Origin of the sequence: Bacillus sp. ISL-39 (assembly GCF_018613295.1) — a bacterium.
Classification (GTDB): domain Bacteria; phylum Bacillota; class Bacilli; order Bacillales; family Cytobacillaceae; genus Mesobacillus.
Genome location: NZ_JAGGQM010000005.1, coordinates 115,344 through 173,014 on the forward strand (window position 1 = coordinate 115,344; position 57,671 = coordinate 173,014).

Consider the following 57,671-nt stretch of genomic DNA (forward strand, 5'->3'; position numbering starts at 1 on the left):
TGATAAAGTGCTGCACAGGGAACACCTTGACGATTCCGAGCGGGATGAACAACATATGGCTGGTCAATGTACCAATCGCCATCATCAGGGCTGTTAGGGTAAGCTTTTGTGTGTATCTCATTTTTCACCTCCGTAAACTAATCTCTTAAGTGTGGCTGCTGCTTCCTGGACGTCTTCAGCTTGGCTGATCGCTGTGATTACCGAAACACCATCCGCTCCGGCATTCATTACTGCTCCTGCATTGTCCGCATTGATACCGCCGATTCCGACAATCGGGATGCCAGAGTCTTTTAACTGATCTAGCAATGCTGTTCCCTGGACTGCTCTTGTATCCTTCTTTGTTGCCGTCGGAAAAATTGGCCCAACTCCAAAATAATCTGCACCTGCAAGCTTTGCTTTTTCAGCCTCTTCCAGATTGTGTACAGAAACTCCAAGTATCTTATCGCCAATTTTTTCGCGAACCTGGGCAGCGTCCTCATCCTCTTGGCCAATATGAATACCATCCGCATCAAGCTCCAGGGCCAGTTCGATGTCATCGTTCACAATGAAGGGAATGCCGTTTTCCCTGCAAACTTTTTGGAGCCTCTTGCCTAGCCTTAGCTTTTCAAGATCACCGAGACACCCTTCCCCTTTTTCCCGATACTGAAAAATCGTGATCCCGCCGCGAATCGCGTCTTCAAGCACTCTGATGGGTTCTGCAAAACAATTCGTGCTGCCAGCGATAAAATAAAGCTTCAGCAAGCTTCTCAATTGTTCAGGACTGATTCTCGCCATGAGCTGACCCTGCTTTCCTTTTTCATATTGTAGGCCCAATGGTTAGTAGGTCCATGTCCATTCCCGATATGCAGCGGGTTGGCAATAGCAGCTTGGATGAACTCCTTCGCCACAGAAACCGCTTCATGCACCGAAGCTCCTGTCGCGAGCTGTGCCGTAATCGCTGCAGAAAAAGTACAGCCTGTACCATGGGTGTTCTTTGTCCCAATTCTTGGAGCGGAGAAGTGCGTAAATTCCATCCCGTCAAAAAGGACATCAACAGATTCATCCGTTGCCTCATCATGTCCCCCTTTTATAACAATATTTTTCGCTCCAAGCTTATAGATGCGTTTTGCTGCTTCCTTTTTGTCACCAATCGTCCTGATGGACATGCCTGTCAGCACCTCGGCCTCGGGAATGTTCGGAGTAATGATAAGACAGTGCGGAAGCAAATGTTTTTTGAGGGCGGAAACAGCTTGCTGTTGAAGCAATGAAGCTCCTCCCTTCGCGATCATGACCGGATCAATCACGAGCCTTTCCCAGCACAACTCCTTTATTTTTTCCGCGACCGCTTCGATGATTTCCGCGTTAAAAAGCATCCCGGTTTTCACGGCATCGGTCCCAATGTCCTCACCAACCGACTCGATTTGCCTTGCCACAGCCTCTGCCGTCAACGGATAAACTCCCTGCACGCCAAGAGTGTTTTGCGCTGTTACTGCTGTCAGCGCGGACATTCCGTATACACCCAGCTCCTGGAACGTTTTCAGGTCTGCCTGTATTCCGGCTCCGCCGCCGCTGTCCGAGCCTGCGATTGTCAGTGCTTTTTTCATAATCATTACCTCCTTTTATTAGGCTCTTTTCTCAAACTTTGTTGCTATTGATCGCAAAATAGGATTGAATGAACCATGTTTCTTTGCAAAATTGACTCTAATAATGAGAAAAGAGCATGCAAACTTAATATCGACCTACTAATCAGCTTTATATTACATACAACAATTTTTATGAAAACAGCCTTTTATTAAAAGAACTTTTATGGTAGATTTCTTCAGCATCCAAATGGTACAGCTGATTCAGGAATTCCACTTGAAAACTTCCCGGTCCATGCATGGCGCTTTTGTCAGCGGCAACTTCGGCTGCTACTCCATAAATGATCACTGCAACAGTTGCTGCTTTCAGAAAATCCTTTTCAACTGCTGTGAATGCCCCAATCACTGAAGTCAGCAGGCATCCGGTACCCGTTACCTTCGTAAGGATTGGGTGCCCATTACTGACTGCAAACGTAGATTTCCCGTCAGTAATAACGTCTTCTTTCCCTGTCAGCGCTACAATCGTGTTCAATTTTTGTGCTGCGGATTCAGCCAGCTCGATTACATCCCCATCTGAATCTCCTGCATCAACGCCATGAATGCTCCAGGTTTCACCGGCTACATTCGCTATTTCCGCAGCATTTCCCCTGATAATCGAAATCTCTAATTCTTCCATCAGCCTTCTTGCGGTTTCTGTACGATAAGCAGTCGCCCCGGCGCCAACCGGATCAAGAATGACCGGAACTCCCTGTTCATTTGCCGCTTTGCCGGCAATCAGCATCGACTGTACAACTTCCGGCCGCAACGTTCCGATATTCAGCACAAGGCTTCCCGCAATGCCTGCCATTTCAGCGACTTCCTCATGCGCATAAGCCATCACAGGGGATGCCCCAAGAGCCAGCAGTCCATTTGCGGTAAAATTGGTGACCACAACATTGGTAATATTATGGACAAGCGGATTCTCCCTCCTGACTTTTTCAAGCAAGCCAGCAATCTCTCTTTTTTCCATGTCTATTCCTCCTCCTTAATCCATCACAAGGCCGCCATCAACGACCAGATTCTGCCCGGTAACCGCGCGCCCCCATGGAGATGCAAAGAACATGATCGCATCTGCCACTTCTGCCGGTTCGGTTACTTTTCGAAGCGGTGTGGATGATTGGATGAGCTGGAACACTTCCTCCGAAGTAGCAGAGCTTGCGTCGGTCATTTTTAGCAGTCCTCCAGAAACCATATTGACCGTAATGCCATACTTTCCAAGGTCATTCGCCATATTCCTCGTAAATCCCAATAAAGCAGCCTTGCTTGTTGTGTAGTCATGATAGGCGACAACCGGGTTCTGGAACAGATTCGTGCCTATATTGACGATTCTGCCAAAATTCATTTCTTTCATGTCCGGAAGCCCAGCCTGGGTGGTATTCAATGCACCTCGAACAGCTCCTTCAAGCTGTTGGTGAAAATCCTCCCATCCAACAGAGAACGCATCCTTGTTCGCCACAGGGTCGAATTTGAAATTGACAAGCGCATTATTCACGATGGTCGTTATCGGTGCTCCGAAATGCTCTTTTGCCTGCCTGAACATGCTTTGGACCTGCGCTGGATCCCTTATATCCGCACTGACAGCAAGTGCCTTCTCACCAATCAGTTCTTCCAAATTCTTAGCCTTTTCTTCATTCTGAAAATAGTTGATGATGACCTTCGCGCCTTCTCTTGCAAAAGCCTTGACCGTTTCAGTCCCCAATCCACGGCTCCCGCCAGTCACTAAAACCACTTGATCTTTCAGTTCCATTGAAAACACCTCCTTGGAAAAATAAAAAAGCCAGATCCATAAAATGGACCTGGCTTAAAAGCAAAGCAAGAAAAATTCTCTCACACCACTTTCCTACGCTGGTATTACCCAGATCAGGTCCGAAGGGTTAAAAGACTCAGCGTCTTTCTCTCAGCCCGCAAGCAGGGCACCCCTAGTAGTACATCGAATATTCAATTATCTTTATCCTAGCCTTAACTCTTATATATGTAAAGTGAAAAGTTCATCCTCTGTTTTTTTGAAGTTCTTCCTTGATCTCTTCCAGAAGCTTGAGTTGCTGGTCCTGCCCATCTATTATTCTTGCCGCCAATTTTTGCAATGTGATCGTGATAGACCAGAGAGACACAATCAGGACAATGATGACGCCGATATCAATCATCTTTCTTTTTTCCCTCGGCAAGATCATCAAAAGGAGTATAATTATTGCTTGGCAGTTTCCCGGAAGTGATGATTCTGTAAATCGAAAAAAACACAACAAACAATACAATAGCCGTGAACACATAACCCATATTCCCCAGCCTCCTTTTCTATATATTATACATGCAAAAAATGGAATTTTCACTCTTTTTCAAATGGTGTTACAGACAATCTGTGCTAATATGAAAATATACATACGAATGGGAGTTGAAAGCAAATGAAAAACGAGATTATCGAAAGATTTACCTCTTATGTAAAAGTAGATACTCAATCAAATGAAAACAGTGAAACCACCCCTTCGACGGAAGGCCAGTTCACTCTTGCCAATATGCTCGTCGAGGAGTTGAAATCCATCGGCATGGAAGAAGTGACGATTGACGGCAATGGTTATGTGATGGCCACCCTTCCTGCCAATACAGATAAAGAAGTGCCAACGATCGGCTTCCTTGCCCATGTCGATACGGCAACTGATTTTACCGGCAAAAATGTCAATCCGCAGATTGTTGAAAACTTCGATGGCAACCAGATCATCCTGAACGAGGAACAGAATATCATCCTGTCACCTGCGGATTTTCCGGAGCTCCCTAAATATAAAGGACATACTCTCATTACTACTGACGGAACCACGCTGCTTGGAGCCGACAATAAAGCCGGTATCGCCGAAATCATGACAGCAATGGCTTATTTGATCAAGCACCCGGAAATCAAGCATGGCAGGCTTCGTATCGCCTTCACGCCAGATGAAGAAATCGGCCGAGGACCTCATAAGTTCGATGTCGAGGCCTTCAATGCAAAATTCGCCTATACCGTCGATGGCGGTCCGCTTGGCGAACTGGAGTATGAAAGCTTTAATGCAGCCAGCGCCAAGGTGACATTCAAAGGCAAGAACGTCCACCCAGGAACGGCAAAAGGAAAAATGGTGAACTCCGCAAAAATTGCGATGGAATTCAACAGCCAGCTTCCGGCAGAAGAAGCGCCAGAGCATACGGAAGGATATGAAGGCTTCTTCCATCTAAGCTCGATCAACGGTGATGTGGAAGAAACAACGCTTCACTATATCATCCGTGATTTTGACCGTGACAGCTTTCAGGCACGCAAGGACTTGGTGCAGAAAATCACCAATCATTTAAGGCTGACTTATGGTGAAACCCGGGTTGAACTTGAAATGAACGATCAGTATTATAATATGAAGGATAAAATCGAGCCGGTGAAGGAAATCGTTGATATCGCCTATGAAGCAATGGAAAATCTCGGCATCAAGCCGATCGTCAAACCGATCCGCGGCGGCACAGACGGTTCCCAGCTTAGCTATATGGGATTGCCGACACCGAATATTTTTACAGGCGGAGAGAATTTCCACGGAAGGTTCGAATATATCTCGGTTGATAACATGATTAAATCAGTTGAAACAATTGTAGAAATAGCTAAACTTTTCGAAGCAAAGGCCTAACTAACACCCAACCAGAAGCCAGATTCCCAAGCCGTACGGAATCTGGCTTCTTTTTTTGGGCTCTTTTCGCAAACTTTGTTGCTTCCTCAACCTAATAAAGTCTTTTCGAAAGGAGCCACATTTGAGCGACCTAACCCAAAATCCGCCTCAGGTCTTATCGAGATTTAAATCGGAGGTGCATTGGGATTAAGCTCGATTCCCCTTATTCTGGATATAGAATGAAACGTGAAAGGAGATTGTAAAAAATGAAACGGATTTTAGTTATTTTCCTGCTGATTACCGGGGCATATATTGGTTGGAATTATTTGTTCGATGGCAGCGGAGTAAACTTTGCACAGGCGGAAGACGCGGTGAAGGTGACCAATCAAACGAAAAACATCAGTATTGATATTTCAAGCGTCGAGACAATGATTGTGCCAGAAGACCGGGATGATGTCCGCGCCGAGCTTAAGGGCAAAGGAACAGTAAAAGTTGCTGGACATGGTGATGATATCGAGGTTACTGTTAAACGCAAAGGATTCTTCTGGTTCAACTGGTTTGAAATGGATCAGACTACTTTGACAGTTTATATTCCCGAAGACTATGAAAAGAATATGGCAATCGAGCTTGGCTCAGGCGAAGCAATATTCAAAGGACATTCCGCTGATTCTCCAATGATACTGAAGGAACTTACGGTTGATATCGGATCAGGAAGAATGGTACTGGAAAACCTGGATGTTGAAACATTCAAACACCAAAGCTCATCAGGCGAAGTGGAAATCAACTCATTAGCTGCTGGCTCTGGTTCATTTGAAGTCAGTTCCGGCAGTGTCAATGTCAAAAACTACTCTGGCAAGCTTGATGCTGATATTTCCTCTGGTGAGTTCGAAATCCAGATGGATGCTTTGAGAGATGACGTTAACTTAAATGTAAGTTCAGGCAATATCGAGCTGGATCTGCCAGATGATGCTGACTTTACATTGAACGGGAAAGCCAGCAGCGGCGACATATCAAGTGATTTCCCGCTTGAAAACAAAGAAGAATCCGATAACCGCCTTCGCGGCAAATACGGAAGCGGCAAATACGAAATTAACGCCGATGTATCAAGCGGCGATATTAATATAAATTAGGATTTCCAAGTGGCGGCGAACTGGAAAAGACCAAGCGCAATCTCCAGTTCGCCAATAAGTCAGCAGCCCGCGTATTTGAATCCAGCAATTGAACTGGAAAAAATCCATTGAAATTTCCATTTCGCTATAAAAATTAAAAAATCGCTATAAAAACGAGAAAGTCGCTATAAAAATCAAATTTCCGCTATATAAATTAGAAAGTCGCTATAAAAAGGATATTCTCTCTATAAAAAAGGAAATTCCCCTATAATCCACCATAATTGCACAAGCAAAATTTCATTTCCCCCCTGGACAAAGCCTGGCAGCTGCACGCCAGGCTTATTTTTATTTAAAATTCGGACAGTGTATCTTTGTTTTTCCTAAGCATTCATTTAAAATAAGTGCAAATACTTCCTGAGGAGTACGGTTATGTTCGAATTACTCATTACGATGCTGGAACGGCTTGGCATCATTGTGACGATTGCCTTCATTTTAACGAGATTCCGCTTCTTCCGGGGGTTGATTTACCATGATTCCCTGAACAGGCGACAGCAATATCTCGCCATACTATTTTTTGGTTTTTTCGGGATTATCGGCACATATTCCGGCATGAGTTTCTCAACGGATAATCTGCAGTTCAACCCCTGGGCTGCTGACCTGGCATCGGATGAAGCCATTGCCAATTCCCGGGTCATCGGAATCGTGATTGCCGGTTTGCTGGGCGGCTACAAGGTCGGTATTGGGGCAGGCCTAATCGCGGGTCTCCATCGTTTCACGCTCGGAGGCTTCACCGCTCTTGCCTGCGGACTCGCAGCAATCGTCGCCGGAATTATCGCCGGCCGTTTTCAAAAGAAGAAAAATAATGTCAATCTGAGGACCGCCTTCCTGGTCGGGGCGATTGCCGAAACGGTGCAAATGCTGATTATCCTTTTGATTGCCAAGCCTTATGACCAAGCGCAAACACTCGTTGAAATTATCGGGGTTCCAATGATTATTGCAAATGGACTTGGATCTGCTTTATTTTTGATGGTTATCAAGAATGTTGTTTCTGAAGAAGAAAAAACTGGGGCGATGCTTGCGCAAAAAACACTGCGGATTGCCGACCAGACGGTTGCTTACCTGCGCAAGGGCATCAATTCAGAATCAGCACGGGCTGTCTGCCAGATTTTACACACCGAAGTACAGACTAGCGCAGTCGCAATCACAAACCAATCTGAAATCCTGGCACATGTCGGGCTTGCTGATGACCATCATCGCTCAACAAGTCCTATCCAGACTCAGATTACGAGGGATGTACTGAAAAGTGGCAAACTTGTCGTCGCCAATGATGAAACGATTCACTGCCGCGAGCTAAGCTGCCCGCTTGGCGCAGCCGTGATCGCTCCGTTGAAACTGCGTGATGAGACGATTGGCACACTCAAGTTTTATTTTAAATCGGAAAAGGAAATCACCAATGTCGTCATTGAGTTGATATCCGGACTCAGCAATCTGCTTAGCAACCAGCTTGAAATCGCCGAAGCTGAAAAAGCCTATCAGCTTGCCAAGGAAGCTGAAGTAAAGGCCCTGCAGGCACAAATCAGCCCTCATTTCCTTTTCAATACATTGAATGTCATTACCTCGCTGATCAGGATTGACCCATCAAAAGCAAGGAAGCTGTTAGTGTCTCTTTCCCATTTCCTGCGTCAGAACCTGACAGCGACGACGGTGCCATTGACAACTCTTGAGCAGGAATTAGCCCATGTGAAAGCCTATTTAGCAATTGAAGAGGCCAGATTTGTAGAAAAACTAATGGTTACCTATGATATTGATGATGACGCTTTGCTTGTAAAAATCCCGCCGCTCACTCTTCAGCCAATTGTAGAGAACGCCGTAAAACACGGGATCAAGAATATGGATCATGACTGCCAAATTCTTATAGAGATCCATAAAGTCGATAAAAGCACTTTAGTAACGGTGAAAGATAATGGACAGGGAATGAGCAAGGAACGGATCGACCTGTTGGGTAAACAAATAATTGATTCAGAAACAGGGAGCGGGATTGCACTTTTCAATGTAAATAGAAGACTAACGATGAATTTTGGGGAATCAGCGTCACTGCGGATTGATAGTGAGCCAGGAAAAGGGACAAAGATTTCTTTTATGATTTCCCAAGCGGAGGAATGACAGATGGACAAGATGATACGTACATTAATCGTTGATGATGAATTATACAGCAGGGATGAGCTGAAGCATTTATTGCAGTCCTTCCCTTCCATCCAGGTTGTCGGGGAAGCTGAATCCGGTGAAGCTGCAGTCATGAAGGCCTTACAGCTGCATCCTGATGTTGTCTTCCTTGATGTTGAAATGCCGAAAATGAATGGGATGGAAGCAGCAAAAGCGCTGATGGAACTTAAAAAAACACCGCTGATTGTGTTCGCAACTGCCTATCCGCAATTTGCTGCCGAGGCTTTCAGATACGAAGCAGTTGATTACCTGCTAAAACCCTATGACGAGAATCAGCTGAAGGAAACGATCCTAAGAATTGAAAAGCATTTCCTGATGCCTGCCGAGCAAGAGTCGGGCAAGCAGACTGGAAAGCTCGCCGTCGAAGGTGATGGCGAAATCTTTTATCTCGATCCAAATGACATCCTGTACATATCGAGAGAAGAAAAGTATTCAAAAATTGTTACAAAAACAAGGGAATATGAAACCAAAATTCCTTTAAAGGACCTTGAAGCCAGATTGACAGCGTATTCTTTTTTCCGCATTCATAAAAGCTATATTGTGAATCTGGATTATGTTATCCGCCTTACCCCCTGGTTCAATGGAGCCTATCAACTGGAAATCGCTGGCCGGGATGAAATGCTGTCAGTCAGCCGGAATTATGTAAAATCGCTCAGAATCCAACTAGAATTATAAATTATTTAAAGCATCTTAAGGATGCTTTTTTGCATTTCAATCGACAAATTTTGCACTTCAAGCTCACTTTTCTGCATCTTGTTCACAAAACAGCCATAATTCCACCTTCTCTATTATACTTAATGAAAACGCATACAATTCAAATTCGAGGAGGTTTCATATGTATACCTTTCTAGCTGGTATCGCACTTTTAATAATTGGTTATTTTACGTATGGCAAATTTGTAGAGAAGGTATTCGGAGTGAACGAAGGCCGTTATACTCCGGCTTATACCCATAAAGATGACGTTGACTATGTGCCAATGTCTACAGCGAAGAACTCTTTGATCCAACTCCTTAATATCGCTGGTGTAGGTCCTATTTTCGGGCCGATCATGGGAGCGCTCTACGGACCGGTTGCTTTCCTTTGGATCGTTCTTGGCGCAATTTTCGCTGGTGCTGTCCATGATTACTTAACAGGTATGATTTCTATCCGTAACCGAGGCGCACACCTTCCTGAACTTGCAGGAAAATTCCTCGGAAAAGTCATGAAGCACGTGGTTAATGCATTCGCGATTCTTCTTTTACTTCTAGTTGGAACCGTTTTCGTCACAGCTCCAGCTGGCCTGCTGCATAATCTGATGGATGGAAAAGTAACGATGGGCCTGATTATCGGGGCAATCTTTATTTACTACATTTTGGCGACGCTTCTTCCTGTTGATAAAATCATCGGCCGTTTCTACCCGATCTTCGGCGCATTGCTGTTGATCAGTGCAGTCGGAGTTGGCGCAATGCTTGTCATCACTGGAGCACCGATTCCTGAATTATCTTTAACGAATTTCCATCCTGGTAATGCAGCGATCTTCCCGCTATTGTTCTTAACGATTTCTTGCGGAGCGCTATCAGGTTTCCATGCAACACAAACACCGATCATTTCTCGTACAACGCAAAATGAAAAGAATGGCCGCAAGATTTTCTACGGCATGATGATCGCTGAAGGTGTCATCGCGATGATCTGGGCAGCAGCTGCGATGAGCCTGTTCGATGGCTATAACGGCTTGAACGACATGCTGGCTAACGGCGGACCTGCAGCTATCGTAAGTGAAGCTTCAACATTGATGCTTGGAGCAATCGGCGGAACGCTTGCTGTACTTGGTGTAATTGTACTGCCAATCACTTCTGGTGATACGGCTTTCCGCAGCGCGCGTATGATTATTGCTGACTACTTCAATTTTTCACAGAAGAAAATTGCCAGCCGTCTTTGGATTGCTGTTCCGTTGTTCGTTATCTCTTTCGCACTGACAAAGGTGGATTTCACACTTCTTTGGAGATACTTCTCCTGGGCTAACCAGTCAACAGCTGTCATCGCGCTTTGGGTTGGTGCCATGTACCTGTTCATTGCCAAGAAGAATTACTGGATCGCCGTGATTCCTGGAATGTTCATGACAGCAGCTACGACTTCCTATATCCTTAATGCCCAAATTGGATTCGGCCAGTCTCTGACAGTATCCAATATCGGCGCATTAATTATAACAGCTGTCATCACGGTTATTTTCTTCAACGCTGCTAAGAAGGCGCGGGCTAAAAACATTCCGCTTGAAGAGGATATTTCCAAGTATAACAAGGTGGCGTAACGATGAGCGGATGCTGCAGCCCCGAATATCGCAAATCAGTCAACGAGAAAGAAAATCAGGTTAATGACAAAGGGAAAGAGCAGCTTCCCCTTTTTGCAAAAATCATTTTTGTCCTTATTACAGCAGGCGGGCTGCTAGCAGCCTTCCTTGCATATTAATAGAAAAGCTCCAGCGCCTTGTCCAGACCTGGCTAGGCGCTGGAGCTGGACAATTCTCGAAGTTGAACCAAATAAAGCTTTTTGATAATTTTAGGCTGTTTTCGTAAAGTTTGTTGTTAAAATCTTAAAGCCGATTTTAACGTGATGTAAAGTCATTTTTGTATGTCGGTACTAAGTTTGCAAGCTCTTTTCTCATAATAAGCGTTAATTTTGTAAAGAAACTTAGGTAATACAATCCTATTTTGTAGTCAATAGCAACAAAGTTTGAGAAAAGAGCCTAATTTTAAAACAACCATGGTGCACGCTTGATTCCAGGCGTGCCCTTTTACATCGTCAAGGAGGTTGAGGGAAATGAAGATATTGATCGTAGGAGCAGGTGCAATTGGCGGCTACTTTGGCGGACGCCTTTTGGAAAAAGGAGAAAATGTAACGTTTTTGGTGCGCCAAAAACGCCAGCAGCAGCTTCAATCAAATGGTTTGCTGGTGGAAAGCATTCACGGGAATATACATATTCCGGAACCAGCGACGGTTTTGGCAGGAGAAAATGTGGAACCATATGATGTTATTCTTGTCTCTACGAAGTCCTACCACTTGGAGGGCGCGATCGAGGACATCCGGCCGTATGTAGGAGATGAGACGATGGTTCTGCCATTATTGAACGGAATTGCCCATGTAGATGTGCTGAAAGAGGCATTCGGGGCTGAAAGAATAATTGGCGGCCTATGCTTTATTGAGACAACACTGGATCATGATGGTAAAATCGTTCAAACCAGCCCAATCCATGATTTCGTATTCGGTGAATGGAATGGCGAAAAAACGGAACGGATTTTACTGCTGGAAAAAGCATTCAGCGGAACGAAGGCAAGCTTCCGCCTTTCTGAAAAGATCCAGCAGGAAATGTGGCACAAGTACTTATTCATTACCTCCCTAAGCGGCATCACCTCCCTGTTCAGGTCACCAATCGGCCCTATTCGCGATCAAGAGCATGGCTGGAATACAATCGATAGACTGGTGCATGAAGCTGCGGCAATCATGGAGAGGATCGGCGCGAATCTTGCACAAGGCTCAATGGAAGCCACCCTAGGGAAAATGAATGAAATTGGCCATGGAATGAAATCCTCCCTGCAGCGTGATATGGAAAAATCACTCCCGACAGAAGCTGATCACCTCTTTGGCTATTTGCTGGAGAAGGCTCAGGAATTGGGTTTGGATGCCCCAATTTTATCTGCTGTTTATGCAAATATAAAAGTCTATGAAAGCCTGCTTGCTTCCGAAAAAAGTCTTCGATAATTTACAGTTTAAGAGTTTTTTCTTCTAGCGAAAAAAAGGTCTGAGCCTCTCGTAATACACGGGGGCTCAGGCCTTTTATTTCATAGCTCTGTTAAACACGGCTGTTGATTTTCGTTCCAGGCGCTTTGCTTTCCTTGGGAAGAATTATGAAAAAGCCCTACTGCCGGCTTTTTCAAAGAACAAATTCTTCCTTGGGAATAATTATGAAAAAGCCCTACTGCCGGCTTTTTCAAAGATCAAATTCTTCCTTGGGAATAATTATGAAAAAGCCCTACTGCCGGCTTTTTCAAAGATCAAATTCTTCCTTGGGAATAATTATGAAAAAGCCCTACTGCCGGCTTTTTCAAAGATCAAATTCTTCCTTGCAGTGGGGGAGCCTCCTCGTCGCTTTAAGCGCATGCGGGGTCTCCCCATGACTTCCTCATCCCGCAGGACATTGAATTGCTTCCTCGAAACTGCCCACGCACGATGGAAATGCGTTAGCATTTTCGGAGGAGTCTTCGCGCCTTCCAGTACAATCAACAGGTTGTAAAAGTAACAATTAACATGAACAGATCCATTTTCAATATATTTTCACATCCTCCAGCCCGTTCATCACTCGTAAAGCACCGGCAGCCAATGCTTCCATTTCCGCTTCACCAGGCAGTACGAAAACTTTTCCCAGAAAACTGATTTTCTTCTTGATTAAACCTGTTATCATATCTGAATGGGCGATTCCCCCGGTCAGGATGATTCCGTCAAGCTTCCCTTCCATTACGGTGGCCATAGCCCCAATTTCTTTTCCAATCTGATGTACCATCGCTTTTAAAATAAGGGCAGCCTCCGTGTCACCCTCAGCGGCCCGTCTCTCAACACCTATGAGATTCTTGGTGCCGAGATAGGAATACACCCCACCCTGCTTGGTCATCCGCTGAAGTAATTCCTTTTCGGTATATCTCCCTGAAAAACAAAGCTGGACTAGCTGTTTTGCCGGGAGCCCGCCTGCCCGTTCGGGAGAGAATGGCCCCTCATTTTCGGCGTTGTTGACATCTATGATTCTGCCATTTTGAAGTGCAGCGACTGAAATGCCGCCTCCAAGATGGACCACGACAAAGTTCGTTTCAACTAGATCCTTTCCGAGTTCAGCTGCAATTTTACGTGAAACGGCCTTAATATTGAGTGCATGAACATGGCTTTTCCTTTCTATATCAGCCAGGCCGGAAATCCTTGCTTCTTCTGCCAGCTCATCCACACATACAGGATCCACTATATAGGCTGGGATGTGGTGGGCACCAGCTATTTCGGCAGCAATCATCGACCCCAGGTTCGAAGCATGATTGCCATATTTCCCTGATCGTGCATCATTCAGCAAATTTTCATCAACCATGTAGGTCCCGCTGTCCATTGGCTTCAGCATTCCACCCCGGCCAACGACAGCATCCAGCTGTGAAGGATTGAACACCTGCAGCCGTAAAGCTTCCATGATGGAATTATGCCTGTACGGAAGCTGGTTTTCCAATTCCGGAAGCTTCATGATTTCAGCATCAGGATGGCGGATGGTCTGTTCAAAACGCAAATTTTCATTTTCATAAACTGCTAGCTTTGTAGAAGTAGACCCTGGGTTTACCGCAAGGATTTTCATAATACCTCTCCTATCTAAACGCTGACCGTTGTATTGGATGCCGCAACGACGGCCAGTGCAATCGAGGCCAATTTTGCCTCCGCTGTATCTGACCGGGAGTTCAATACGAGCGGCACTTTTGCACCAAGCACGATTCCCGCCATAGTTCCCTGTGCAAAATAGGTAATCGCCTTGCCAAGGAAGTTTCCTGCCTCAATCGTTGGAACAATGAGCAGGTCCGCTTCGCCTTCAAGCTCGCTTTCCAGCCCTTTATGGAGGAGCGATTCCCTGCTGATTGCGAGGTCGAGCGGAAGCGGTCCTTCTATCAGCAGCTCCTGACTCGCTTCATTTTTTATCAGCATGGCCAGATGATCGGCTTCCACAGTCACAGGCATCTTTTCGCTGACTCGTTCATTGGCTGCCAGAATCGCTACCCGCGGCCGGTCGACTCCAATTCTGTCGAGGAACTCGACCGCATTCAGGATGATCTGCTTCTTCTGCTGAAAATCCGGAGCTATATTGATCCCGCCATCACTCATACTGATCAGCCGTGCAGCCCCCGGTATATCGAAAACGGAGATATGGCTGATGACACTGCCAGTTTTTAAATTAAGCTCCTTATGAAGAACCCCTTTTAAAAATGGGGTGCTATTCACGAACCCTTTCATGATAATCTGAACATGTCCCTCGCTTGCCAGTTTAGCGGCAATAAAAGCATTCTCCTTTTCAGTATAGGCAGGATATACAGGATACTCCTCCACAGAAAAGTCGATTTCCTTCGCCAGTTCAAAAATTTTTTTCGGGTCGCCGACTAGATAAGGTTCGATGATTCCGAGCTCCACAGCCGCTTTGACAGCATCGAGCACATCCCGGTCGTGTGCGGCAGCGACGCTCATTTTTACAGGCGGTCTTGTCCGTGCAGCATCAATGACATCTGTAAAGCTTCGATAGCGCATGCTTGTCATCTCCTGTTGTTCAGCCTGTATACTTGCTCTGAATCCGGCTGATTTTTTCAATCTTCTCTTCCACTAATATATTTGCAGCTTTATACGTTGGTATATCGTGAGATTTGGAGATTTTATAGATTTTTTCCAGAATGTCATAAATCATGCTTACATTCCTGAACGCCCTGTCTTTGCTGTACTCGTGAAGTTCGTCTGCAACCTGAATCAAACCGCCTGCATTTGTCACGTAGTCCGGAGCATAGAGGATGCCTTTCTGATGCAGCATGTCGCCGTGACGTTCTTCTGCCAGTACATTATTCGCTGCTCCGGCAATTGCCAGGCACTTAAGTTTTGGGATCGTGATGTCATTGATAACGGCGCCCAATGCATTGGGTGAAAATATATCGCACTCTACGCTGTATATATCAAGAGGGTCGACTGTTTCGATATCCGGATATTGCTCCCGGACTTCTTTTACATTCTCTTCAAAAATATCAGTGACAATCAGCTTCGCTCCCTCTTCATGAAGGTGGCCAACGAGAAAGCGGCCGACCTTACCAAGGCCTTGGACAGCTATTCTCCGACCGAGAAGTGAATCTGTGCCAAAGATTTCTTTTGCAGTTGCCTTGATTGCCTTCCACACACCAAAGGCCGTAATAACAGCAGAGTTCCCGCTGCCGCCATATTCTTCAGGCAACCCAACCAGATACTTTGTTTGCTTTGATGCAGAAACGAAATCCATCCCGACAGTACCGACATCCGTTCCTGTGTAAAAGCGTCCCTTTAATGTTTCGATGAATGAGCCGAAAGCCTGGAAAAGCTCATCCGATTTTTCCGACTTAGGATCACCTATGATGACCGCTTTCCCGCCTCCATACGCCACCCCCGAAACACCGCATTTATAGGTCATTCCTTTGGAAAGGCGCAGAACATCCCGCAACGCATCTTCTGTAGATTCGTAATTCCACATCCGGCATCCCCCAAGCGCAGGGCCGAGCGTCGTATCGTGGATTGCGAAGATCGACTTCAATCCAGTTGCCTTGTCATAATTGAAAATCACCTGTTCATGCCCATGGTTTTTCATTTCCTCAAAAATATCCAGCACCATTTTCTGTTCTTCCGTCAGCAACACAAACATCCCCTCCCGTTGTCGTTCCTGGCTAAGCTGCGTCAGTCTAGGTGGATTCAGGTCTCACATAAATGTAAGCCCTTACATAATTTCATTATAAAGACTTCACCTGCTGCTTACGGTGATATATCTTACACTTTTATGGCAAAACAACTGGAAAAAAACGAGGGTAATTTCCAGTTCGCCAATAAACCTGTGAACTTCGCCAATAAGTCCGTATTTTCGCCAATAATTTGAAATTTTCGCCAATAAAGTTGTGAACTTCGCCAATAAAAATCTCAGCTAAGGAAAATCCGATTAAAATGAACGAAAAAAAGAACCAAAACAGCAGCTTTGGTTCTTATAAATGCAATTTTTTTATTGAATGCCTGGAAACCAGCCTGGTGTATTGACGATTGCCTGCCATAATGGATCCGGAACGAATAGCCGAGCCTGCGCACCAGTATCGATCTTTGTTTCAATTTCATTTTCACGGCCTGTTTGGACCTTTTCGACCCAATCTGGGTCAATGATTAGTTCGCGGCCTAACGCAAGCAATGGTACTCCAGTTCCAAATGCTTTGATTACATCATCTGCGCTATATAGCGAACCGACACCGATGACAGGAACTTTGCTGCCGACTCGTTCTTGGATGATTTCCATTCTTGATCGGTCATCGTTGACACCTCTTCTTGGCTTCGACCAGAAATCGTTCAATGAGACATGCAAGTAGTCGAGCTCTTTATCTGCCAGGACATCTATCAACTCCAGAGTATCAGCCATCGTAATTCCCGGCTCCTCAGGCTCTTCCGGTGAAAACCTATATCCGACAATAAATGGTTCCTTTGCATGCTTTGCGGTCACTCTTTTTACCTCATCAACAACAGCCAATGGGAATGCCATCCTTCTTTCCAGGGAGCCGCCCCATTGATCATCGCGTCTGTTTGAATGAGGGGAAAAGAATTGCTGAATTAAATACCCGTTGGCCCCATGGATCTCGACTCCATCAAAGCCTGCTTCAATCGCTCGGCGGGTTGTCTCCCCAAATGCGGCAATGATTTGTTCCACTTCCTCTCCCGACAATGCTCGTGGTGCTTTCGCGCTATTGCGCTCTGATTGAATATCGCTCGCACTGACGATATCACCGTTTGGCACAAGCTCGGGAGGACACTCGCGGCCGCCATGGAAGATTTGCAGCACCGCTTTTGCACCTTCAGCTTTTATCGCTGCTGCCAGCCTCTTAAGGCTTGGGATCATTTCATCGGTATCGGCACCGAATTCTCCATGAAACCCTTTCCCGTTCCGTGTCACATATGTACACGCAGTTACCACCATGCTGACGCCTTGCGAACGGCGGGCATAATATTCTGCCTCTGCGTCCGTTACAGTTCCATCCTCATTCGACGAAAAGTTGGTCATCGGTGCCATGACAAGTCTGTTTTTCAGGTTAATTCCATTAGGGAACGTAAAGGTTTCAAATAATGGTTTGTATTTTTCATTCATTGATCTGTTCCTCCTCCTTTAGTATACGAAAGTGTAATAGCCTAATCTCACTTCTGTTAAACATCATTAGTAAACCGCAAGCGACTTGGTCAGCTGGAGCTGGACAATTCTCTCTTAGTAAAATTTATTTTATCTTATCTCTTAGAAAAACAGCGAAATTAAAATCCGCTGCTTTTTCGTATTGATTGGCTGCTGCTGTGTACGTTTCCTTGTACCCGCCCTATTTACTCGTCTTATCAATCGCTGCTTTAATCGTTTTTGCCTGCTGTTCCATATCGCCGATCCCCTGGAAATGGACATACATGATTCTCGGTTCCTCATGCATCATATGGTTGTGAACTGCTGTTACTTCAAGCTTCCCTTTTCGCAATTCATCAAGAACAGGATTTACCTCTTCCTGCATAAGCGCCAGCTCTCCCATGACAGCAACCTGTCCATCTACCTTTTCAAATCCGAAATGGAAGACCAGCTCCATCGTTTCCGGAGACAGCTTTTTCCCCATATGCGTCGGGTTGATATTTTCACGGACAATTTCCACCTTGCAGACACCATTTTCGGTTTCTACATTTGTATTGAATGTTTTTTCTAGTTTTTTACAATTGGCATTTCCCTGAGCCTGCACTGCTCCGGCTAAAAAGAGAGCAAAAACCAATGTTGACACCATTAATAATCTTTTCATCCCAGGCACTCCTTTTTTTAACCTTAGCATCCCAAATGCAAGCTTCAATATACAGTGTTAAAAAATTAAACAAAGGCATTCCGCTACTGCAGATTGCCTTCATGTTTCGTATTTTTAAAAAGCAACTCTTCCATTTCTTCTACTGGCAAAGGCCTGCTGAAATGATAGCCTTGTCCGATCACGCAGCCGTTTTCGAGCAAAAATGCAACCTGCTCCTGTTCCTCGACGCCTTCAGCAATGACGTCGAATTGCAGATTGTGTCCCATGTCAATGATCGTTTTGACCATAGCTCCCTGGTTGGAATGATGGATGATATCATCAACAAATGACTTATCGATTTTGATTTTATCAATTGGAAAATGCTTCAGCAAACTTAACGATGAATATCCGGTACCAAAATCGTCGATCGCAAGCGTTATGCCAAGCTCCTTCAGCTGGTCCAGGATCCTCGCTGTCTTCTCGCTGTTCTGCATGACGCTCTCAGTGATCTCAAAATCCAAATAATTCGGTGCCAGCTGGGTATCGGACAGTACCTGTTTTACCATATAAATGAAACGCTCTTCCTGGAGCTGCCGCACAGAAATGTTCACTGACATCGGTATCGGCCTGCAGCCTTTCTCCTGCCATTCTTTGTTTTGCGCCGCCGCCTTTTCCAGCACCCATTTGCCAAGCGGGACGATCAACCCTGTTTCCTCGGCAAGGGGAATGAATTCTGCTGGTGATATGAGACCATTTTCTGGATGCATCCAGCGTACAAGTGCCTCTACTCCGATGATTTCCCCTGTTTCCATATTAAACTGTGGTTGATAGTGAAGCATGAGCTGATTATGCTCCAATGCTTTCCTTAGACCATTCTCCAGCTCCATTTTTCGTGATGAAAGCCCGTGCAGCTGAGTCGTGTAAAACTGGTAATTGTTTTTTCCACTGTCTTTCGCCAGGTACATCGCCGTATCGGCATGCTTGATCAGCGTTTCCTCATCCTGGCCATCCTCTGGTGCCATGCTGATTCCGATACTTGGGGTCACAAAAAACTCCTGGCCATCGATGGTGATCCCCTCATTAAACTCATTTAGGACTCTGTCCGCAACTTCAATGACTTGTTCCCTGTTGACAGCTTTGAGCACAATGATGAATTCATCACCGCCCTGGCGTGATACCAGCCCCTGATCCTTGACTGCATTCTTCAGCCTGCTGGCAACAACCTTTAACAACAAGTCGCCAAAACGATGGCCTTTCGTATCATTGATAATCTTGAAACGGTCCAGGTCAAGGAAGAGTACTGCGAGCATCTCGTTGCCGTTTGATAGTGCTGCATTCAGGTGCTTCCTTACCATGTTCCGATTCGGCAGCCCGGTAAGCACGTCATAATAGGCCATATATTTAATGGTTTTTTCTGCCTTCTTACGCTGCGTCAAATCACGGCCGACAATTTGTTCAGCCATTCTTCCCTCATATAAAATCGGCATCGCGGACATTTCAACCTCAATCTCTTGCCCGTCCAACTGTGTCGCCTTAAATTCGAACCACAGTTTTTCCTCAAAATCTTCATCTATTGTCAATTCACGGTTTTTTATCCGGGAGAGTATCTCAGAGGGAATCAGCTTGGAAATCGGCTTTCCGACCAATTCTGCCGGACTTTCCGCCTTGAACAGCCTGCAGCCAGCTTCATTGATATAATCCAGTTTTCCTCTGCTGTAAACAGCAATCAAATCAGGCGACATTTCCACAAGACTGCGATAGCGTCCTTCACTTTCCTGACGGTCGGTAATGTCGAATAGAACACTGGTAAAATCAACAAAATTTCTATTTTCATCAATGACTGGAATGCCTCTGTCCTGAATCCAGCGCACCTCTCCATCAGGACGAATGATCCGATATATACTGGTGACAGCTTCCCCTCTTGAAAATCCAGCTTCCCTCTCGGCTAAGATGGGCAAATCCTCAGGATGGATGACCTTTTTCCAGAGCGTGTTGTCTTGATAAAATTCTTCGGATGAATGTCCGTATAATTTTTCGATACCAGTTGTGATCAGCAGTGTGCCCGACTTCAGATCATGGGACCAAATCGCGACATCCAGGGTATCAAATATGTTTTTCAGTCTTTTTTTGTGCCCTTCCAGATCCTCTGCTGCATTTTTTAATCCTTTAAATACAAGGAAGACCAATGTGATGTAGAAAAAGGACACAGCCAAATCAATCAAAAAGCCTTCCGTTTTACTTATGGAAAAATAAAATGAAGTCAGCCAATCAATCAGCTCCGCGAACAGAAGAAAAATAATTATAGATAAACCGGTGTATCGTTGTATCTTCCCTTCATTGCCCATTAAAATAAATCCTCCTGTGCCTCGCCGCATGAATGTCTGTTGGAAATTCTAAATATTCTGGAGTAGTTCCATTATTAAAATAACAAACAAACTAGGTTTCGCACAATGGAATTATTACATTTGACCCATAAAATTGATGAATTTTGTCATTTTTTGTCTAGAAAAGTCAGGAATTCATTAAAGAGCGATTCCCAGTACTGTTGATAGTTCTCTTTTTTTCTCATTCAAATAGATCTGATCGAGCTCCTTCAACTCGTTTGAATCAAATTTTTCCATGCTGTAGATATACAGCTCCCATATGCTTTTCTTCAAGGAATCGTCAGCCGTTTTTCCAATCAGCAAATAAGCGTCGATCAAAGCAGTAAGAATGGAAAAGTCCTGGCTTCCATAATGGACAATTTGATAAAAGGATAAATACAGGATATCCATCGTGCGTTTTTGCTTCCCGATAATTCTCGGCTGCAAATCTTCATCATAATAAGCTATATACCTTCCATTTGAACGGACTCGGCATAGATGGGACAGGGCCATGCCTAGATAGGAAATACAGACTCTGGCGGTATTCGGGTCATTAATCCCCGGGGAGATGGCCCTCAAGGCTACCTCCACAATCTTCTGCAGCGCAAATTCAGGATCCTGTATCGAAGACCGCTCTTTTCCGAGCCTTAAGTATTGATTCAAGACAGCATCAATATCCTCATTGATTTCACCACTATGGTGGACTCTGAAGGCAATGCTGTCTTCTGTCAGAAAATCACCGTTCAGGAAATTAGCTTCGACCCCGAGCCCGTTTTCAGATGCATATTTCAAAAGCCCTTGATAGTCTGTAAGCTGAACATAACCGTACCCCCTGGATTTTACATCCCGGACAAATTCGTAGGTGAATCCCGCATCTTTCCTGTCATCAATTACATTTGTGTATTCACTCTCCAGTGTATCCTCCTGTCTTCTGATAACCTTTAAAGCCCCCTCAGTGATCTCCCTGATCAGCGTGCTGACCTGGACGGAAGTGGCGACATTATGGATAAAATAGGCAAAGAATGCGAGACAGATGAACGCAATGAAGACCCCGACCGTAGCTGAGATCACCTGGCCCTCGTACCATGTTTCACTCATGAACAATAGCGACAGGATCGAGTAGACGAAGCCTCCCATGAAGATTCCCAGCACGCGCAACGTCACCGGATCTTCGACAAAATTACTTAGTGTCCTCGGAGAAAATTGAGATGAATATGTAGTCAGCACGACCATGATCGTCGAAAAGGTAATCGTCGTCATTGTCAGCAGCGCTCCAGAAATCGAACCTAAAATCGTCTGCGCCAACTCAACATTTGTCAGCAAAAACGAAGGGACTATTCCCTGAGCCAATTCGTTATGATCGATATAAATCACGGCCAATGCCAGCAGGAATGCCAGTACGCTGTAAATAACCGGCTTCAGCCATATACTTTCCCGTATTCGCAAAACAATCTTCTTCAACAAACTTCCCAGCCCCTTAGTTACCAACTCTTTCCTTACTTATTTAGACCATTTGGGTCAGGTTTAATCCTATATAGTCCTTTCTGAGCGATTTATGGCCATATTTTCGATGAAATTACACTTTTCCTAACGAACTTTCCTTGATTTTGTAAAACAAAAACCTTGCTACTCGCAGCAAGGTTCCCATTTTTCAGTTTGCATACCCAACAAGTTCCATAAACCTTTTCCAGAGAGTGATCTGCTCTTTCCATCAGCCAGCCTTTCCTGCCGGTTACTTTACATACCCTTTTCCAACGCTTTATTTTCTTGAAAGTTATGGATCTTGTAAAACGGATACTTCCGTCCTCTTCAATAATATTTGCCATTGGCTGACCGGAGGACATTTGATTAAGCAGCAGCTCACCGCCGTCGCTAAGCTGGAGCCCGAACCAGTCCCAGCCTGAGCCTTTTGCCAAAGAGTAATCACGTCCCCATATTCTGAAGCCCTAACAACCGGGGATTTAATTTCTATTTCTGTCAGGACGTCTACCAATATAATTCCTCCATGTCCAATCACTTTTTTACATTAAAATATAATTCTTACAGAAACCGTCTATCTGCCTGCAGTTTATTATTGCAGACAGCAGGAAAGCTTGAAAATAAACCGGATGTGGAATATTCTTAAATGTATACTTCATATTTAAGGATGGGATTACCCTGCGTATCAATAAATTCATCAGCGAAACTGGTAAAACGTCAAGGCGCGGCGCGGACCGGCTCATTGAGGAAGGGCGCGTGACCATCAATGGGAAGGTTGCGAAAATCGGCAGCCAGGTTGAGCCTGGGGATGTGGTTCGCCTGAATGGCGAAGAAATCAGGATGGCGCAAAACTATGTATATATTGCTTTGAATAAACCGGTCGGCATCACGAGCACAACGGAAAGGCATGTGAAGGGCAACATCATCGACCTTGTCAATCACCCACTAAGGATTTTCAACATCGGTCGGCTTGATAAGGATTCGGAAGGCCTGATCCTGCTCACGAATGACGGAGACATCGTCAATGAAATTCTCCGCGCTGAAAACAAGCATGAAAAGGAATATATTGTATCTTTGGACAAGCCCATCACTCCAGAATTCGTCAAGGCGATGTCAGAAGGGGTGAGGATCCTTGGAACAAAAACACTTCCGGCAAAGGTCGTACAACTATCAAAGTACGAGTTCAATATCATCCTTACACAAGGATTGAACAGACAGATCCGCCGCATGTGCGAAACCCTTGGATATCAAGTTGTCAGGCTGCAGCGCATCCGAATCATGAACATCCATCTCGGGAACCTGCCAATTGGCCAATGGCGTGACTTGAATAAGAAAGAGAAAAGGCAGCTTTTCAGCGACTTGAATTACGAGCCAAAGGAATGGTAATAGGATGAGCGACTCCGCTCATCCTTTTATTTTTGCCTTTTATCATTCTTCGTGCAGGTATGAGAATTCATAAGCGGAGAATTTCCTGCTAATGTATATAGAGGAGGCTAATGAAGCAGAAATAAGCGGAGATATTCCGGTTAACTGCTATAAATTAGACAAAATCAAACGATTTGGCTGAAATAACCGGAAAAACTCCCCTTATTTTTTAAAAAATTTGGGGAGTTTCCAACTTAAGCGGAGTTTTTCCGACTATTTTCAAATACTGTGAAATCAACATTCAGTTATAGAACATTTAGATTGATGCTGCTTTGGGCTGGTCTTCTTCCCGCAGCAATGTTAGGAACATCTTCTCGCGGTAAAGATAGAATACGACTGCGAACAGGCTGGTTCCACAAACGCCAAGCAAAAGCCACACAGGCAATTTTTCAAGCAGGAAACCAAACAGGATAAACCCTGCAGGGGTCATCGCGCTTGAACCGGTTTCAAGGAGGGCCATGACCCTTCCTCGATACTCGTCAGGGGTGTTTTTTTGCAAAAGGACACTTACAGGTGTGTTGATGAATATGATTGAAGCAGAGAGAATCAGGACTATGCTGATCAAGAAACCGAAGACCACTGCGTTTGGCAGGTGCATGAATCCAGGCAATGCTGGCAGTCCAATCATCATCAAGGCAGCTGAAAGCAGCACCATCCCCCCTGTGATGGATAGCTCCTTCCTTCTCATCTCCTTCCTTGCTGACAGGATGAGTGCCATGACCATCATCCCAACCGAAAATGCTCCTTCAATGACTCCCAGCTGAATGGAGGACATTTCCCGTACTGTCAAAACTAAATACGGCATGGCCACCGGAAAGACTGCAAACCAAAAGTTAAGCCAGACGCTCAAGATGACAAGATGGAGGAGAAATGGCTGTCTCTTTATATACGAAACGCCTTGCCTCAAGTCTTCGGTAATACGAGATGTTTTTTTGTCTGGTTTTTTCTTTGAAAATAAATTGTATTCTATGAGGATGCTTGCAAAAGCTGCGAAGAGATAAGTAAGTATGTTCAACGCCATGAAGAGGTGTATCTGGATCATGCCAAAGAAGACTCCGCCAAGAACCGGACCAAGAATCGCAGAAAGGGAAATGGCTGCCTGGTTCAATGACATTGCTCTCTGCAGATGATCCGGCCCGACCATGTTGTAAATCGATGAGGTAACGGCGATGGAATAAAAAGTGCTGATGATGCTCAGTCCGGTCGTTGCGACATATAAAATCCAAATCTCCTGTGTGAAAAATAGGAAGGACCCCAGAATGATACAAAGCCAAAAAGCACTCGCAAAGTTCGAGAAGATGATGATTTTCTTGCGGTCCAGCCGGTCGCTCAAAGTACCGGCAACCGGGGCAAGCAATATCCGCGGCAGCATGCTGAGAACAAGCGTGAGGGCAAAATTGAGGCTTGAACCTGTTTTCGCCAGGATATACAGTCCGATTGCAAATGCATAAATCGAAGACCCGAGGACAGAGGTCACCTTCCCAATCAGGAATAAGACAAGGTTTTTCTTAATGGCACTTTCCACTCTAACTCTCCTCCTCAATTTCTCTTTTTAAGGAGAAATTAATCTCATATGAAACTTTATCCTTTTCACTCTTCTCTGCTGATTTTTTAACGTATTTCAAAAACAATCTGTCTATATCATCCTGCAATTCCTTCCTGTCCTCTTCAGTTAAACTAATATATGTCCCCTGACTCACTACTCGCTCCGTGACCGGCTTCTCCTCTTCCGTCTTCAAGTTAAAATGGGTCGCCTTTGAGCGATAATATTTTTCGATGATTCCCCTGTTTTCCTTCGTCTCCTCCAATTCCAGAATCCCGCCATTATACAGCTGCTGAATATGGTAATGAATGCTGCCGGCTGACTTCCCCAGTTCATCGGCAACCTGCTTTGCCGTCATCGCTTTCATTGCAAGCAGATAAATGATTTTTACCCGCAACGGACTCGAAATCAATTTTTGCTGCTCTAGATTCACATCCATCGTTTTCTTTATATAATCCACTACGTATCACCTTCCAATATATTACTACGTTCTAATTATATTTTACGTTCTAACTTTTTAGAATGCAATAAATTTTTAGAATGATGCATTCCTCATTTTTACTTGTGCATGGACTATTTTGCAGTATGGTGTAATAATCAATCTAACGTTCTAACTGATGGGAGTTTCTTATATGAAAAATAATATGAAGAATGCATTAAGTGAAGATGAGCTTACCACAATATTGCTCGCTGCTAATGAAATCATTATGTACGGCGGGAAGGGCCTCCTTGGCAAGATTCTCGCAGGCTCAAAAGACAGAAGAATCTATACAGCTGACCTTCATCATTCCTCTATGTATGGTGCTTTTGCAGGCATTAAACAAAAGGAAGTCATGGAGAAGGTTGAATGGGTGCTTGCTAATGGCTACCTGACAACAGACGATAAGCTTTCCCTTCTGATGTATACAGACAAAGGCTGGGACTTCATTAAGGATGAACTGGCAGAAAGAATTTACACTGAGTTCGCTCTGGCTGCTGAGTTTGGGAGATATGAGTATGTGGATTTCATCCTTGTCCAGCATCCAGAAGTAAAAATGGATCTGCTTGATCTCATTGAAGAGAGAGACAGCAAGGAACTGATCGACATCTTGATTGAATGGCTGGAGCATGAAAGTTTCAAGCCAGTCCCGGAAAGGATTCACGAGGTCATCCAGAGACTTGACCAGGCAAATTCCCTCAGCCCACAAAAACCGGTTGAAACAGGCTCTTTTGATGCCAATAAAAAATGGCTTATGATTCCTGCTGAAGTCCGTCAGATGCTCGTCCGGAATGTTTTTTGCGGACATTGCAAGGACACCGTGCAAATTGAGAAATATGTAATTAAGAGCTTCCAGGACAGTGTGGTGCTCGAAGGAAAATGTAAAAACTGCGGCAAAGCAGTCGCAAGAGTTATTGATTAAAGGTACTTGGTTGAATCTATTTTGTTGAAACATCAACGGAAATTCAAACTAAAAAAACACAGTGGAATCTTTTCCACCGTGTTTTTGTCTTTTCATCAGCACTTGTTATTACTGATTCTCTTAATCAAGAGTGATAATCGCCTGAACAAAGTGGGTAATTGCACAAACTCTAAGCTAATTGCATATTAATTGAACGAAACTCAATCATAATTGTACCATTTCCCAGAAAATTAGGATTTTTCATGGTCGATTATTATTCCTTCGCCTTACTTCATGCCTTGTGATATACATCCACATGGCGATATAGGTCAGGAAAAGCAGAACCAGAAATACCGGTGCTGATAATACATTCTGTATCAACAAGTTAAGCCACCTCTTTTACTTAGGCATTTTTCGTAAATTTCGTTTCTTTCTCAATCAAAAGCAAAAGCCGGCACCTGGGTTTTTGCGAGTACTGAAGCAAATTTTATTCAGAAGTCTTTCGAAAAGAGCCCCGACACCATTTTTAGCCCAATTTTCGAACATGTACGAAAAGCAACAATCAATGCCAAAAAAGGCCTTTACTTTAGGCTGTCCAGCGGAAACGGAAATAATAAATAGAACATAACAGCGATTGGGATGGATATGATCCAGGCGATCACCGGTTTGCGATAGTGAATCCACAGAATCACAAACAAAACTAAATTCAGCAAAATATTGAGCCAGCTGTTCCAGCCATTATCGTAAACGAACATTCCCCTGTGTGCGAATAGAGCTTCGATTATTGTGTAAAAGCCTACCCATACACCGACATAGACCAGCTGGTTCCTCCTTGTTGCAGGAAAACGCTGGAGGTAAATGATCAGTCCGACCGGGCAAATAAAAAAAGTGAACGCGATATTGATGAGGGAATGGTTCAGCCAGTCAGCTGTGATACCGCGGAATGCCCATAGAGTGTGATTATAATAAAGAGTGTTGTAGAGCAGGTTGACCACCATAAAAAACAAGATTGTCGAGTACTGCTTTTTCCATTGCGACCAATCAATAAATTTATAAGCGAAAAAAATCCAGACAACTATTACTAATAGTAGATACATCTTCTCTCTCCCCAAAAATACTGATTTTATCAGTTATTACCGGGAAAATCTTTTTTATACAAGGCTCTTTCTGTAACGTGGTTGCTTTCAACAGCGCAGCAAAAAGACCCCTGCAGCCATTAGCCGCAGGGATCTTTAACAAGACAGGAACTTAAATAGTTTTTTCTGTTTCAGGTACTGTTCTTGCGCTTCTCCTATCGTGACTTCTTTAAAGCGGATCTTTGTTCCAGGCATCGTCTGGGCAAGGAACGGAATATCGACAGAGATGACAGTAGCAATTCGGGCATATCCGCCGGTTGTTTGCCGGTCTGACAGCAGTATGATCGGCTGCCCGTTAGCAGGAACCTGTATCCCTCCGAGCGGGATGGCATCGGATATGATGTCAGACCCGCCGATTGTCTCCAGCTTGGGGCCTTCAAGACGATATCCCATTCTGTTTGATTGTGACGTTAGAGTATATTCACTTGATAAAAATCGATCCTTTTCAGTTTGTGAAAATTTATCCTGATGAGGGCCGATGATCACCCGAATTTCAATCTCCCTTGGGTACTCAGGAATCAAGTTCTTATGTACAAAGCGATTTTTCCTAACAAATGGTTTTCCGTATACTAGATCTCCCGACTCCAATGCACGGCCCTTAAAACCGCCAAGCTTTCCATTGATAAACGTGGACTTGCTGCCTAATACGAGCGGAACATCGATTCCACCGGCAAAGCTTATGTACGCTCTTGCGCCATTTATCACCGTTTTAAACGAAAGGATATCGCCTTTTTTTAAAGCAAAGCATTTCCACATCGGCACTTTGCTGCTATTCACCATCGGCTCAAGGTCACCCCCGCAGATGGCGATGGATGCATCAGTCAATGCTTCAAGGCTTGGACCAAGCACGGCAGCTTCCAGCACGCCTTCACCAAGCGGGTTTCCGACAAGCAAATTGGCCATTTGCATGGAATAGGAATCCATTGCACCTGCCGGACTGATGCCATATTGCTGATAGCCTGTCCTCCCTAAATCCTGGACGGTTGTCTGCAGGCCGGGCTTCAGGACTTTAAACAGTCGTTCCGTCATTTGGCATCCCAGCCTCTGCCGACTTTGATTCCTTCTGCCATTAAAGCTTCCTTCAATTTTAAAGCAAAATGTAGTGCCTGTGGTTCATCGCCATGGATACAGATCGTATCAGCCTGGATGTCAATGTCCGTCCCATCAACTGCCTCTACTTTTCCTGCTCGTATCATCCGGATTACTCTGCTGATCGCTAAATCAGCATCATCTATCATCGCATTTGACTGTGTACGGGGTGTCAACGTTCCATCAGGCTGATAGGTTCGGTCAGCAAACACTTCCTCAGCCACCTGCAGGCCATGCTCCTTTCCTGCTTTCACAAGGAAACTGCCTGCGAGACCGAATAAAACATGTGTTGAATCAACATCAGCCACTGCACCAGCAACAGCATCCGCGATTGATTTATCTTTTGCGGCCATATTGTACAGTGCTCCATGCGGCTTAACATGAACGACTCTTGTACCGCAGGCCTTCGCAATCGCAGAAAGAGCCCCAATCTGGTAAATAGTAAGATTGTAAACTTCCTCAGCACTCAACTTCATTTCTCTCCTGCCGAAACCAGGAAGGTCTGGAAAGCCAGGATGCGCGCCAATCCTCACACCGTATGCTTTTGCCATTTTTACCGTTTTCATCATGACATTATGATCGCCTGCGTGATAGCCACAGGCGATATTGGCAGAAGTGATATGCTTTAACACTTCCTTATCATTGCCAATTTTGAATAATCCATAGCTTTCACCTAAATCACAGTTAAGATCAATATCAAACAATTTCCTCACCTCTTTTCAAACCTGTTTACCTCGTATGCATCACCCATTTGTTTTATGGTTAAAAATTGCTCCTTACTGATTGGCACGAATTTAATATAATGACCGGAACTGAACAGGAACGGTTCTTCCTTCTCAGGTGAAAACAGTGTAACAGGAGTCGTACCGATAATCCTCCATCCTGAAGGAACATCAGCAGGGTAAATACCTGTCTGATTCCCCCCAATCCCGACAGCACCAGGCATCACATTTCCCCTTGGTTTTTCAAGCCTCGGGACAGCCAGCTTTTCAGGCAAGCCTCCCAGATACGGAAAGCCAGGCATAAATCCCATCATATAAATCAGATATTCCCTGTTTGCGTGGAGATTGATGACCTCCTGTTCAGTCACCCTATGATACTCAGCGACAAAAGCCAGGTCCGGCCCTAGCTCCCCTTCATAGCATACAGGGATTTCAAAGACTATCGGACGATCACGCCCCATTTTTGATGGAGATTGATTGACCCGTTCCAACTCCGATATGAGAGTCTCGAAGTCTATCAAATCCGGCAGATAATAAATCGTTACTGTCGTGTAGGCAGGCACCCATTCAATAAGGCCTTCAATTTTTTCGTTTTCTAGATTTTTGGTAAATCGGCGGATTCGACTGTTCGTTGCTTCATCTATTGTCACTCCAAACGATATCTGTACCGCCATGTCTCCAAGCGGTGAAATTTCAAAACTCATCTTTTCCCCCTAACTTTCTAATGGTATTTTTCATACACCATCGTTGGCACAAGTTACAATAATGACCTTCAGTGCTTGTGTCATTGTTTCCTGGGGCAATGAAGGCAGGGCTGGATTGAGGGCTGACATTTTTGTCGATGCAGGAAAATGAATAAAACCAGCTTTGATTGGCAGATTATTTTTTCGGATATGGTTTAAAACAGAATATAAGGTGTTATTGCAAATAAATGTGCCAGCACTGTTCGACACCGCCGCAGGAATATTTAATCCCTTAAGATTTTTCTCAATCTGACGGTTGGGGAGAGTAGCGAACAAGCCGTCCGGTCCCTCCTCATCAATCATTTCATCTGTGGGGATATTGCCCTTATTGTCCGGATAAGGGTCACCGGAACCTGTATCCTTCATATTGATTCCAATACGCTCCGGAGTAATCGCCGTCCTGCCTGCTGCCAGTCCACAGGAAATCACAACATCCGGCTGGGTATCGTCAATCTTTTTAATCAAGACTTCTGCACACTCATCATAATTAACCGGCAACAGGATTGTTGAGATTTCAACATTCTCAATCTCGAACATCTCTGCTTCCAGCAGCAATTCTTCTGTAGGATTGATTTTCATTTTTCCAAATGGCTCAAAGCCGGATATTAGTATTTTCATTCTTTAACACTACTTTCTAAAATTAATAATAATTTGAACTTTTGTATCTCCTTTGATTCTAACAAAATATTAGGAGTTTTATGAAACCTTAAAATATTTTTATCATAAAAATATAACGTTTAAGATACAAAAGCTTAATTAACTACATTTAACAATTATTGTGGTAACATTAAACTAACAAGTAAACGTTTTCAACAATCTTAAAATAGTAACATTATTAAGGAGGATTAATAGTATGGATAATTTTATGGAGCAAATTAAAACCCTGTCCAATAGGGTAGCGAAATTGAAATCAACTATTGTAACTGAAGAGGCTACAAAAACTTCAATTATCATGCCCTTCTTTCAAATACTAGGTTACGATATATTTAATCCTGAAGAATTCACTCCCGAATTTGTTGCAGATGTAGGAATTAAAAAAGGGGAAAAAGTGGATTATGCCATTATGAACGAAGGCAATCCAGTAATTTTAATTGAGGCCAAATCAATAAATGAAAAACTACAAAAGCATGATTCTCAATTATTTAGGTATTTCGGAACTACCTCTGCTAAATTTGCAATTTTAACAAATGGTATTACCTATAGGTTCTATACAGATTTAGAAGAGCAAAATAAAATGGATACTTCACCCTTTTTCGAGTTTAATATTTTAGAACTAAAAGATAGCGCACTTGTTGAATTAGCAAAATTCAAGAAAAACAGTTTTAATTTAGAAAGCATATTTACAACAGCTTCAGAATTAAAATATTTAAATAAACTCAAAAGCTATCTTAACGACCAAGTGGAAACCCCAACTGAAGAGTTTGTAAAATTTATGATCAGCCAAATATACGAAGGTGTTAAGACTAAAAATACTCTTGAAAAATTTGAGCCAATAATTAAAAAGGCTTTTAAACAATTTATTAATGAACTCGTTAACGATAAACTCAATGCAGCCTTAAAAACAACTAATACAGATGAGGAAGCCCAAAAAGAAGCTGCAGCAACCTCTGAAGCAATCCTTATAAAAGATGAACCTCAAATTGCCACAACTGAAGAGGAAATAGAAGGATTTGCAATAGTTAAGATACTAATTAAAGATACAATTGCAGAAGAAAGGATATCCTATAGAGACAATCTAAGCTACTTTAACATTCTACTTGATAACAGTATTAGAAAATGGATTTGTAGACTTGGGTTTAATTCTTCTAATAAATACCTTCAATTTAATGATGATGAGCGAACTACTATTAACATAGATAAAGTATCTGACATTACAAAATACAAGGATAAGCTATTAGAAGTAACTAACAAGTTTAATTAAAGTGAAAGCCAATGTTCATTTAAAAGTGAACATTGGCTTTTCATTTGCAATTAGCGTAAATAAAATTGTAAATAAACCTAAGGATATTTTCCTAAATAATTTTATAATTCCATTACTCTTTTTAAACAGATGCGACACATGCTCTAAACATTTCTCCGTTAATCTATCATTGTTACATACTTTATGCAGAGGAGATGGAGAAATGAAGAAAACATTAATCGGAACCGGAGTTGCCTTAACCCTCATGCTTAGTCCTTTCCAGCAGGTTTTTGCTGCTGAGACCACCATTGGAGAATTGAGGCAGTTTGATACTGTCGCCCACCGCGGGGCTGCCGGTTATGCACCAGAAAACACAATCGCCGCATTTGATATGGGACTGGAAATGAAGGCGGATTACATTGAAATTGATGTACAGCGCAGCAAGGATGGCGAATTGGTTATCATTCATGACACTACTGTAGATCGGACAACAGATGGTACTGGCAAAGTTGGCGAGCTGACACTGGAAGAACTGCGTAGCCTTGATGCCGGGAGCTTCAAAGGGGAGCAATTTGCCGGTGAAAAGATCCCTACCTTCGAAGAGATACTTGACCGCTATCACGGCAAAATCGGCATATTAATAGAATTGAAAGCACCTCAGCTTTATCCCGGAATCGAAGAAGAAGTAACGCAGGAATTAAAGGAAAGAAATCTGGATAAGCCGCAAAATGACAAGATTATTATCCAATCTTTCAACTTTGAATCGATGAAAAAGGTGGATGCACTGCTTCCAAATGTACCTATTGGTGTCTTAACCTATTCAAGTCTCCATACAACGGATGCCGCCCTTCAGGAGTTCGCCAAATACGCTGACTTGTTCAATCCAAGTTATGGGCTTGTTACCAGGGAACTTGTGGATAAAGTCCACAGCCTTGGAATGGAAATCCAATCCTGGACAGTCCGAAGCCCTGAAGCCGCCCAATTCCTGATTGATATGAAGGTGGATGGCATTATCACGGATTACCCGGATTATGTCGATCCGCGCAATTAGGTATGTAAGCCTGCTCTCCTTAAAGAGTGCAGGCTTGTTTTTGTTTTTTATAAGAATAATTTCTCGAAACATACATATAACTCATGTCCTTCAGGCTTTCCATTCATCATTACTTTTCCGGTAATCTTATAGCCCCTTTTTTCATAAAAGCGGACCGCACCTTCGTTTCCTGAATACGTATCTAGCCTAAGTGCACCATAGCTGTGATCCTTCGCAAAGTTCTCGGCAAACTGCAGCATTTTGCTGCCATATCCGCCACCCTGTGCAGACGGGTCGACACAAAACGAATGGAGAATCAACGGTTTACCTTTTGTTTCTGACCAATTTGCATTCTCCCATGCAGGAGCCTGCCACTCATCGAGGACCATCACGCCTGCTGCGGCTTCTCCTTTTTTCAATATGAACAACTCTTCACCCTGCATCGCATTTTCGAAATACTCATGGTTCGGATATTGCTCATCCCATTGCAGAATGCCTCTCGACTCAAGGTACTCTTTGCATTCCGCAAACATGCGGCCAATGACAGGCAAATCTTCTTCGGATGCCCGTTCAATATGTTCTTCAGCCATAATATTACTCCTTCACCGCGCTTTATTCGCTGTCAGGCGTTACGTTAAAAAAATTTGCACTCTTGTTCTTCTTCTTTTCTTCGTTTTTCTTGTTATCCATTTTCCCATCGGATTCATAGCTTAATTTGAATTGATTATCCTTCTTTTTCATTCCTGTTCCTCCCTAAATCGAAATACTTACATCTCCATCCTCACTGATTTCCACTGTTGAATAGCTTTCGAAAGGCTCCATGCTCTTAAGCTCCATCTTTCCATCTTCCATTAATGAGGCCATATAGCGATCATAATCCTCACGTTTTTTCACTATGTGGTAATAATAGACACGCTTACCTTCAGAGAAATCTTCTTCTTCTTGGATAAATTGTGTCCCAAACCTGTTACTGAACCATTCCCTTGCTTCCTCATGAGTGCTGAAATCAGGCAGGCTTGCAGCAAGCTGGTCTATATCTATATTCAAACTTAACACCCCTTTATTAATAGGCTTAACGTAAATTCATAAGCAGCTTTTTCCCAGCTTCGAGTTATAAGGCCTCCGCTGTAAAAAGTGCCTGGTTTAAAAGATAGTTTGTTCCTTTTTTACCGCGAAATGCATAAAAAGCACCGGTTTCTAAGAAACCGGTGCTGGTCGCACTCTTTAATACGCAAAGTGGTGATTGCCTATCTGTTTGGTCACTGTCCTTGTAAAAATCCATTGATCAGTCGCAAGATTTGGATTGTAGTAATAAACGGAACCATAAGAAGGATCCCATCCGAGCATTGCGTCCTTTACAGCATGGTAAGCTGTATCATTCGGCTTAAGATTGTACTGGCCGTCATTTATCGCTGTAAAAGCATTTCTTTGAAAAACGACATCATGAACGCTATCAGGAAAATCTTTAGACTCTACTCTGTTCAAAATCACCGCAGCCACTGCAACTTGTCCCTGGTAACTCTCCCCCCGGGATTCCCCATATACCACATGAGCCATCGTCTCGATTTCCTGAATCAGCCTGGACGTCTGCGGGCCGACGCCGCCAATCGGTTCAAGGCCAAAGTCCCTCTGAAGGTGCTTCACTGCTTCAGCAGTGATTGGCCCATAGTAGCCAGTGGTACTCGTATTAAAATAACCAAGCTTTTTCAAAATAGATTGCACATATGTAACATCTGACCCAACTGACCCCATTCCTGTGCTTGCTGCCTGAGCTCCTGTCTGCCCAAAACCAAGTACAGCAACAATCAATCCTGCTGCTGCCATCCTCTTTATGTACTTTTTCAAATTTCCCACTCCCACTTCTCTTTAACTTGTATGTATGATTATTTCCAGCGTCCTAAGCAAAAACACCTCCCTTTTCATATCCCTTTACCATTCCCTGTTGCAGAAAAGGGAAAACTCGTACAAAAGAATGGAAATAGTTATTTTAAATGGTATAAATTTCACAGTCCCGTATCTTTTTTCATCAAGTTAACGTTATGAGAATATATTATTAAAAATATTTAGCTTTACGAAGTTTCACTAATATCAGATAATTGAACATATGAAAAAATTCATTAGAAACCGAGAGGCACTATCAGTATGTGGAAAAATAAGAATGTCTGGATTTTATTGACCGGCGAGTTTATTGCCGGGTTAGGATTATGGCTTGGAATCATAGGAAATCTTGAGTTTATGCAGGAACAAATTCCTTCTGATTTTTTAAAATCGCTGCTGCTGGCTGCTGGATTACTGGCCGGGATTGCTGTTGGACCACTCGCGGGAAGGTTGACCGACCAATACAGCAAAAAGTCTGTCATGTTGGTATCAGGCTTCTTACGAATAATCAGTGTCGTTTTCATGCTGATTGCCCTTCAAACCAGTTCAGTGTGGTGGATGCTTGTGTTCCTTGTGTTATTGCAAATATCTGCCGCTTTCTACTTTCCGGCACTCCAGGCAGCGATCCCGCTTGTTGTTAGTGAGAAGGACTTATTGCAGCTGAATGGAGTCCATATGAATGTGTCAACCTTGTCCCGTATAATCGGGACTGCCGCTGCAGGAATCTTGCTTGTTGCCATTCCTTTGAATGCAGTGTATCTCCTTTCTATGGCTGCCTACATCGTCCTGTTCGGACTGACCTGGTTTTTGCAGTTTGATGAAAACAAGAAAACCACTAATGTCACAGAAGGCGGGCAAAAACAAGGCTTCAAAGATGTGTTTCCTGTCATCGTCAAGCTGCCGATTGTGATGATGACCTTGATTTTGACCCTGATTCCGCTTATTTTCCTGGGAGGCTTCAACCTGGTTGTCATCAATATCAGTGAACTCCAGGACAGTACTGCCATCAAGGGGTGGATCTATACCGCAGAAGGTCTCGCCTTCATGAGCGGCGCATTTTTGATCAAGAAAATCAGTTATAAGTTTTCACCATATAAAATCCTGTTTGCCAGCTCGATGCTGATCGGCTTCTCACAGCTGATGCTCTATTTTGCTGACCAGTCAGTCCTGACGATCATCGCCTTTCTGTTGTTCGGCTTTTCTGTAGGCTGCTTCTTCCCGACAGCCGCTACCATCTTCCAGACCAAAGTGCCAAAAGATTTTCATGGCCGTTTCTTCTCGTTCCGGAATATGATGGACCGCGTCTTCTTCCAGGTTGTCCTGTTAATGACCGGATTCCTGCTCGACGCAGTCGGCCTCCAGAATATGAGCGTCATGTTCGGTGCATTGTCGATCGCGATGACCACGATTTTTTTCCTAAGGTCACGCAATTTAAGAGCCTCCGCAGAAACCGAGCAAAGCATAAGCTCGTAAATAACTGTAAAAGCTGCCGGTTGAAACTGGCAGCTTTTTCTTTTTGGCATTAAGTGAGTTAGTAAATAGGAGATGCTGCGTATTAATTTAATGACGGACACTTTTTCATCTCTACTGCCTAATTTTTGTCCGTCATCGGGGGCGTGACGGACACTTTTCATCTCTATTGCCTAATTTCTGTCCGTAAGCGAAACTTATGTTCCAGGCAATTCGTATTATAAGAAAAGGTATTGTTGTGGGGGTGTTTTTGATGACTTTATTTATTGGCATCCAGCTTTTTACGATCCTTCTGTTCCTGTTCTTCGGCTGGGCGATTGTGAAAAAGGAGTGGTACTGGCTGATATCCAATTTCAATGGCAAACCAAAGGATGAGCAGCAGCAATTAATCAAGAATGGCTATCCACAAAGGGTCGGGAAGCTGATGCTCGCCACGGGCGCGGGAATGGCCATTTTGCTGCCATTAAGTTTCACATCTTTTCAATATGCCCTGGAAGTCCAGTTTGGCTTCCTGATACTATTCTTACTCGGCGGTCTGGTTTACCTTTCCAAATATGAAGTTAGGGAGAAGCGAAAGCGAAGCTATATCTTCAGCAGCCTTCTCGCCATTGGAACGATTGGGTTTGTGGTGGGTCTTTATTTTTTGGGGTATCAGGACTTTGAACTTAAGGACTATGATGATTCTTTTGAAATCACAGGCATGTATGGCAAAGAATGGGACTATGCAGAAATTCGTCATGTAGAACTTCTGGAGGAAATGCCCGAAGTGACATGGAAAGAAAATGGGTTCGGCCTTGCAACGTTGGCAAAGGGACATTTCAAAGTAATGGGTTACGGGAGCAGCCTGCTCTTTATCCACAAAGATTCCCAGCCTTATTTATTTATAGAAACGGATCATGACAAGATATTTATCAATAGCAAGAGTTCTAAAGAAACGGCAGAATGGTATGAATTACTGTCTGAAAAGACTAAGTGAGGGTGTTTCGTGAAAACGGGCACCCTTGCTTTTTGTCTCCCTCTACCTTCCCATAGCCAGTTATTGGAATGACAGATTCCGGTCATACTGTTTGACTTCATTACTTACTAATAGTAACCTGTATACTGCTTACTAAAAGTAACTACAACTTTGGAGGAATTAATAATGAACACACCTGAGACAAGCCTGTCCAGTGTCATACGTGAACGACGTTCTGTCAGAAAATATGATCCTGACTTCAAGATTTCACGGGAAGAGATTTTAGATATTTTAAAAGAAGCTGCCCTTGCCCCATCTTCAAGCAATCTTCAGCCATGGAAGTTCATCGTCATCCAGGACGAGGAAACAAAAAAAGAACTCAGAGCAATCGCCAATAATCAGGAGCAGGTCGAAACTTCTTCAGCCGTTATTGCAGTTCTCGCAGACAGAGAAATGTACCATAATGGCGAAAAAGTATACCGCAGTTCATTTGAAGCTGGATATATGGACGACACAACAATGAACAGAATGATTGAGAATACAAATAAATTATACCCTGCTGCACCAGTCGGTATGAGGGAGAACATCGCGTCTTTCGATGCCGGCCTTATTACCATGCAGATCATGCTGATTGCCAAAGCGCGGGGTTATGATACTGTTCCAATGGGCGGGTTCAACAAGCAGCAATTCATCGAAAAATTCAACATTGATGAGCGCTATATGCCAGTCCTTCTCCTGCCTATCGGAAAGGCTGCTGTGCCAGGACATCCTACGACCCGTATACCGGTCGAGGAAATCGTGGAATTTATATAAGAACAAAGAAAAGAACTAGTCCGGGGACTAGTTCTTTTTATTAGGAATTTCGCAGCCATCGTCATCACAGGTCATTCCGTCATCGCCGCTCAAAACGGTGATTTCATTTTCGGCAATGACTTTCTTTAGTGACTGGACAATCACATCAGTCGGCTGTGCACCGGTAATCGCATACTTTTTATTGATCAAAAAGAATGGTACACCTGTGATGCCGTACTGTTGGCCAGTACTTTCATCTGCACGGACTTCCTCGGCCATTTCATCGCTGGCAAGCATTTTCTCTACTGCTTCGCGGTCAAGCCCAACTTCAACAGCCAATTCTGTCAATGTTCCATGGTCTCCAATGTGCTTCGAATCGGTAAAGTAAGCACGTAATATTCTTTCAGTCATCTCTGCCATCAGTCCATGCTTTTTCGCAAACATCGTCAAACGGTGAGCATCAAATGTATTGGTCAAGATGAGTGTGTCAATATTATACTCAAGCCCGGATTCCTTCGCCATCTGCACCATATTTTGCGTGCTCGCTTTCGCCTGGTCAATGCTCATCCCATATTTTTTTGAAAGTGCTTCATACATATTATAATCGATATCCCGTTTCATGTTCGGATCGAGTTCAAAGCATCGATACGTCACTTCAATTGGGTGATCTATCTGTTTAATAGCGTCATCCAGACGCCTTTTGCCAATATAGCAGAACGGTCAAGCAAAGTCAGTCCACATTTCAATCTGCATGATGGATCCCTCCAGTTCGTTATTTCACATTATAGTATAGGTGTTAACCTTGTAAAATACACGAGATTCGACTCGGGGAGTGCAGACTTACCAATCCAGACAGTGATTTCTATTTTATTTCATAAACAATCCAGTCTGATTGTCTTCCACCCATTTTATTGTAAAGGCTTTGGGCAATATAATTATCCTTGGCCGTTTCCCATGTCATATAGGCAAATTCATTCTCCCTGATATGATTGAGGCATTTTTCAAATAGCTGTTCACCTACCCTCTGGCCTCTGGCGCCGTCTGCAACGAATAAATCATTCAGAATTGCTGCCCTTTTTACCTGAAGGGTGCTGAAAGTATAATACAAGGTTGCAAATCCAACGATTTCTCCTTCTAATTCTGCCACGAACTGCAAACCCGAGTCTGGATGATCAAGCAAGTGTTGAATCAAATCTTTCAGTTCAGCTCCATTCGGTTCGGGTTTCTTATAAAAATCTACTATATACTGGGTCATTAAGTGGTATAGACTTAGAATGTCCTGTTCTTCAGCAGGTCGTATAGTCAGTTCTTCCATGACTTCTCCTCCGAAAATAAATTTTTCTCAAGCTCTGCAGGCTCTCTTACAATCCACAGCTTATTCTGATGGGTGCCAAGAATGGCTACGATTTCCTGTTTGCTCTTCTCCTCAAAATACCTATTCCAAATAAACATCTTCCTGAACATTTTAAAAGTCGGAACGTAATTTGCCTTTTCGAGTCCAAGCTTTTGCAAGACGAACCTTCTGATGATCCTGTATATCCGTTTTCTATAGGAAATGTCCAAAAATATGATCATATCTGCGTTTTCAAAGCTTTTCGAAACCCACTCATAATGGACACCCTCGATTATCCACGCATCCTCTTTAATGATAGACTGCAAATAGTCATCTCGGTCCTTTTCGCCGCGTCTAACATCCCCTGTATCTGTTCTTTGCCAGACAACATTGTCAAGCTCATGATGAGGCAAGTTGTATCGGGTTGAAAGGCTCCTGGCGAGGGTCGTCTTTCCGCTTGCAACAGACCCGATGATATGGATTTTATCAGGTTTCATTTTAGTCATAAAACATCATCACTTTGTCTTTAGATTAGGTTCTTTTCTCAAACTTTGCTGCTATTGACCGCAAAATAGGATTGAATGAACTATGTTTCTTTGCAAAGTTGACTCTAATAATGAGAAAAGAACATGCAAATTTAATACCGACCTACTAAATAGCTTGAATTACGTTTAAATCGGCTTTGGGATTTTAACAACAATCTTTACGAAAACAGACTTAGATTAAATAAAAAAATTCTCTTCTTATATGGTAATTCCTCCTTTTATCGCAAAAAAAAAAGCTGCCTGAGCAGCTTTTTCGAATCTATGCATTTTACAGAGTCTGGATCTCTTTGAATGCCTGATGAAGATTTGATTTTACCATTATGCCCTCAAGGTTTAGACCAAGCGTCACCATTGTATGGGCAACCTCAGGACGGATACCCGTCATGATTGTTTTTACCCCTACTAGTGACAGGGCGTTAATGACCTTGAACAGCTGGTCCGCAACCATCGTATCGACAATCATTACCCCGGACACATCAAAGATGAGGTGAGTAAGCTTGAGTTTTACAGCCTGGTCCAATGTTTCTTCCATCAATAGCTGGGCCCTTTCAGTATCAACGTTTCCGACAAGAGGCAATACACCGACTCCAGGCATTAATGGAACGACTGGCACTGACAGCTCAAGCAACGCTGTTTTGGCATTTTCAAGGCTTTTTTGGTGAGCGTCGACGAACGTAAGGCTGAAGCTGTATATAGCATGGTCCATTAATGGATCAATTATATCTAATACACCAAAGATGGCAGAAGCGGACATATCCTTCGCTTCTTCTTTGATTGCTCTCCAGATATGCTCTCGGTAATAGCTTGTATCTTTAAGTGCTTCATCGAGTGATGCACCGAGTTTGTAGATATACTCTCCGGTTTCTTTTCCCCAGTCTGTAATTTTATCAAATGCTTTTTCCTGGTCTTCATGATCAATCAATGCCTGGCCGAAAATTTCAATGAAGTTCGCCCGGATCTCAAGAATCTGCTGTTCAATTTTTCCAAGGTCATATTTCTGTGCTTCCGTTAAAACTGCTTCAGAATACCTATCTTTGTGGACAGATTTAGCGATTTCATGCTTCCTGCTGACAATTGCTTCTCCTAATGCTTGCAGTTCTGTGGTCATTTAGATTCCTCCATGTGTTCAATGACAATTTTATATATATGCTTCTACGGCTTATCTTCAAAATGCACTGTTATAAACCATCATACCGCAGGTTCAGAATGCAGGACAAGTTTTTGCACTTATAGGCCTTGCCCATCTTGTTCTGCTAAACAAGTGAGGCAGCATTTTTTTGCCTTTTCCGGCCTTCCATACGGGAAATATGTAATGGATAAAGACTGTTTCTTATACCTCCTTGCTTCGTAGGTATCTCATTGAGAAAAATAAAAAGAGGACTGGCAGCCATGCTTTAATTAATAGATGGCAGCAGTCCTTTTTTATAAATAAAAGCAATTATATTCATCGCAGGTTCTGGCATTTTCTTTGGAAAGCGGTCATGCCTGTAAAATTTATAAAAGGCCGTTTTTAAGTCCTCCCACTGGGAACATCGCTTTGTCTGCCTGAATCGAGCCACATCTATAAGCTTGACTTCATCATCTGGAGTGATGATAATGTTCCGCAAATGTATGTCGGATGGGTTTAATCCCTTCTCTCTCGCAAGCTTAAGGGCTTGATCGACTTCCTCAATGTGGCCCGCGGCAATCGGCATGCCATTTACCAAACATTGATAGAGTGTCATTCCTTGGACATAATCCATTACCAAATAATTGCTTCCCGATTCATGAAGAGCAGGGAAAAATGGATTTCCAGCAAGCTCCTTATAAATACCCGCTTCTTCTGCTGCAACCTTCTCAAACTGCGGAAAAAAAACCTTTAGAACAAGATCCGTTCCTTTGATTCTGAACGCAAAAGCACTTCTCCCTTCTCCAACCAGCTTTAGTGATGAATCTTTATGAACTAAAGCTGCTTTTGATCCTCGGATTGAATAAACAACACTGTTTGCCAGATGTTCATATTGATTCATTCTCTTGCCCCTTTCTCTATTTCCATAAAAGATGGAAAAGGTTTTTTATACTTACTGATTCCCTTTTACCACCTTGATCATATCTTCATCCCAGCTTTCTGTTCCCTGCTTAAAGACCAGCTTGGTTTTAAAATGATAAGAGATATCCTTGTTTGAAGGAGGAACATCCGCAGGCAGCAGGAAGCTGAACGGCACCTCATCATCCCCATCTGGCTGGATCCTTAACGGCACATCAATTGTGGCAGTATCCAGTACCTTTTCTGCTTCTGTCTTTAAGTTAACCATGACAAGGGCACACTCAATCAGCTGAAGGTCCTGGTCTACCGTACCTCCCTTGATCAAGAACTTTCCATTCACTGACTCCCCAGGAATTAAAACATCCTTCACCAAAATCAGGTCAATCTGGGCGGAGCCTACTCCCAGCAAAGACATATACTTCCGTAATAACATCCTGTTCCTCCGTCTATTAACTATTTTGGGTTGGTGTATTTGTCATCAAGCCGCTTCTCAATTATCTCGATCCGCTTTTGGTCTGCTAACAATTCTTCCTTGTTCTTTTTGACAAGATCATTAAAACTAATTCTTAATTTCTTCACAACATCCACACTCCAATACTTAAATTTATGTTTATCGTTAGGAAAATGCCTCTTTATATCTATAGAAGATTTATAAAATGTTTCTACATTCCTTTCTCATGCGCGTGCTTATGGGAAACCCTCTTTTCTACACTTTTCATTTTTACTTGAATGTGGCAAAGGGTACTTTATCGGCCTTATTGTGACCATAATTTCTCTCTTATGATCTTATAAAGGCTCATTCGTATATGGTTACCCATGAAAAGACCTTCACCCGCTCAGGTGAAGGTCCGAAAACAAATAAAGACCTTCACCAAAAAATATGGCAAAGGTCTTGCTAACAACGATCGTTGCCAACAAAGCCGGGAGTGATCTCCGTAATGACGACTCTGTTGTGAAAGCTACTCCCCTTTAGGAGAAACTATTCAAGTGTATAGGATTATGATACATGACTGGGCGCATTCCGTCAATTGATTGGAATCTAACTGCCAGGTAGTTTTCTGGCATTGACTTATGTTAACTTTTACTTACCGTTATTTTTCCCTTTTTCCTTGTTTCCCTTTTCATCACCGTCATCGTCCTGCTCATCATCTTCTTGGTTGGCTTCATCTCCTTGTTTTTCTTTATTTTTCTTGGCTTCTTCACGCTTTTTTTCTTCAGCTTTTTTGTCTGCTTCTCTTTGTTGCTCTTCAGCTTTTTTTGCATCTTCCTTTTGTTGCTTTTCTGCTTTTTCGGCTGCCTCTTTTTGCTTGGCTTCAGCTTTCTTTTCAGTCTCAAGTTGTTTTTCTTCAGCTTTTTTTGATGCTATAGCCTGTTTCTCTTCAGACTTCTTTTCATCTTTTTCAATACTTTGTGTCGAAGCAACACTCACCTGCTCTACAGTGGATTGTTCAGTGGCTGTCTCATCACTTTCATTTTCATTTACAACTTCAGTTTCATCCACTTGCTGTTCGGCTTCTTCTGTACTGCTCTCTTCTTCGGACGCCTCGATGTTTTCATCTGTTTCTGTATCTTCATCTATTTCTTTTTCAGATTCCTGTTTTTTGCCTGATGTGAGACCTTTCATTTGCGATGGATGGACACCTAGCTGTTTGGCGGCCTGTCCGAACCCAATCTTTTCCTCTGTATATAAGGCAGTGATTTCCTCGACTGTTTTGCCAGCTGCTTCTGCAAGCCAGAAGATTTGGGCGATTTGGCCATATCCTAACTCCTGTTCACGCAGCTGGGCAACCATTTCCTGGTCCAAGTCTTTCACAACATTAGCAACGATCTTTGCTTGCTCGGTTGCCTCTTCCACTTCTTCCTTCAGCTCATCCTCAAGGCCCTCAGTCAACTCATCTTCAACTTCAGATGCTTCTTCAAGCCCATCTGTCAGATTTTCTTCACCTTCAGCATCGGTCCCATCTTCTACAATCACTTCCGTTACCTTTTCCTGGGCTACCTCAAGTGCCGCTAAGTATTCCTCAAAGGCTGCTTGAACGAACTCTTCTTTTTCTTCAGCTGACATTGCTGTGGCCTCAGCTAATCTCTCATTCGCGAATTCAAGCAGAAGCTGGGCTTCTTGTTCATCATCAAAGGTTAGCAGAAGCTTCAATTCCTCAAACAATTGATCAAAGGTAAATAAAAACTCGTCAGGAGTCGTACCCGGATCTACTGTTTCGACTATCTCATCTGCAGAGACTCCTGTTCCAAAAACCAGCATTCCTGTCAAAAATGTTGATGCTAAAATCTTCTTCATTCCAATACCTCCACTTTTACCATATTGGAATTAAAATCGACAAAAAAGTGCTGTCCGAAGAACAGCACATGCATAAGCTATGTGAATCTTCGGCAACTGGCTGGCATGGTCGATGACTTTAGCCCCTGTAGCTTTGCGTCCCCAGATTTCCCTGGGTTTGCCATTATCGGATTTTAATTCTACTTTTATCTTACTTTTTCGACAGAGAAAAATAAATAGAAACTTTAAAAAAGTTTGGTTTATTCAGCCGCAGTGCCGAATTTCCCTTCCTGATAATCACGGTAAGCCTGGCGAATCTCCTCCATCGAATTCATCACGAATGGTCCGTAGGCAACCACTTCCTCCTTGATTGGCTTACCGGAGTATACCAGCACGCGGGAACGCTGATATGCTTTTAGTGAAATTTCACTTAGGCCTTCGCCGCCGTCTTTAAAGGTCAATGTTGCGGCGGAAGACTTTTTAAGGTTTGTATGGCTTGAGCCTGCCTGGACGTCACCTGAAAGTACATAAAGGAATGCGTTATGTCCTTCCGGCAATTCATATTCGTACTCCGCTCCCTCCGCCAGCTGAATTTCTGACAGGGTAAAAGGTACCAATGGTTCGAGAGGGCCTTTCACTCCCGCTGTTTCACCTGAATACACCTTTAAAGTTCCGCCTTTAAACTGGACAAGGGGTGCATGTTCGGAATACACGTTTTGATAAGAAGTGGCTGTGCCTTTCAACTCCTTAGGCAGATTCAGCCACAGCTGCAGTGTATGGGCAATATCGTTATCAACCGCCTCTTCAGCATGCCGCGCACCGCTGCCAGCGTTCATGTACTGAATGTCCCCAGACTCCAGGATGCTGTGGCCGCCATGGTTGTCAATGTGCTCCAGCCTGCCGTCTATGATATAGGTGATTGTCTGGAAGCCGCGATGCGGGTGATCAGAAAAAGTACCACGCTTAAACCAGTCTTCCGCCATTAAAATGAAGGGGTCCAATTCCCTCCAGTTTTGGGGATTCAGCACAAGTCCTGCCTGGACATGCGGCATCCCTCTTTCCTCATATTGAACTGTCCAATGTTTCTTGACATCTCTTTTGAACATTTTGATAACCCCTTTTTTTACTAGCTGTAGTGACTATCCCCAAATTATAACAATCCCGCGATATATTTTAAATAAGACTGCTTTCGCATGTTTTGATACTGTACGAACACGTACCGTTATCCGCACTCTTAAAGGTTTCGGGCTCTTTTCGAAACTGCTTCCCAATCGAATATACGTCAATAATCGTAATAAGAGGAGTTATAAAGACCATCTAGTGCCGAAAAAGCGGGTGGCGTGGTGGCGTGGTCTTTAGAAGAGTTATAATGACCATACAGTGCCGAAAAAAGCGGGTGGCGTGGTCTTTAGAAGAGTTATAAAGACCAGCCAGTGCCGAAAAAGCGGGTGGCGTGGTCTTTAGAGGAGTTATAAAGACCAACCAGTGCCGAAAAAGTGATTGGCGTGGTCTTTAGAAGAGTTATAATGACCATACAGTGCCGAAAAAGTGATTGGCGTGGCCTTTAGAGGAGTTATAAAGACCAGCCAGTGCCGAAAAAGCGGGTGGCGCGGTCTTTAGAGGAGTTATAAAGACCATACAGTGCCGAAAAAGCTGGTGGCGTGGTCTTTAGAAGAGTTATAAAGACCATACAGTGCCGAAAAAAGCGGGTGGAGTGGTCTTTAGAGGAGTTATAAAGACCATACAGTGCCGAAAAAAGCCGGTGGCGTGGTCTTTAGAAGAGTTATAAAGACCATACAGTGCCGAAAAAAGCGGGTGGCGTGGTCTTTAGAGGAGTTATAAAGACCATCGATAGCCCAAAAAGCCGGTGGCGTGGTCTTTAGAAGAGTTATAATGACCATACAGTGCCGAAAAAGTGATTGGCGTGGCCTTTAGAGGAGTTATAAAGACCAGCCAGTGCCGAAAAAGCGGGTGGAGTGGTCTTTAGAGGAGTTATAAAGACCAGCCAGTGCCGAAAAAGTGATTGGCGTGGTCTTTAGAGGAGTTATAAAGACCAGCCAGTGCCGAAATAGCAGGTGGCGTGGTCATAAGAGTAGAGTAAGAAAGTCACTTCAAAGAGGTAGCCTTATTGGCTTTCTTTCGAATGATTCTGACTGGGCGCCTTTTATTTTTAGTCTTGGAAAGCTACCTGTATTCTATAAAAATAGTATTGTGAGAAGGCCTTTTATCCTATATAATATTAAATTGGCTTTTAAATAACGTGGTTCGTAACCATCCCACGTAAAAAAACTAGGAGAGATTATAAATGAATACTAGAACGATTGTCCGGAACGGAATCCTAGCTGCTTTATACATTGCCGTTTCTGCCGTCTTCCAGCCATTTGGCTTCACCAATGTGCAGTTCCGCGTATCCGAAATGTTCAACCACTTGATCGTTTTCAATAAGAAATATTTCTTTGGAATAGTTTTAGGTGTATTTTTAACAAATCTGCTTTTCTCGCCAATAGTCGCATACGACCTTGTCTTTGGAGTCGGGCAGTCAGTAATATCGTTGCTGATCACGATTTTCACAGCAAAATATATTAAGAGTATCATGGGCCGTATGATTGTGAACACATTAGTCTTCACGTTCACGATGTTCCTGATTGCGATTGAACTAAACCTGGCATTCCAATTGCCATTCTGGTTCACATGGCTGACAACAGCTGCAGGTGAATTTACGGTAATGGCTGTAGGTATTCCTGTCATGCTTGCGATTCATAAGCGCGTAAACCTTGAAAAATTAGTGTAAGTTAGATGAAAACGCATGGACAAGGGGTCCATGCGTTTTGTTATGGGCTGAACCTGGAAACGCGCTGTAAACATAAATCTAAGTTTCCAATAAGATTTTCACCATACAAGCCAGATATCTTACTATGTTCTCTTTCGTTTCTTCACTTTCCTCCGCGAAAAATGTTTTCCAAATCTATTTAGAGATTAATAAACGTTCCTCCTTCAACATATAATGCCTTTTTTTCTCATAGCATATTGTAGGACTTTTTCCTGAGGGGGTTCATTATGATCATTCATGTTGTGCAAAGAGGGGAAGCTCTGTGGCAGATTTCAAACAGGTATCAGGTGAGCGTAACACAAATCAGCGAAATAAATGGCCTTGAAAACCCAAACCAATTGGCCGTGGGCCAGGCTTTGCTTATTCCATCTTATGATGCTTTCCATTCAGTTCAATATGGTGAAGCCTTATGGTCTATTGCCCAGCGTTACGGGACGACCGTAGATGCCATTATTCGGGCGAACGCCATCACCAACCCTTCTCTGATCTACCCTGGAACCGTACTCCGCATACCCGCTGCCCGCCACACCATTCAACGCGGTGAAACCCTATGGCAAATATCCCAGCGTTATGGTGTAACCGTACAGGCAATCATCAAGGCCAATCAAATTCAAAACCCGAATCTGCTTTATCCAGGGACGATCCTGGTCATTCCCAAACCGAAACCAATGATTGAATCGAATGCCTTCACTTACCATTCCGACGAAAAAGCCATTGAGCTGGTCAACGAAGTTGCCGATCTGATGACCTATATCGCTCCATTCGCTTATGTCATCCAGCCTGACGGGTCTCTAGTCCTTTATATGAAGGACGACACCGAAGCTATCCAGACAGGACTGGCAAAAGGGGCACTGCCAATGATGTCGATCACCAACTTCACAGCCACTGAGGCTGGGGAGAATATTGCCCATGAAGTTCTTGCCAGTGAAGCAAATCGTAATACACTGCTCAACAATATAATTTCTGTCATGCGTGAAAAAGGTTACCGCGGCTTGAACATTGACTTTGAAAATGTCCTTCCTGCAGACCGAGAGCTTTATAATACATTTCTTCAAGAAGCCGTTGATACTCTTCATAAAGAAGGCTATTTCGTTTCAACTTCCCTTGCGCCGAAAGTCAGGGCAGACCAGAAAGGATTATTATACGAAGCGCATGATTATCCCGCACACGGCAGGATAGCAGATTTCGTCGTATTAATGACCTATGAGTGGGGATACCGTTATGGATCACCTCAGGCTGTTTCACCATTGAATGAAATCCGCAGGGTGCTTGATTATGCGGTTACGGCGATTCCAAGGAATAAAATCCTGATGGGCTTCCAGCTATATGCCAGAGACTGGATCATCCCCCATGTCCAGGGCCAGCAAGCTGAAACATACAGCCCGCAGGAAGCAGTCAGCCGTGCCATCAAATATGGAGCTGCAATCCAATATGATACAGTGGCCGCTTCGCCTTATTTCCGCTATACCGATGAACAGGGCCGGCAACACGAAGTATGGTTCGAAGACGCTCGAAGTGCCCAGGCTAAGTTTGACCTGATTAAGCAATACAACCTGCGTGGCGTCAGCTACTGGGTGCTTGGCTATCCATTCCCGCAAAACTGGGCATTGCTGGAGGATAACTTCAATATAAAAAAATTGACATAGATCCCTGTTTGAAAGTGCCCGGCTAAAAGCCAGGGGCTCCTAGCCAGTAGCTCCTAGCCAGGCACTTTCTATTTATATATGATAAACCTTCCGTCTTTTAAAACGGGCACGATGTCCGTAAGATTTAATTGGCTGCAATAGTGTACATCTTCCTCAAAACCTCTTTCGCGCAATTCACGTCCGCTGCCTGAATCCCAAACCAATTCTTTTAAGCGAGATTCTGAACTTTTAAAAGCTCCTGAGCAAACCTCTGCTTCCGGAGATTTCTTACCGCCCAGCTCTGCAAGGATTGCACCAGCACCTATATAGTCCTCAATCGACGGCCTTAGCCGATCTTCATTTTCACGAGCATCATTCCACATTTCCCCGCATGGCACGACTGTGATGTCTGCACCTGTTTTCTGCTGCAGCTTATCGGCTAGAACAGCTGCTGCTGAAGCATTGAGGAATGACCCGATCAACAGCGCCGGCACACTGGAAGCAATCCACGAACAAAATGCACCATTATGAGAAGTTAAAACATAACGCTCGTTGCAATGCTCCTCATTAAATGTCACCGGCGACAAGCTGGGATTACCCGTCCTTTCTGCTTCTGCCCTGCCAAGTATATACTTGGCCCTAATGCTGCTTGCATATTTTTTCCCATCGAGATTTGGAGGATAGGGAAAGATAATTGCCCCCGCACTCAATGCAGCGACAATTGTTGAGGAAAAGCTTAGTACATCAACAATGATGACTATATCCCCACGCTCCGCTGCTTCCCTCGCCCCGCGCCTCCCCCATTCCAGTTTGCATTCATAAGGAGACTGACTGAACATTTGAACTCACCTCTCATTTTTCTATGGACATTAACTATTCTCCTTTTTACTTCCTATTCCTTCTCAGTCTTCAGCCCTATATAAAAATCTGTCTCAGGCTCATTATGCGGCTCTTCTTCAAGGGATAAAATGGAAATATCTTAAAGGACCTAAAAAATTCTATTTTTCACTCAGCTCCATTTATGGAAATGTAATTATAAATTTACAAAATAATAGTTATATTTTCCTATAAAAGTGTGTATAATCTGTCCTTGGGTGCATAAAATAGAAATTTTTTACATTCCTATTTTGCGATAATATTGGGGAGGATCTTATGAGTTTATTGAAATTTATTGTTCAAAGAAAAATCTTGGTTAGTTTAATGGTTGTATTAGTTTTATTGATTGGCAGCTTTTCAGTTTTAAAGCTGGATAAGGAGCTCTTTCCATCGATCAAGATGGACGGTGCTTATGTGGAAATCTATGCTGGGGAGATGGCGGCAATTGAAGTCGAAAGAACCATCACTTCTCCGCTCGAAAAAAAGATCCTCGGCATTGAAGGCGTAGAGGAAGTCCTTTCGAGCAGCAATATCGGAAAAAGCTCCATGCAGCTCACGATTGAACGCGGGCGAGGAGAGGAAGTGTTCAAGGAAGTCGAGTCGGTGGTTAATTCCACAACTTCTGATATAAGCGGTGTCAAAGACGTGATGACCGGACAATTCGGCACTAGCCAGGCTTACGACTTTTTCATGGATGTTTCTGGCTCTGACATGGAGAAGATGACAGCCTTTGCTAAGAATATCCTGGAACCGAGGCTGGAAGCTCTTCCTGAGGTACATGATGTTTCGCTGTCAGGCAGCCTGGAAAAAGAAGTGACTGTAGAACTTAAGCGTGAGGAACTTTTAAAAAATGGACTGGATGCAGCACAGGTGATTGGCGCCATCCAGCAGGCAAACAATGAAGCAACCCTGGGCCAGTTGAATAACGAAACAAACTCTCCTTCCCTTAGATGGAATACACAGCTAGAATCAGTTGAGAATGTTAAAAACCTGCAGATTCCGGCAGCGAACGGTTTTATCAAATTATCCGAAATTGGAAACGTAAAATTACAGCCACTGGAAAGCTCCTCATTCGTCTGGAAAAATGGCTCGAAGGATTTTATTTTTGTCCAAGTAGGCAGAGTAGCCGATGCCACTCAAATCGAGATGGCCGAAGCGGTGCGTGAAGAAATCAAACAAATCCGCGAAGATGGCTTGGTCAGCGGCGTAGAATTGAATGAAATGGTCGCCCAGGCGGATTATGTCAAGGACTCAATAGATGGAGTGACAAGCAACATCCTGATTGGAGCTGCTATTGCCGTTGCAATCCTTATGCTGTTCTTGAGAAATATCCGCGCTACACTGATCGTCGGATTATCGATCCCAACATCAGTACTGCTTACTTTTGCTTCGATGTGGGTTTTTGGTTACAGCTTCAATATGCTGACCCTGATTGGTCTTGGACTTGGAATCGGAATGATGGTCGATTCATCCATCGTTATTCTTGAATCCATTTACCGTAAGAAAGAGCTTGGCATCAATAGTATGGAGGCTGTAATACAAGGAACCCAGGAAGTAGCCACAGCCGTACTGGCTTCGATGCTGACGACGATTGTTGTCTTTTTGCCAATCGGCCTGCTTGGCGGTGAGATGGGTTCGTTCATGATCATCCTTTCTGTTGTCGTCGCCATTACTCTCATTAGCTCTGTGATTGTTTCGTTCACTTTGATTCCTTCTCTATCCGAGAAGTTTCTGAAGCTGAAAAAGAAAGAAAATACCAAGAAGGAAGGCCGGCTTGTACGCGGGTACAGCAAAATGATTTCCTGGACCATCAAGAAAAAGCGCCACAGCTTTGCTGTCATCGGACTGTTCTTCCTGATGCTCATCGGATCCCTGATGCTGGTGACAAAGATTCCAATGACCATCATGCCGGACATGATGAACCGTTATGCTGAACTTTTGGTGACCGTCGAACCGGGGCTCAGCCTGGAAGAAAAACAGGAAATCGTAACCGAAATGAACAAAGCATTAGACGGAATTAAAGATGTTGAATCAAATTATATGATGGATAATGGCAACATGATGTACACCATCATCAACATGACAAAAGGCGATAAAATCACAAGAGAACAAAAAGATGTAAATGAGGAAATTCTTAAGTCATTAAGAGATCTTGATGAGAAGGTTCCTTTGAAGAGCGCAGCAGCGGCCATGTCTGGAGGGGGCGGGTCCCCTGTTCAAATCAATATCTCAGGTGAAAGCTTTGATGAACTCCAAACAATTGCTGATGGATTTATAGGAGAGCTGAAGTCTATCGAAGGAATTGTCGCGGTCGAAAACTCCATTGAAAGGACTTCTGTTGAACAAGTCGTACAACTGAATGAATCTGAAATGGAAAAAGCGGGATTGTCCCAGCCGCAAATCAAGCAATTCATCGAACAGGCCTTTTTACAGATGCCTGTAGGTGAACTGAAAATCAATGAGGAAAACGTTCCGTTAAAAGTGAAGTGGGATGAAGAGATGACGACCAAATCCGCTTTGCTTGACCTGATAGTCCCAACTCCTTCAGGTGAAAAAAAGCTATCTGAATTCATCTCATTGAAGAGTGTCGAAAATCCAAATGAAATCTCGCACAAGGATGGCGAACGTTATATCTCGATTTCGGCAGATATTGAAGGTAAAGACCTTGGCACCATCAACCGTGAAGTCCAAAAGCTAATGGACAAATATGATGTACCAGAAGGCTACAGCATTGCACCTGCAGGAGATCTTGAGCAGCAGCAGGAAATGGTTCAGGATATGGTTCTGATCCTGGCGATTTCCATCTTCCTTGTCTACCTGGTCATGGCCGTCCAGTTCAACCATCTGGGCCACCCGCTGATCGTCATGTCGGTCATTCCGATGACCATCGTCGGCGTCATCCTTGGATTATTCCTGACACAGCAGGAATTAAGCATCATGTCCGGAATGGGCATCATCATGCTGATCGGGATTGTTTTGAATAACGCGATTTTATTGATCGACCGCACAAACCAGCTGCGAAACGAAGGCTGCACTGTTCAGGAAGCACTGGTTGAAGCAGGCAAAAACCGTATCCGCCCAATTTTGATGACAACACTGACAACAGTTGGCGGCATGCTGCCACTGGCATTGGCTACCGGAGGATCAGGCAATTACCAGGCACCAATGGCAACAGCCATCATTGCCGGCCTGAGCTTTGCAACACTAATCACTTTGCTGTTAATCCCGGCCGTTTACCGCATCTTCACAAGAAGCGCTGAAAAGCGAAGCTGGTTCAGCAGAAAAGCCAAGAAAAGACAAGATTCCATCACACCTGTTCCAGAGATTTTGAGCTAAACAGCGATATGAGGCAAAACGATTATTTTCATCGTTTTGCCTTCTTGCTTTTTCATGGCTGTATCAGGACAGCCTGGATTTTTTCATGCGCGATCTCTCCTTGAGCATTTTGTGCTATCGCTATAAATTTAAAGTGCCTAACCACTTGGTTAGACACCTTTTTTGTTACTGCAATATTCCGCCAGCCTGGACGTAGCGTGCATTGAACTCCTGTACGAACTGGTTGGTGATGGCTGCGTCATGGATGATCAGCATGTTCTCATCATTCACATTGTTTCCGTTGTTGCTCCAGTTGGTTGATCCGACGATGACAGTCGGGTCACTGTCTGTATCGGCATCAATCAGCATTGTTTTGCTGTGGAGTTTGCGTGTCTCTGCATCCGCGTAAACAGGTGCTGGGTTATTCCAGCGCGTGTTTGGATTGTTCACGCTTGTCTGTGAAGCAGTCCGCCCTGTCATATCGACACTCGCAGACCACCACTGGTTCCAAAAATCTGAGTCGAACAACCCTTTTACATCAAAACCAGTCAAGGTTCCTTCTCTATCATTGTAGGACCCTTCCCACTTATTCTTCAATTCATCCGCTAACGCCTGGTCGCTCCAGGCAAAAATCGAAAAGTATGTATTGAAGTCAGCTTCGTTGCGAATCAAATCGGCCATTTTCCCAACAGCATTGTCCCCTGCTGAAAAATAGATTTCGACTTTTTTTCCGTTGATATCTATCACATGTGTTGTATTATCTGTTTTACGCGTGCTGAAGTTCGACGCGACCGGATCTGGATTCACTGTATTGCTGCCCCACATCTCATTGAATTCCGTTTCATAAATACCTGCCAGCTGTGGCCAGTTGATTTCGACAATCTGGTTCTGGTTGCCGTCAAGGATTCCCTGCTGCATGTTTTCATCTGAACCATACAAGCCAGTGACGGTAAAATTCCATGTCCCTGTGAATACCCAGCGGTTATCCACAATCGCGAATTTATTGTGCATCTGGTTGCCAGGACTATAGTAGCTTCCTGCCGCTTTTGCCTCAGCATCAACAAACAGTCTGCCAGTCGTTGTACTGTTTCCGACAGTCACAGTTACCTGTGCTATATCACTTACACTGGCCGGCAATCCTATAGCTGTTCTTTTTACACTGTCCTCCACGGCAAACATCGGTGAGTCTGAAAAAACCACAATGTCATCTTCGGTGCCGATTTTCGCATCCACCCCTCGCACCATTTTTTCCAGGTAAAGTCGCATCGTTTCAAATCGTTCCGCATAGTGAGGGTCTGCTGCGTCCTTTGAATCTGCAATAACACGTACATCTACACCCTGTGCTGCTTTTGCCATCAATGTATCAACCACTCGCGGGAGGTTAATTTCATATGTAGCAAAATCAATACTTTTTGTTGCCAAGTTCAGCCTCTTGATTAAAATATCCTCAAAGTTCACATTATAGTTCGCTTCGTTCCCTGCTGAAGCATACTGTGGAAATGCACATTTATTAAAATAAACATTCATTGCTCCCTCAGCTTCGGAAATATTATTCAGGCGCTGGGTCCTGTCATCACATACACTCGGTGCCTCAGGAGGTGTGGAACCGCCACCTGCATCGCCGCCAGAACCGCTGCCATCGGTACCTGTAGAATTGAAGGCCTTCGGTGTTCCAATACCATCAGCATAGCTTTCATTCGCAGTCGCCCAGTTCGTGGAATCCAGACCGGAAACACCTGGGTCGATTCGTTCCATTGTCGCTTTTGCCGTATTATCTCCTGCATACCAGCTGTCAACCTCGTCGATTACAGTACCGGATGCATCAATCAATTTAAGATGTTCAACAGTATTCCCCAGTGAGCCGCTATAAACAAGGTCAGCTTGTATTCCTGTAACGGATAGGTCATCTGTCTTTTCAAGTAAAAAATAGCCATTTGCCGGAAGAGTGCCGCTTAGCGTGATGGCAGGTGCACCATCGGTGGCATTCAGCTTCCAGCCGTCCAGCACTACATCTGAGCCGGAATTGTTATAAAGCTCAATCCATTCATCGCTGTAGCTGTTGTTCGTGCCCATCCAGGCAACTTCACTGATGACTACATTCGCAGCCTCAGCAGCATTCACGGTTGGCGCACTGGTCATGAATGACGGGTAAAGAGTTGAAAACAATAGGATCATTGCTGGTAAAACAGAAATCATTTTCTTCAACTTTGACTACCTCCTCAAATATAAATCCAAGATAATCATAATGTAAAAAAGTTGTCGAAATATGGTGGATTTGTAAATTTTCCGAAAAATGATTCCTATTGAGGAGTTTAAATTTGTGTGATGAATCACAAAAGAAACTAATGACCCAGTAACCTTCCATCCTGTTTCCATTCCCGGGAAGAAAAAAAAGATTCCACTGAATATGGAATCTTTGCACTTATAAAACTGCTGTAGGAGGAGAAAAGACACCCTGGCTTGGAAAGATCACATTCAAACTTTGTCCAACCGCCACCAGTCTGATCTTGGCTGGTCACCAGCACTCACTGTAAAAGTCTCGCCTATCTTAGGCGTTGCAATATCAACTCCGGCTTCTTCCGCTTTCCTGACCGCCCTCTCGACCGGGCCATGCCATGCATGCAGCGACAAGGTGAAAGCTCCCCAGTGTACAGGAACAAGCAGCTTCCCTTTTACATCCTGATGTGCCTGAACTGTTTCTTCGGGCAGCATATGGATCGCGGCCCAGCGAGCGTCATACTGGCCGCATTCCATCAGGGTTAAATCAAATGGGCCGTATTTTTCGCCGATTTCTTTAAAATGCGGACCATATCCACCATCTCCGCTGAAAAAGATTTTTGTCTCCTGGCCAATGATTGCCCAAGACGACCAGAGGGTGGCATCCCTGTCGTTAAGACTTCGGCCTGAAAAATGGCGGGCAGGAGTACAGGCAAGCTGGAGTCCTTCGAAGGTTACTTCATCCCACCAGTCATGCTCCTGGATGATTTCAGGAGCGATTCCCCATCGCTGTAAATGCGCCCCTACTCCGAGTGGAGCGATAAAGTTCTTCACCTTGTCCTTTAGCTTCATGATCGAACCATAATCGAGATGGTCATAATGGTCGTGTGAAAGCACAACTGCATCTACAACCGGAAGTTCTTCTATCTTAAAAGGCAGCTCCCTGCTGTACCGCTGATTTCTTACCGGGAAAGGAGTGGGCGCTTTCCCGAACATCGGATCGAATAAAAGAGTTTTGCCTTGTATCTCCAGCAGGAAGGCGGAGTGGCCAAACCAGGTTACACTCGCTGCTGCATCTCTTTTTGGCCCAGGTGCATAACTTGCCATCGGAAGTGGTGCTTCCGGCCTTCTCTCCGGACTGCCTTTTAAAAAATCCTTCATCATGGATATGATCGAGCTGAAGCTCGTATCCCAGGAAGTTTCAACCTGGTTGGCAAACTTACCGTTCCGATATTGCGGAGACCTCGCGTATATAGATCTTCTTTTTTTCGTATGCTTACCGCCAAATGCCGGATAGTAATTCTGGACTGCATAGGCTGCAAATACAATCACAGCCAGGATTATTAGTATATTTAACATGATTTCTACCTCATTAGTTCTGATTGATCATCGGCCTATTTCCTGGATTCTTTCAGAAGGATATACGGTCAGTCCCGGCGCATCCTTCTGGGCAACTTGATACATGGCCGACGCAACTGTCCTGCCTTCAATCGCTTTATATTTCTTGAATGGCCCCCTAAAGAGAAAAGGCACTTTTGTGAAAATAGCGGCTGCCGCCTTCTCACCAAGCCTAAATTCATTACGCTCTCCCAATAACAATGATGGACGGAAGATTGCAGTTGTTTCAAATGGGATTTGTTTAACTTCTTCTTCAAGCTTCCCTTTCATTTTTGGATAAAAAATAGGGGATCCAGGATCGGCATTCATCGAGCTGACAAGCAAAAATTTCTTCGCACCCTGTGAACTGGCCAATCTGGCAATCGCTACTGGATAATCGACATCAATTTTCCACATCGCTTCCTTCGTCTTCGCCTTCTTGATCGTCGTCCCCAGGGCGCAGAAGACATCTTCAACAGAAAAAAACTCTTTGTATTGTTCCAGGTGATCAAATTCCACGATTCTTTCATCCAGCTTAGGATGCTCTATTCCAATCGGCCTTCTCACAATCGCAACAACTTTATCGTATTCATTCGCATTTAATAAAAACTGCAAAAGTTCTTTTCCAATCAAACCGGTCGCACCGGCAATCAAAGCTGTTTTACCCGCCAAGCAAGTAACCCCCTAATAGAAAGCATGATACTCTATTATTTCACAATTTGGCTGAGAAGAAAATTTAAACCAAGAAAGCCAGCCCGCAATTGGACTGGCTGCCGTGATTCTAGTTTACCTTACTTTTCTTTTGTAACTGAGTCCTTCTTGCAGCGATGATCAAATCTTCTACCGGAGATACACGTCCGAGTTCGTCTTTATGAACAATGTGCTTCCTTTCGAATTGTGTCGGGCTGTCAATTCCAGCAGCCGCTGCCAAATTGTAAAGTCCTTCACGCAGGGAAATGATATAGTTGGCAACCCGGTACATTTTTTCTTCTACAACCAGCCCATCCTGCAGCTTTTTATCTGTAGTAGCTACACCTGCCGGGCATGTATTCGAGTGGCATACCTGTGCCATGATGCAGCCGACGCTGATCATCATCCCACGGGCTATATTCACAAGATCTGCTCCCATAGCCAGGGCGATGGCGATTTTATCAGGAGTGATCAGTTTTCCTGATGCAATCAGCTTGACTCTGTCTCTGATTCCATATTGGCGAAGCATTTCGTCCACAACAGGAAGCGCTGAGTTGATAGGAAGGCCA

Annotated in this window: 57 protein-coding genes and 3 riboswitches (2 of these 60 cut by a window edge); of the genes, 17 read left to right on the forward strand and 40 right to left on the reverse strand. The window is 43.9% G+C overall.

The window, feature by feature from the left end:
* From thiW to J7E37_RS06675, 7 genes are all read right to left on the reverse strand, one after another.
* Positions 1-121: the 5' portion of an energy coupling factor transporter S component ThiW gene (thiW, locus tag J7E37_RS06645; protein ID WP_214780533.1), read on the reverse strand. 383 nt of this gene lie to the left of the window's left edge; only the first 121 of its 504 coding nucleotides appear in the window; it begins with the start codon at positions 119-121; its stop codon lies off the left edge, out of view.
* Entirely contained in the window at positions 118-774 is a 657-nt protein-coding gene (thiE, locus tag J7E37_RS06650; protein WP_215023133.1) for a thiamine phosphate synthase, read from the reverse strand. Before thiE ends, thiW begins: the two co-directional genes overlap by 4 nt.
* Positions 747-1,589, reverse strand: coding sequence for a bifunctional hydroxymethylpyrimidine kinase/phosphomethylpyrimidine kinase (thiD, locus tag J7E37_RS06655; protein WP_251009522.1), 843 nt, complete (start codon positions 1,587-1,589; stop codon positions 747-749). The genes thiE and thiD overlap by 28 nt, the downstream gene beginning before the upstream one ends.
* Before the next feature lie 163 nt (positions 1,590-1,752).
* The gene (gene thiM, locus J7E37_RS06660; RefSeq protein WP_214780529.1) at positions 1,753-2,568 is read right to left on the reverse strand and encodes a hydroxyethylthiazole kinase; all 816 of its coding nucleotides are present in this window, start codon (positions 2,566-2,568) and stop codon (positions 1,753-1,755) included.
* 15 nt (positions 2,569-2,583) lie between these two features.
* Positions 2,584-3,345 carry a 3-oxoacyl-ACP reductase gene (locus J7E37_RS06665; protein WP_214780527.1) on the reverse strand — a complete coding sequence of 254 codons (762 nt, stop codon included), beginning with the start codon at positions 3,343-3,345 and terminating at the stop codon, positions 2,584-2,586.
* Positions 3,346-3,418: 73 nt separating this feature from the next.
* A riboswitch (TPP riboswitch) is annotated at positions 3,419-3,529 on the reverse strand.
* Between the two features lie 57 nt (positions 3,530-3,586).
* Positions 3,587-3,742: a hypothetical protein gene (locus J7E37_RS06670; protein ID WP_214780525.1), complete on the reverse strand. Its 156-nt coding sequence runs from the start codon at positions 3,740-3,742 to the stop codon at positions 3,587-3,589.
* Entirely contained in the window at positions 3,735-3,872 is a 138-nt protein-coding gene (locus J7E37_RS06675; protein WP_214780523.1) for a hypothetical protein, read from the reverse strand. The genes J7E37_RS06670 and J7E37_RS06675 overlap by 8 nt, the downstream gene beginning before the upstream one ends.
* A 125-nt stretch (positions 3,873-3,997) precedes the next feature.
* Between J7E37_RS06675 and pepT the strand changes: the two genes are divergently transcribed.
* The 7 genes from pepT (at position 3,998) to J7E37_RS06710 (ending at position 12,276) form a co-directional block, all read left to right on the forward strand.
* The gene (pepT, locus tag J7E37_RS06680) at positions 3,998-5,230 is read left to right on the forward strand and encodes a peptidase T (RefSeq protein ID WP_215023135.1); all 1,233 of its coding nucleotides are present in this window, start codon (positions 3,998-4,000) and stop codon (positions 5,228-5,230) included.
* Between the two features lie 245 nt (positions 5,231-5,475).
* The gene (liaG, locus tag J7E37_RS06685; protein WP_215023138.1) at positions 5,476-6,339 is read left to right on the forward strand and encodes a LiaG family protein; all 864 of its coding nucleotides are present in this window, start codon (positions 5,476-5,478) and stop codon (positions 6,337-6,339) included.
* 408 nt (positions 6,340-6,747) lie between these two features.
* A complete protein-coding gene (locus J7E37_RS06690; protein ID WP_215023140.1) occupies positions 6,748-8,481 on the forward strand; it encodes a sensor histidine kinase in 1,734 nt (577 codons plus the stop codon).
* Positions 8,482-8,484: 3 nt separating this feature from the next.
* Entirely contained in the window at positions 8,485-9,216 is a 732-nt protein-coding gene (locus tag J7E37_RS06695) for a LytR/AlgR family response regulator transcription factor (RefSeq protein WP_215023141.1), read from the forward strand.
* Between the two features lie 160 nt (positions 9,217-9,376).
* Complete coding sequence (locus J7E37_RS06700; RefSeq protein WP_215023143.1) at positions 9,377-10,828, forward strand: carbon starvation CstA family protein; 1,452 nt, start codon at positions 9,377-9,379, stop codon at positions 10,826-10,828.
* Positions 10,829-10,830: 2 nt separating this feature from the next.
* Positions 10,831-10,986 carry a hypothetical protein gene (locus J7E37_RS06705; protein ID WP_214780511.1) on the forward strand — a complete coding sequence of 52 codons (156 nt, stop codon included), beginning with the start codon at positions 10,831-10,833 and terminating at the stop codon, positions 10,984-10,986.
* A 351-nt stretch (positions 10,987-11,337) separates the two neighbouring features.
* The gene (locus tag J7E37_RS06710; RefSeq protein WP_215023145.1) at positions 11,338-12,276 is read left to right on the forward strand and encodes a ketopantoate reductase family protein; all 939 of its coding nucleotides are present in this window, start codon (positions 11,338-11,340) and stop codon (positions 12,274-12,276) included.
* 562 nt (positions 12,277-12,838) lie between these two features.
* On the opposite strand, the gene buk is transcribed toward J7E37_RS06710, so the two are convergent.
* From buk to J7E37_RS06750, 8 genes are all read right to left on the reverse strand, one after another.
* Positions 12,839-13,897, reverse strand: coding sequence for a butyrate kinase (gene buk / locus J7E37_RS06715; RefSeq protein ID WP_215023147.1), 1,059 nt, complete (start codon positions 13,895-13,897; stop codon positions 12,839-12,841).
* A 14-nt stretch (positions 13,898-13,911) separates the two neighbouring features.
* Entirely contained in the window at positions 13,912-14,892 is a 981-nt protein-coding gene (locus J7E37_RS06720; RefSeq protein ID WP_251009523.1) for a bifunctional enoyl-CoA hydratase/phosphate acetyltransferase, read from the reverse strand.
* Positions 14,852-15,922 carry a Glu/Leu/Phe/Val family dehydrogenase gene (locus tag J7E37_RS06725; protein WP_215023373.1) on the reverse strand — a complete coding sequence of 357 codons (1,071 nt, stop codon included), beginning with the start codon at positions 15,920-15,922 and terminating at the stop codon, positions 14,852-14,854. Before J7E37_RS06725 ends, J7E37_RS06720 begins: the two co-directional genes overlap by 41 nt.
* A 384-nt stretch (positions 15,923-16,306) precedes the next feature.
* The gene (locus J7E37_RS06730; protein WP_215023151.1) at positions 16,307-17,431 is read right to left on the reverse strand and encodes an NADH-dependent flavin oxidoreductase; all 1,125 of its coding nucleotides are present in this window, start codon (positions 17,429-17,431) and stop codon (positions 16,307-16,309) included.
* 220 nt (positions 17,432-17,651) lie between these two features.
* A complete protein-coding gene (locus J7E37_RS06735; protein WP_214780501.1) occupies positions 17,652-18,110 on the reverse strand; it encodes a DUF1259 domain-containing protein in 459 nt (152 codons plus the stop codon).
* An 83-nt stretch (positions 18,111-18,193) separates the two neighbouring features.
* Complete coding sequence (locus J7E37_RS06740; protein WP_215023153.1) at positions 18,194-20,434, reverse strand: sensor domain-containing protein; 2,241 nt, start codon at positions 20,432-20,434, stop codon at positions 18,194-18,196.
* 177 nt (positions 20,435-20,611) lie between these two features.
* Positions 20,612-21,916, reverse strand: a complete 1,305-nt coding sequence (locus tag J7E37_RS06745) for a DUF2254 domain-containing protein (RefSeq protein ID WP_215023155.1) — start codon at positions 21,914-21,916, stop codon at positions 20,612-20,614.
* A gap of 89 nt (positions 21,917-22,005) precedes the next feature.
* Positions 22,006-22,368 (reverse strand): lipocalin family protein, encoded by a 363-nt coding sequence (locus tag J7E37_RS06750; RefSeq protein ID WP_215023158.1) that lies wholly within the window; start codon positions 22,366-22,368, stop codon positions 22,006-22,008.
* A 241-nt stretch (positions 22,369-22,609) separates the two neighbouring features.
* Here J7E37_RS06750 and rluF point away from each other — a divergent pair, with 241 nt between their 5' ends.
* Positions 22,610-23,317, forward strand: coding sequence for a 23S rRNA pseudouridine(2604) synthase RluF (gene rluF / locus J7E37_RS06755; RefSeq protein ID WP_215023375.1), 708 nt, complete (start codon positions 22,610-22,612; stop codon positions 23,315-23,317).
* A gap of 295 nt (positions 23,318-23,612) precedes the next feature.
* Here the strand turns inward: rluF and J7E37_RS06760 are convergent, their stop codons facing one another.
* Together J7E37_RS06760 and J7E37_RS06765 are read right to left on the reverse strand one after the other, a co-directional pair.
* A complete protein-coding gene (locus J7E37_RS06760; RefSeq protein ID WP_215023160.1) occupies positions 23,613-24,881 on the reverse strand; it encodes an MFS transporter in 1,269 nt (422 codons plus the stop codon).
* A 1-nt stretch (position 24,882) separates the two neighbouring features.
* Positions 24,883-25,359 (reverse strand): ArsR/SmtB family transcription factor, encoded by a 477-nt coding sequence (locus tag J7E37_RS06765; RefSeq protein ID WP_353049989.1) that lies wholly within the window; start codon positions 25,357-25,359, stop codon positions 24,883-24,885.
* 172 nt (positions 25,360-25,531) lie between these two features.
* Between J7E37_RS06765 and J7E37_RS06770 the strand changes: the two genes are divergently transcribed.
* Positions 25,532-26,299, forward strand: a complete 768-nt coding sequence (locus tag J7E37_RS06770) for an RQC-minor-1 family DNA-binding protein (RefSeq protein WP_215023162.1) — start codon at positions 25,532-25,534, stop codon at positions 26,297-26,299.
* Positions 26,300-26,859: 560 nt separating this feature from the next.
* On the opposite strand, the gene J7E37_RS06775 is transcribed toward J7E37_RS06770, so the two are convergent.
* From J7E37_RS06775 to J7E37_RS06795, 5 genes are all read right to left on the reverse strand, one after another.
* Positions 26,860-27,375 carry a CBO0543 family protein gene (locus J7E37_RS06775; protein ID WP_215023164.1) on the reverse strand — a complete coding sequence of 172 codons (516 nt, stop codon included), beginning with the start codon at positions 27,373-27,375 and terminating at the stop codon, positions 26,860-26,862.
* 135 nt (positions 27,376-27,510) lie between these two features.
* Positions 27,511-28,443, reverse strand: a complete 933-nt coding sequence (locus J7E37_RS06780; RefSeq protein WP_215023166.1) for a 5-oxoprolinase subunit C family protein — start codon at positions 28,441-28,443, stop codon at positions 27,511-27,513.
* Complete coding sequence (locus J7E37_RS06785; RefSeq protein WP_215023167.1) at positions 28,440-29,207, reverse strand: LamB/YcsF family protein; 768 nt, start codon at positions 29,205-29,207, stop codon at positions 28,440-28,442. The genes J7E37_RS06780 and J7E37_RS06785 overlap by 4 nt, the downstream gene beginning before the upstream one ends.
* Before the next feature lie 5 nt (positions 29,208-29,212).
* Complete coding sequence (gene pxpB / locus J7E37_RS06790; protein WP_215023168.1) at positions 29,213-29,929, reverse strand: 5-oxoprolinase subunit PxpB; 717 nt, start codon at positions 29,927-29,929, stop codon at positions 29,213-29,215.
* Positions 29,930-29,959: 30 nt separating this feature from the next.
* The gene (locus tag J7E37_RS06795; RefSeq protein WP_215023169.1) at positions 29,960-30,586 is read right to left on the reverse strand and encodes a pyroglutamyl-peptidase I; all 627 of its coding nucleotides are present in this window, start codon (positions 30,584-30,586) and stop codon (positions 29,960-29,962) included.
* A 235-nt stretch (positions 30,587-30,821) separates the two neighbouring features.
* Here J7E37_RS06795 and J7E37_RS06800 point away from each other — a divergent pair, with 235 nt between their 5' ends.
* Both J7E37_RS06800 and J7E37_RS06805 read left to right on the forward strand, forming a co-directional pair.
* The gene (locus J7E37_RS06800; RefSeq protein WP_215023170.1) at positions 30,822-31,889 is read left to right on the forward strand and encodes a type I restriction endonuclease; all 1,068 of its coding nucleotides are present in this window, start codon (positions 30,822-30,824) and stop codon (positions 31,887-31,889) included.
* A 202-nt stretch (positions 31,890-32,091) separates the two neighbouring features.
* Positions 32,092-32,919 (forward strand): glycerophosphodiester phosphodiesterase, encoded by an 828-nt coding sequence (locus J7E37_RS06805; protein ID WP_215023171.1) that lies wholly within the window; start codon positions 32,092-32,094, stop codon positions 32,917-32,919.
* A 47-nt stretch (positions 32,920-32,966) separates the two neighbouring features.
* On the opposite strand, the gene J7E37_RS06810 is transcribed toward J7E37_RS06805, so the two are convergent.
* The 4 genes from J7E37_RS06810 to J7E37_RS06820 form a co-directional block, all read right to left on the reverse strand.
* Positions 32,967-33,488 carry a GNAT family N-acetyltransferase gene (locus J7E37_RS06810; protein WP_215023172.1) on the reverse strand — a complete coding sequence of 174 codons (522 nt, stop codon included), beginning with the start codon at positions 33,486-33,488 and terminating at the stop codon, positions 32,967-32,969.
* A 22-nt stretch (positions 33,489-33,510) separates the two neighbouring features.
* On the reverse strand, positions 33,511-33,639 hold the full coding sequence (locus J7E37_RS22210) for a hypothetical protein (protein ID WP_285290295.1): 129 nt from the start codon (positions 33,637-33,639) through the stop codon (positions 33,511-33,513).
* A 12-nt stretch (positions 33,640-33,651) separates the two neighbouring features.
* Positions 33,652-33,945 carry a hypothetical protein gene (locus tag J7E37_RS06815; RefSeq protein WP_215023174.1) on the reverse strand — a complete coding sequence of 98 codons (294 nt, stop codon included), beginning with the start codon at positions 33,943-33,945 and terminating at the stop codon, positions 33,652-33,654.
* Between the two features lie 177 nt (positions 33,946-34,122).
* Positions 34,123-34,752 carry a cell wall hydrolase gene (locus J7E37_RS06820; RefSeq protein ID WP_483297201.1) on the reverse strand — a complete coding sequence of 210 codons (630 nt, stop codon included), beginning with the start codon at positions 34,750-34,752 and terminating at the stop codon, positions 34,123-34,125.
* 288 nt (positions 34,753-35,040) lie between these two features.
* Here J7E37_RS06820 and J7E37_RS06825 point away from each other — a divergent pair, with 288 nt between their 5' ends.
* The 3 genes from J7E37_RS06825 to J7E37_RS06835 all read left to right on the forward strand — a co-directional run bounded on the left by J7E37_RS06825 (position 35,041) and on the right by J7E37_RS06835 (position 38,014).
* Positions 35,041-36,249, forward strand: a complete 1,209-nt coding sequence (locus J7E37_RS06825; RefSeq protein WP_215023176.1) for an MFS transporter — start codon at positions 35,041-35,043, stop codon at positions 36,247-36,249.
* Between the two features lie 250 nt (positions 36,250-36,499).
* On the forward strand, positions 36,500-37,222 hold the full coding sequence (locus J7E37_RS06830; RefSeq protein WP_215023179.1) for a DUF3784 domain-containing protein: 723 nt from the start codon (positions 36,500-36,502) through the stop codon (positions 37,220-37,222).
* Between the two features lie 165 nt (positions 37,223-37,387).
* Positions 37,388-38,014, forward strand: a complete 627-nt coding sequence (locus J7E37_RS06835; RefSeq protein WP_215023181.1) for a nitroreductase family protein — start codon at positions 37,388-37,390, stop codon at positions 38,012-38,014.
* Positions 38,015-38,041: 27 nt separating this feature from the next.
* Here the strand turns inward: J7E37_RS06835 and J7E37_RS06840 are convergent, their stop codons facing one another.
* From J7E37_RS06840 to J7E37_RS06880, 9 genes are all read right to left on the reverse strand, one after another.
* Positions 38,042-38,701 (reverse strand): DsbA family oxidoreductase, encoded by a 660-nt coding sequence (locus J7E37_RS06840; protein WP_353049993.1) that lies wholly within the window; start codon positions 38,699-38,701, stop codon positions 38,042-38,044.
* Between the two features lie 154 nt (positions 38,702-38,855).
* The gene (locus tag J7E37_RS06845) at positions 38,856-39,308 is read right to left on the reverse strand and encodes a GNAT family N-acetyltransferase (RefSeq protein WP_215023185.1); all 453 of its coding nucleotides are present in this window, start codon (positions 39,306-39,308) and stop codon (positions 38,856-38,858) included.
* Entirely contained in the window at positions 39,296-39,832 is a 537-nt protein-coding gene (locus tag J7E37_RS06850; RefSeq protein WP_215023187.1) for a P-loop NTPase family protein, read from the reverse strand. The genes J7E37_RS06845 and J7E37_RS06850 overlap by 13 nt, the downstream gene beginning before the upstream one ends.
* Before the next feature lie 307 nt (positions 39,833-40,139).
* Entirely contained in the window at positions 40,140-40,979 is an 840-nt protein-coding gene (locus tag J7E37_RS06855; RefSeq protein ID WP_214780460.1) for an STAS domain-containing protein, read from the reverse strand.
* Positions 40,980-41,265: 286 nt separating this feature from the next.
* Positions 41,266-41,880, reverse strand: coding sequence for a protein kinase family protein (locus J7E37_RS06860; protein ID WP_214780458.1), 615 nt, complete (start codon positions 41,878-41,880; stop codon positions 41,266-41,268).
* A 51-nt stretch (positions 41,881-41,931) separates the two neighbouring features.
* On the reverse strand, positions 41,932-42,330 hold the full coding sequence (locus J7E37_RS06865) for a sporulation protein (RefSeq protein ID WP_214780456.1): 399 nt from the start codon (positions 42,328-42,330) through the stop codon (positions 41,932-41,934).
* A 20-nt stretch (positions 42,331-42,350) separates the two neighbouring features.
* Positions 42,351-42,476: an FbpB family small basic protein gene (locus J7E37_RS06870; protein ID WP_214780454.1), complete on the reverse strand. Its 126-nt coding sequence runs from the start codon at positions 42,474-42,476 to the stop codon at positions 42,351-42,353.
* Positions 42,477-42,978: 502 nt separating this feature from the next.
* Positions 42,979-44,193: a DUF5667 domain-containing protein gene (locus J7E37_RS06875; RefSeq protein ID WP_215023189.1), complete on the reverse strand. Its 1,215-nt coding sequence runs from the start codon at positions 44,191-44,193 to the stop codon at positions 42,979-42,981.
* Between the two features lie 88 nt (positions 44,194-44,281).
* Positions 44,282-44,365, reverse strand: a riboswitch (cyclic di-GMP riboswitch).
* A 67-nt stretch (positions 44,366-44,432) separates the two neighbouring features.
* Positions 44,433-45,278 (reverse strand): pirin family protein, encoded by an 846-nt coding sequence (locus tag J7E37_RS06880; protein ID WP_215023191.1) that lies wholly within the window; start codon positions 45,276-45,278, stop codon positions 44,433-44,435.
* Between the two features lie 1,148 nt (positions 45,279-46,426).
* Positions 46,427-46,471: riboswitch (PreQ1 riboswitch) on the forward strand.
* Between the two features lie 6 nt (positions 46,472-46,477).
* Here J7E37_RS06880 and J7E37_RS06885 point away from each other — a divergent pair.
* Together J7E37_RS06885 and J7E37_RS06890 are read left to right on the forward strand one after the other, a co-directional pair.
* On the forward strand, positions 46,478-46,963 hold the full coding sequence (locus tag J7E37_RS06885) for a QueT transporter family protein (RefSeq protein ID WP_215023193.1): 486 nt from the start codon (positions 46,478-46,480) through the stop codon (positions 46,961-46,963).
* 266 nt (positions 46,964-47,229) lie between these two features.
* Positions 47,230-48,648: a glycoside hydrolase family 18 protein gene (locus tag J7E37_RS06890; RefSeq protein ID WP_215023195.1), complete on the forward strand. Its 1,419-nt coding sequence runs from the start codon at positions 47,230-47,232 to the stop codon at positions 48,646-48,648.
* A gap of 68 nt (positions 48,649-48,716) precedes the next feature.
* Here J7E37_RS06890 and J7E37_RS06895 read toward each other — a convergent pair whose 3' ends face one another.
* Entirely contained in the window at positions 48,717-49,466 is a 750-nt protein-coding gene (locus J7E37_RS06895; protein ID WP_215023197.1) for a 2-phosphosulfolactate phosphatase, read from the reverse strand.
* A 313-nt stretch (positions 49,467-49,779) separates the two neighbouring features.
* Between J7E37_RS06895 and J7E37_RS06900 the strand changes: the two genes are divergently transcribed.
* Positions 49,780-52,839: an efflux RND transporter permease subunit gene (locus J7E37_RS06900; RefSeq protein WP_215023199.1), complete on the forward strand. Its 3,060-nt coding sequence runs from the start codon at positions 49,780-49,782 to the stop codon at positions 52,837-52,839.
* A gap of 165 nt (positions 52,840-53,004) precedes the next feature.
* Here the strand turns inward: J7E37_RS06900 and J7E37_RS06905 are convergent, their stop codons facing one another.
* The 4 genes from J7E37_RS06905 to J7E37_RS06920 all read right to left on the reverse strand — a co-directional run.
* Positions 53,005-55,014 carry a phospholipase D-like domain-containing protein gene (locus J7E37_RS06905; protein WP_251009541.1) on the reverse strand — a complete coding sequence of 670 codons (2,010 nt, stop codon included), beginning with the start codon at positions 55,012-55,014 and terminating at the stop codon, positions 53,005-53,007.
* A gap of 279 nt (positions 55,015-55,293) precedes the next feature.
* A complete protein-coding gene (locus J7E37_RS06910) occupies positions 55,294-56,199 on the reverse strand; it encodes an MBL fold metallo-hydrolase (RefSeq protein ID WP_251009542.1) in 906 nt (301 codons plus the stop codon).
* A 222-nt stretch (positions 56,200-56,421) separates the two neighbouring features.
* Entirely contained in the window at positions 56,422-57,084 is a 663-nt protein-coding gene (locus J7E37_RS06915) for an oxidoreductase (protein ID WP_214780437.1), read from the reverse strand.
* A 109-nt stretch (positions 57,085-57,193) separates the two neighbouring features.
* Positions 57,194-57,671, reverse strand: partial view of an FMN-binding glutamate synthase family protein gene (locus J7E37_RS06920; protein ID WP_215023203.1) — the end only. The gene runs 1,139 nt beyond the window's last position; the window shows 478 of its 1,617 coding nt (coding positions 1,140-1,617); its start codon lies beyond the right edge, outside the window; the stop codon is at positions 57,194-57,196.

Coding starts and splice junctions, on each gene's coding strand:
- J7E37_RS06880 (WP_215023191.1), bottom strand. CDS start 45,278: ATGTTCAAAAGAGATGTCAAGAAACATTGGACAGTTCAATATGAGGAA.
- thiM (WP_214780529.1), bottom strand. CDS start 2,568: ATGGAAAAAAGAGAGATTGCTGGCTTGCTTGAAAAAGTCAGGAGGGAG.
- J7E37_RS06795 (WP_215023169.1), bottom strand. CDS start 30,586: ATGAAAATACTAATATCCGGCTTTGAGCCATTTGGAAAAATGAAAATC.
- J7E37_RS06865 (WP_214780456.1), bottom strand. CDS start 42,330: ATGTTATTACGGAAGTATATGTCTTTGCTGGGAGTAGGCTCCGCCCAG.
- J7E37_RS06890 (WP_215023195.1), top strand. CDS start 47,230: ATGATCATTCATGTTGTGCAAAGAGGGGAAGCTCTGTGGCAGATTTCA.
- J7E37_RS06695 (WP_215023141.1), top strand. CDS start 8,485: ATGGACAAGATGATACGTACATTAATCGTTGATGATGAATTATACAGC.
- J7E37_RS06730 (WP_215023151.1), bottom strand. CDS start 17,431: ATGAATGAAAAATACAAACCATTATTTGAAACCTTTACGTTCCCTAAT.
- J7E37_RS06700 (WP_215023143.1), top strand. CDS start 9,377: ATGTATACCTTTCTAGCTGGTATCGCACTTTTAATAATTGGTTATTTT.
- J7E37_RS06705 (WP_214780511.1), top strand. CDS start 10,831: ATGAGCGGATGCTGCAGCCCCGAATATCGCAAATCAGTCAACGAGAAA.
- J7E37_RS06900 (WP_215023199.1), top strand. CDS start 49,780: ATGAGTTTATTGAAATTTATTGTTCAAAGAAAAATCTTGGTTAGTTTA.
- J7E37_RS06775 (WP_215023164.1), bottom strand. CDS start 27,375: ATGTATCTACTATTAGTAATAGTTGTCTGGATTTTTTTCGCTTATAAA.
- J7E37_RS06825 (WP_215023176.1), top strand. CDS start 35,041: ATGTGGAAAAATAAGAATGTCTGGATTTTATTGACCGGCGAGTTTATT.
- thiE (WP_215023133.1), bottom strand. CDS start 774: ATGGCGAGAATCAGTCCTGAACAATTGAGAAGCTTGCTGAAGCTTTAT.
- J7E37_RS06675 (WP_214780523.1), bottom strand. CDS start 3,872: ATGGGTTATGTGTTCACGGCTATTGTATTGTTTGTTGTGTTTTTTTCG.
- thiD (WP_251009522.1), bottom strand. CDS start 1,589: ATGATTATGAAAAAAGCACTGACAATCGCAGGCTCGGACAGCGGCGGC.
- liaG (WP_215023138.1), top strand. CDS start 5,476: ATGAAACGGATTTTAGTTATTTTCCTGCTGATTACCGGGGCATATATT.
- J7E37_RS06770 (WP_215023162.1), top strand. CDS start 25,532: ATGAAAAATAATATGAAGAATGCATTAAGTGAAGATGAGCTTACCACA.
- J7E37_RS06665 (WP_214780527.1), bottom strand. CDS start 3,345: ATGGAACTGAAAGATCAAGTGGTTTTAGTGACTGGCGGGAGCCGTGGA.
- J7E37_RS06895 (WP_215023197.1), bottom strand. CDS start 49,466: ATGTTCAGTCAGTCTCCTTATGAATGCAAACTGGAATGGGGGAGGCGC.
- J7E37_RS06800 (WP_215023170.1), top strand. CDS start 30,822: ATGGATAATTTTATGGAGCAAATTAAAACCCTGTCCAATAGGGTAGCG.
- J7E37_RS06710 (WP_215023145.1), top strand. CDS start 11,338: ATGAAGATATTGATCGTAGGAGCAGGTGCAATTGGCGGCTACTTTGGC.
- J7E37_RS06875 (WP_215023189.1), bottom strand. CDS start 44,193: ATGAAGAAGATTTTAGCATCAACATTTTTGACAGGAATGCTGGTTTTT.
- J7E37_RS06690 (WP_215023140.1), top strand. CDS start 6,748: ATGTTCGAATTACTCATTACGATGCTGGAACGGCTTGGCATCATTGTG.
- J7E37_RS06670 (WP_214780525.1), bottom strand. CDS start 3,742: ATGATTGATATCGGCGTCATCATTGTCCTGATTGTGTCTCTCTGGTCT.
- J7E37_RS06740 (WP_215023153.1), bottom strand. CDS start 20,434: ATGGGCAATGAAGGGAAGATACAACGATACACCGGTTTATCTATAATT.
- J7E37_RS06910 (WP_251009542.1), bottom strand. CDS start 56,199: ATGATGAAGGATTTTTTAAAAGGCAGTCCGGAGAGAAGGCCGGAAGCA.
- J7E37_RS06850 (WP_215023187.1), bottom strand. CDS start 39,832: ATGACTAAAATGAAACCTGATAAAATCCATATCATCGGGTCTGTTGCA.
- J7E37_RS06805 (WP_215023171.1), top strand. CDS start 32,092: ATGAAGAAAACATTAATCGGAACCGGAGTTGCCTTAACCCTCATGCTT.
- J7E37_RS06835 (WP_215023181.1), top strand. CDS start 37,388: ATGAACACACCTGAGACAAGCCTGTCCAGTGTCATACGTGAACGACGT.
- J7E37_RS06885 (WP_215023193.1), top strand. CDS start 46,478: ATGAATACTAGAACGATTGTCCGGAACGGAATCCTAGCTGCTTTATAC.
- J7E37_RS06905 (WP_251009541.1), bottom strand. CDS start 55,014: ATGATTTCTGTTTTACCAGCAATGATCCTATTGTTTTCAACTCTTTAC.
- buk (WP_215023147.1), bottom strand. CDS start 13,897: ATGAAAATCCTTGCGGTAAACCCAGGGTCTACTTCTACAAAGCTAGCA.
- pxpB (WP_215023168.1), bottom strand. CDS start 29,929: ATGAGTTTTGAAATTTCACCGCTTGGAGACATGGCGGTACAGATATCG.
- J7E37_RS06855 (WP_214780460.1), bottom strand. CDS start 40,979: ATGACCACAGAACTGCAAGCATTAGGAGAAGCAATTGTCAGCAGGAAG.
- J7E37_RS06860 (WP_214780458.1), bottom strand. CDS start 41,880: ATGAATCAATATGAACATCTGGCAAACAGTGTTGTTTATTCAATCCGA.
- J7E37_RS06780 (WP_215023166.1), bottom strand. CDS start 28,443: ATGACGGAACGACTGTTTAAAGTCCTGAAGCCCGGCCTGCAGACAACC.
- J7E37_RS06830 (WP_215023179.1), top strand. CDS start 36,500: ATGACTTTATTTATTGGCATCCAGCTTTTTACGATCCTTCTGTTCCTG.
- J7E37_RS06810 (WP_215023172.1), bottom strand. CDS start 33,488: ATGGCTGAAGAACATATTGAACGGGCATCCGAAGAAGATTTGCCTGTC.
- pepT (WP_215023135.1), top strand. CDS start 3,998: ATGAAAAACGAGATTATCGAAAGATTTACCTCTTATGTAAAAGTAGAT.
- J7E37_RS06735 (WP_214780501.1), bottom strand. CDS start 18,110: ATGAAAAGATTATTAATGGTGTCAACATTGGTTTTTGCTCTCTTTTTA.
- J7E37_RS22210 (WP_285290295.1), bottom strand. CDS start 33,639: ATGAAAAAGAAGGATAATCAATTCAAATTAAGCTATGAATCCGATGGG.
- J7E37_RS06845 (WP_215023185.1), bottom strand. CDS start 39,308: ATGGAAGAACTGACTATACGACCTGCTGAAGAACAGGACATTCTAAGT.